This window comes from Mannheimia glucosida, assembly GCF_046267875.1.
GTDB lineage: Bacteria > Pseudomonadota > Gammaproteobacteria > Enterobacterales > Pasteurellaceae > Mannheimia > Mannheimia glucosida.
Map to the genome: position 1 here is coordinate 2,185,537 of NZ_CP176502.1, position 57,671 is coordinate 2,243,207.

At 40.1% G+C, this 57,671-nt stretch carries 57 protein-coding genes (2 of these 57 only partly in view); 25 read left to right on the forward strand and 32 right to left on the reverse strand.

Features of this window, described 5'->3' with window-relative positions; translation table 11 throughout:
- Both thrA and thrB read left to right on the forward strand, forming a co-directional pair.
- Nucleotides 1-354 carry the end of a bifunctional aspartate kinase/homoserine dehydrogenase I gene (gene thrA / locus ACJ7Z2_RS10515; protein ID WP_409500267.1) on the forward strand. Its footprint begins 2,103 nt before the window's first position, so 354 of the gene's 2,457 nt are visible here — the last part of the coding sequence; its start codon lies off the left edge, out of view; the stop codon is at nt 352-354.
- Nucleotides 354-1,301, forward strand: a complete 948-nt coding sequence (gene thrB / locus ACJ7Z2_RS10520; RefSeq protein WP_154704598.1) for a homoserine kinase — start codon at nt 354-356, stop codon at nt 1,299-1,301. Before thrA ends, thrB begins: the two co-directional genes overlap by 1 nt.
- A gap of 114 nt (nt 1,302-1,415) precedes the next feature.
- On the opposite strand, the gene cysS is transcribed toward thrB, so the two are convergent.
- A complete protein-coding gene (gene cysS, locus ACJ7Z2_RS10525) occupies nt 1,416-2,795 on the reverse strand; it encodes a cysteine--tRNA ligase (RefSeq protein ID WP_409500268.1) in 1,380 nt (459 codons plus the stop codon).
- Nucleotides 2,796-2,950: 155 nt separating this feature from the next.
- On the opposite strand from cysS, the gene ACJ7Z2_RS10530 reads away from it, so the two are divergent.
- The gene (locus ACJ7Z2_RS10530; RefSeq protein WP_409500269.1) at nt 2,951-3,460 is read left to right on the forward strand and encodes a peptidylprolyl isomerase; all 510 of its coding nucleotides are present in this window, start codon (nt 2,951-2,953) and stop codon (nt 3,458-3,460) included.
- Nucleotides 3,461-3,551: 91 nt separating this feature from the next.
- Here the strand turns inward: ACJ7Z2_RS10530 and ACJ7Z2_RS10535 are convergent, their stop codons facing one another.
- Both ACJ7Z2_RS10535 and fdhD read right to left on the reverse strand, forming a co-directional pair.
- Nucleotides 3,552-4,481: an AEC family transporter gene (locus ACJ7Z2_RS10535; protein WP_006247914.1), complete on the reverse strand. Its 930-nt coding sequence runs from the start codon at nt 4,479-4,481 to the stop codon at nt 3,552-3,554.
- A gap of 2 nt (nt 4,482-4,483) precedes the next feature.
- Nucleotides 4,484-5,296 (reverse strand): formate dehydrogenase accessory sulfurtransferase FdhD, encoded by an 813-nt coding sequence (fdhD, locus tag ACJ7Z2_RS10540; RefSeq protein ID WP_409500270.1) that lies wholly within the window; start codon nt 5,294-5,296, stop codon nt 4,484-4,486.
- Nucleotides 5,297-5,531: 235 nt separating this feature from the next.
- Between fdhD and fdnG the strand changes: the two genes are divergently transcribed.
- Genes fdnG through fdhE form a run of 4 tightly spaced genes read left to right on the forward strand, consistent with a single transcriptional unit; the run spans nt 5,532 to nt 11,164 of the window.
- Nucleotides 5,532-8,603, forward strand: coding sequence for a formate dehydrogenase-N subunit alpha (gene fdnG, locus ACJ7Z2_RS10545; protein ID WP_409500271.1), 3,072 nt, complete (start codon nt 5,532-5,534; stop codon nt 8,601-8,603).
- A 3-nt stretch (nt 8,604-8,606) separates the two neighbouring features.
- Nucleotides 8,607-9,521 carry a formate dehydrogenase subunit beta gene (gene fdxH / locus ACJ7Z2_RS10550; protein ID WP_126302542.1) on the forward strand — a complete coding sequence of 305 codons (915 nt, stop codon included), beginning with the start codon at nt 8,607-8,609 and terminating at the stop codon, nt 9,519-9,521.
- The gene (locus ACJ7Z2_RS10555; protein WP_126302543.1) at nt 9,514-10,191 is read left to right on the forward strand and encodes a formate dehydrogenase subunit gamma; all 678 of its coding nucleotides are present in this window, start codon (nt 9,514-9,516) and stop codon (nt 10,189-10,191) included. The genes fdxH and ACJ7Z2_RS10555 overlap by 8 nt, the downstream gene beginning before the upstream one ends.
- Before the next feature lie 55 nt (nt 10,192-10,246).
- Nucleotides 10,247-11,164, forward strand: coding sequence for a formate dehydrogenase accessory protein FdhE (gene fdhE / locus ACJ7Z2_RS10560; RefSeq protein ID WP_126302544.1), 918 nt, complete (start codon nt 10,247-10,249; stop codon nt 11,162-11,164).
- 69 nt (nt 11,165-11,233) lie between these two features.
- On the opposite strand, the gene ACJ7Z2_RS10565 is transcribed toward fdhE, so the two are convergent.
- The 12 genes from ACJ7Z2_RS10565 to ACJ7Z2_RS10620 all read right to left on the reverse strand — a co-directional run bounded on the left by ACJ7Z2_RS10565 (nt 11,234) and on the right by ACJ7Z2_RS10620 (nt 24,679).
- Nucleotides 11,234-11,620 carry a hypothetical protein gene (locus ACJ7Z2_RS10565; protein ID WP_126302545.1) on the reverse strand — a complete coding sequence of 129 codons (387 nt, stop codon included), beginning with the start codon at nt 11,618-11,620 and terminating at the stop codon, nt 11,234-11,236.
- A gap of 10 nt (nt 11,621-11,630) precedes the next feature.
- On the reverse strand, nt 11,631-13,001 hold the full coding sequence (gene gorA / locus ACJ7Z2_RS10570; RefSeq protein WP_154704606.1) for a glutathione-disulfide reductase: 1,371 nt from the start codon (nt 12,999-13,001) through the stop codon (nt 11,631-11,633).
- 76 nt (nt 13,002-13,077) lie between these two features.
- Nucleotides 13,078-13,602, reverse strand: coding sequence for a TIGR00645 family protein (locus ACJ7Z2_RS10575; protein ID WP_006247922.1), 525 nt, complete (start codon nt 13,600-13,602; stop codon nt 13,078-13,080).
- A 94-nt stretch (nt 13,603-13,696) separates the two neighbouring features.
- Nucleotides 13,697-14,335 (reverse strand): nitroreductase family protein, encoded by a 639-nt coding sequence (locus ACJ7Z2_RS10580; RefSeq protein WP_006252211.1) that lies wholly within the window; start codon nt 14,333-14,335, stop codon nt 13,697-13,699.
- A 141-nt stretch (nt 14,336-14,476) separates the two neighbouring features.
- Nucleotides 14,477-15,271, reverse strand: a complete 795-nt coding sequence (locus tag ACJ7Z2_RS10585) for an ATP-binding cassette domain-containing protein (RefSeq protein WP_154704607.1) — start codon at nt 15,269-15,271, stop codon at nt 14,477-14,479.
- 100 nt (nt 15,272-15,371) lie between these two features.
- Complete coding sequence (fbaA, locus tag ACJ7Z2_RS10590) at nt 15,372-16,448, reverse strand: class II fructose-bisphosphate aldolase (protein WP_154704608.1); 1,077 nt, start codon at nt 16,446-16,448, stop codon at nt 15,372-15,374.
- Between the two features lie 96 nt (nt 16,449-16,544).
- Nucleotides 16,545-17,720: a phosphoglycerate kinase gene (locus tag ACJ7Z2_RS10595; protein ID WP_409500272.1), complete on the reverse strand. Its 1,176-nt coding sequence runs from the start codon at nt 17,718-17,720 to the stop codon at nt 16,545-16,547.
- 255 nt (nt 17,721-17,975) lie between these two features.
- Nucleotides 17,976-19,334, reverse strand: a complete 1,359-nt coding sequence (locus ACJ7Z2_RS10600; RefSeq protein WP_409500273.1) for a sodium-dependent transporter — start codon at nt 19,332-19,334, stop codon at nt 17,976-17,978.
- A gap of 69 nt (nt 19,335-19,403) precedes the next feature.
- Nucleotides 19,404-20,231 carry a Dam family site-specific DNA-(adenine-N6)-methyltransferase gene (locus tag ACJ7Z2_RS10605; protein ID WP_006247928.1) on the reverse strand — a complete coding sequence of 276 codons (828 nt, stop codon included), beginning with the start codon at nt 20,229-20,231 and terminating at the stop codon, nt 19,404-19,406.
- A gap of 13 nt (nt 20,232-20,244) precedes the next feature.
- The gene (aroB, locus tag ACJ7Z2_RS10610) at nt 20,245-21,333 is read right to left on the reverse strand and encodes a 3-dehydroquinate synthase (protein WP_126302552.1); all 1,089 of its coding nucleotides are present in this window, start codon (nt 21,331-21,333) and stop codon (nt 20,245-20,247) included.
- Between the two features lie 23 nt (nt 21,334-21,356).
- Nucleotides 21,357-21,878 (reverse strand): shikimate kinase AroK, encoded by a 522-nt coding sequence (gene aroK / locus ACJ7Z2_RS10615; protein WP_006247930.1) that lies wholly within the window; start codon nt 21,876-21,878, stop codon nt 21,357-21,359.
- A 236-nt stretch (nt 21,879-22,114) separates the two neighbouring features.
- The gene (locus ACJ7Z2_RS10620) at nt 22,115-24,679 is read right to left on the reverse strand and encodes a penicillin-binding protein 1A (RefSeq protein WP_409500274.1); all 2,565 of its coding nucleotides are present in this window, start codon (nt 24,677-24,679) and stop codon (nt 22,115-22,117) included.
- 123 nt (nt 24,680-24,802) lie between these two features.
- On the opposite strand from ACJ7Z2_RS10620, the gene ACJ7Z2_RS10625 reads away from it, so the two are divergent.
- The 11 genes from ACJ7Z2_RS10625 to ruvB all read left to right on the forward strand — a co-directional run bounded on the left by ACJ7Z2_RS10625 (nt 24,803) and on the right by ruvB (nt 32,637).
- Nucleotides 24,803-25,495 carry a competence protein ComA gene (locus tag ACJ7Z2_RS10625; protein WP_126302554.1) on the forward strand — a complete coding sequence of 231 codons (693 nt, stop codon included), beginning with the start codon at nt 24,803-24,805 and terminating at the stop codon, nt 25,493-25,495.
- On the forward strand, nt 25,471-25,992 hold the full coding sequence (locus ACJ7Z2_RS10630; protein ID WP_409500275.1) for a hypothetical protein: 522 nt from the start codon (nt 25,471-25,473) through the stop codon (nt 25,990-25,992). The genes ACJ7Z2_RS10625 and ACJ7Z2_RS10630 overlap by 25 nt, the downstream gene beginning before the upstream one ends.
- A gap of 1 nt (nt 25,993) precedes the next feature.
- Entirely contained in the window at nt 25,994-26,530 is a 537-nt protein-coding gene (locus ACJ7Z2_RS10635; RefSeq protein WP_409500276.1) for a hypothetical protein, read from the forward strand.
- 2 nt (nt 26,531-26,532) lie between these two features.
- A complete protein-coding gene (locus ACJ7Z2_RS10640; protein WP_409500277.1) occupies nt 26,533-26,946 on the forward strand; it encodes a hypothetical protein in 414 nt (137 codons plus the stop codon).
- Nucleotides 26,947-26,954: 8 nt separating this feature from the next.
- Nucleotides 26,955-28,268: a type IV pilus secretin PilQ gene (gene pilQ / locus ACJ7Z2_RS10645; RefSeq protein WP_409500278.1), complete on the forward strand. Its 1,314-nt coding sequence runs from the start codon at nt 26,955-26,957 to the stop codon at nt 28,266-28,268.
- Nucleotides 28,269-28,348: 80 nt separating this feature from the next.
- Nucleotides 28,349-28,762 (forward strand): transcription antitermination factor NusB, encoded by a 414-nt coding sequence (gene nusB, locus ACJ7Z2_RS10650; RefSeq protein WP_006247938.1) that lies wholly within the window; start codon nt 28,349-28,351, stop codon nt 28,760-28,762.
- A gap of 62 nt (nt 28,763-28,824) precedes the next feature.
- Complete coding sequence (thiL, locus tag ACJ7Z2_RS10655; protein ID WP_409500279.1) at nt 28,825-29,805, forward strand: thiamine-phosphate kinase; 981 nt, start codon at nt 28,825-28,827, stop codon at nt 29,803-29,805.
- A gap of 4 nt (nt 29,806-29,809) precedes the next feature.
- The gene (locus tag ACJ7Z2_RS10660; RefSeq protein WP_409500280.1) at nt 29,810-30,283 is read left to right on the forward strand and encodes a phosphatidylglycerophosphatase A; all 474 of its coding nucleotides are present in this window, start codon (nt 29,810-29,812) and stop codon (nt 30,281-30,283) included.
- Nucleotides 30,284-30,289: 6 nt separating this feature from the next.
- Nucleotides 30,290-30,919 (forward strand): LysE family transporter, encoded by a 630-nt coding sequence (locus ACJ7Z2_RS10665; protein WP_409500281.1) that lies wholly within the window; start codon nt 30,290-30,292, stop codon nt 30,917-30,919.
- A 97-nt stretch (nt 30,920-31,016) separates the two neighbouring features.
- On the forward strand, nt 31,017-31,622 hold the full coding sequence (gene ruvA / locus ACJ7Z2_RS10670; protein WP_409500282.1) for a Holliday junction branch migration protein RuvA: 606 nt from the start codon (nt 31,017-31,019) through the stop codon (nt 31,620-31,622).
- A gap of 10 nt (nt 31,623-31,632) precedes the next feature.
- A complete protein-coding gene (gene ruvB, locus ACJ7Z2_RS10675; RefSeq protein ID WP_040080998.1) occupies nt 31,633-32,637 on the forward strand; it encodes a Holliday junction branch migration DNA helicase RuvB in 1,005 nt (334 codons plus the stop codon).
- Between the two features lie 98 nt (nt 32,638-32,735).
- Here the strand turns inward: ruvB and artM are convergent, their stop codons facing one another.
- From artM to artP, 4 genes are read right to left on the reverse strand one after another with little or no spacing between them, the layout of a single operon-like run.
- Nucleotides 32,736-33,419, reverse strand: a complete 684-nt coding sequence (gene artM, locus ACJ7Z2_RS10680) for an arginine ABC transporter permease ArtM (RefSeq protein WP_409500283.1) — start codon at nt 33,417-33,419, stop codon at nt 32,736-32,738.
- Complete coding sequence (gene artQ / locus ACJ7Z2_RS10685; RefSeq protein ID WP_126302564.1) at nt 33,419-34,090, reverse strand: arginine ABC transporter permease ArtQ; 672 nt, start codon at nt 34,088-34,090, stop codon at nt 33,419-33,421. Before artQ ends, artM begins: the two co-directional genes overlap by 1 nt.
- Nucleotides 34,090-34,815, reverse strand: a complete 726-nt coding sequence (locus tag ACJ7Z2_RS10690) for a transporter substrate-binding domain-containing protein (protein WP_006247947.1) — start codon at nt 34,813-34,815, stop codon at nt 34,090-34,092. The genes artQ and ACJ7Z2_RS10690 overlap by 1 nt, the downstream gene beginning before the upstream one ends.
- 28 nt (nt 34,816-34,843) lie before the next feature.
- Nucleotides 34,844-35,578, reverse strand: a complete 735-nt coding sequence (artP, locus tag ACJ7Z2_RS10695; RefSeq protein ID WP_126302566.1) for an arginine ABC transporter ATP-binding protein ArtP — start codon at nt 35,576-35,578, stop codon at nt 34,844-34,846.
- A gap of 209 nt (nt 35,579-35,787) precedes the next feature.
- On the opposite strand from artP, the gene ACJ7Z2_RS10700 reads away from it, so the two are divergent.
- From ACJ7Z2_RS10700 to ACJ7Z2_RS10710, 3 genes are all read left to right on the forward strand, one after another.
- A complete protein-coding gene (locus ACJ7Z2_RS10700; protein ID WP_126302567.1) occupies nt 35,788-37,536 on the forward strand; it encodes a protein-disulfide reductase DsbD in 1,749 nt (582 codons plus the stop codon).
- A gap of 9 nt (nt 37,537-37,545) precedes the next feature.
- A complete protein-coding gene (locus ACJ7Z2_RS10705) occupies nt 37,546-38,115 on the forward strand; it encodes an elongation factor P hydroxylase (RefSeq protein WP_409500284.1) in 570 nt (189 codons plus the stop codon).
- A 225-nt stretch (nt 38,116-38,340) separates the two neighbouring features.
- Nucleotides 38,341-40,119, forward strand: coding sequence for an AMP-dependent synthetase/ligase (locus ACJ7Z2_RS10710; RefSeq protein ID WP_409500285.1), 1,779 nt, complete (start codon nt 38,341-38,343; stop codon nt 40,117-40,119).
- Nucleotides 40,120-40,152: 33 nt separating this feature from the next.
- On the opposite strand, the gene ACJ7Z2_RS10715 is transcribed toward ACJ7Z2_RS10710, so the two are convergent.
- The 6 genes from ACJ7Z2_RS10715 to ACJ7Z2_RS10740 all read right to left on the reverse strand — a co-directional run bounded on the left by ACJ7Z2_RS10715 (nt 40,153) and on the right by ACJ7Z2_RS10740 (nt 43,610).
- On the reverse strand, nt 40,153-40,497 hold the full coding sequence (locus tag ACJ7Z2_RS10715) for a RidA family protein (protein WP_154704622.1): 345 nt from the start codon (nt 40,495-40,497) through the stop codon (nt 40,153-40,155).
- 8 nt (nt 40,498-40,505) lie between these two features.
- Nucleotides 40,506-41,006 carry a membrane lipoprotein lipid attachment site-containing protein gene (locus tag ACJ7Z2_RS10720; RefSeq protein ID WP_409500286.1) on the reverse strand — a complete coding sequence of 167 codons (501 nt, stop codon included), beginning with the start codon at nt 41,004-41,006 and terminating at the stop codon, nt 40,506-40,508.
- A gap of 84 nt (nt 41,007-41,090) precedes the next feature.
- Entirely contained in the window at nt 41,091-42,128 is a 1,038-nt protein-coding gene (locus ACJ7Z2_RS10725) for a branched-chain amino acid aminotransferase (protein ID WP_409500287.1), read from the reverse strand.
- A gap of 141 nt (nt 42,129-42,269) precedes the next feature.
- On the reverse strand, nt 42,270-42,596 hold the full coding sequence (gene grxD, locus ACJ7Z2_RS10730) for a Grx4 family monothiol glutaredoxin (RefSeq protein WP_021280117.1): 327 nt from the start codon (nt 42,594-42,596) through the stop codon (nt 42,270-42,272).
- Between the two features lie 71 nt (nt 42,597-42,667).
- Nucleotides 42,668-43,273, reverse strand: a complete 606-nt coding sequence (gene recR / locus ACJ7Z2_RS10735; RefSeq protein WP_409500288.1) for a recombination mediator RecR — start codon at nt 43,271-43,273, stop codon at nt 42,668-42,670.
- A 7-nt stretch (nt 43,274-43,280) separates the two neighbouring features.
- Nucleotides 43,281-43,610, reverse strand: coding sequence for a YbaB/EbfC family nucleoid-associated protein (locus tag ACJ7Z2_RS10740; protein WP_005600053.1), 330 nt, complete (start codon nt 43,608-43,610; stop codon nt 43,281-43,283).
- Nucleotides 43,611-43,750: 140 nt separating this feature from the next.
- On the opposite strand from ACJ7Z2_RS10740, the gene recF reads away from it, so the two are divergent.
- Entirely contained in the window at nt 43,751-44,836 is a 1,086-nt protein-coding gene (gene recF / locus ACJ7Z2_RS10745) for a DNA replication/repair protein RecF (RefSeq protein WP_409500289.1), read from the forward strand.
- Nucleotides 44,837-45,027: 191 nt separating this feature from the next.
- On the opposite strand, the gene tyrA is transcribed toward recF, so the two are convergent.
- The 4 genes from tyrA to pyk form a co-directional block, all read right to left on the reverse strand.
- Nucleotides 45,028-46,149 (reverse strand): bifunctional chorismate mutase/prephenate dehydrogenase, encoded by a 1,122-nt coding sequence (tyrA, locus tag ACJ7Z2_RS10750; protein WP_409500290.1) that lies wholly within the window; start codon nt 46,147-46,149, stop codon nt 45,028-45,030.
- A 55-nt stretch (nt 46,150-46,204) separates the two neighbouring features.
- Nucleotides 46,205-47,269, reverse strand: a complete 1,065-nt coding sequence (locus tag ACJ7Z2_RS10755; protein ID WP_409500291.1) for a 3-deoxy-7-phosphoheptulonate synthase — start codon at nt 47,267-47,269, stop codon at nt 46,205-46,207.
- 37 nt (nt 47,270-47,306) lie between these two features.
- The gene (locus tag ACJ7Z2_RS10760; protein WP_409500292.1) at nt 47,307-48,344 is read right to left on the reverse strand and encodes a glycosyltransferase family 9 protein; all 1,038 of its coding nucleotides are present in this window, start codon (nt 48,342-48,344) and stop codon (nt 47,307-47,309) included.
- Between the two features lie 95 nt (nt 48,345-48,439).
- A complete protein-coding gene (gene pyk / locus ACJ7Z2_RS10765) occupies nt 48,440-49,879 on the reverse strand; it encodes a pyruvate kinase (protein WP_126302578.1) in 1,440 nt (479 codons plus the stop codon).
- 126 nt (nt 49,880-50,005) lie between these two features.
- Here pyk and sixA point away from each other — a divergent pair, with 126 nt between their 5' ends.
- The 3 genes from sixA (at nt 50,006) to fis (ending at nt 52,008) form a co-directional block, all read left to right on the forward strand.
- The gene (gene sixA / locus ACJ7Z2_RS10770; RefSeq protein ID WP_409500293.1) at nt 50,006-50,494 is read left to right on the forward strand and encodes a phosphohistidine phosphatase SixA; all 489 of its coding nucleotides are present in this window, start codon (nt 50,006-50,008) and stop codon (nt 50,492-50,494) included.
- Between the two features lie 223 nt (nt 50,495-50,717).
- The gene (dusB, locus tag ACJ7Z2_RS10775) at nt 50,718-51,707 is read left to right on the forward strand and encodes a tRNA dihydrouridine synthase DusB (RefSeq protein ID WP_409500294.1); all 990 of its coding nucleotides are present in this window, start codon (nt 50,718-50,720) and stop codon (nt 51,705-51,707) included.
- A 4-nt stretch (nt 51,708-51,711) separates the two neighbouring features.
- Nucleotides 51,712-52,008, forward strand: coding sequence for a DNA-binding transcriptional regulator Fis (gene fis / locus ACJ7Z2_RS10780; protein WP_006247967.1), 297 nt, complete (start codon nt 51,712-51,714; stop codon nt 52,006-52,008).
- A 96-nt stretch (nt 52,009-52,104) separates the two neighbouring features.
- Here fis and ACJ7Z2_RS10785 read toward each other — a convergent pair whose 3' ends face one another.
- The 3 genes from ACJ7Z2_RS10785 to rnt all read right to left on the reverse strand — a co-directional run.
- The gene (locus tag ACJ7Z2_RS10785; protein WP_409501145.1) at nt 52,105-54,909 is read right to left on the reverse strand and encodes a lactoferrin/transferrin family TonB-dependent receptor; all 2,805 of its coding nucleotides are present in this window, start codon (nt 54,907-54,909) and stop codon (nt 52,105-52,107) included.
- A gap of 93 nt (nt 54,910-55,002) precedes the next feature.
- Complete coding sequence (locus ACJ7Z2_RS10790) at nt 55,003-56,757, reverse strand: transferrin-binding protein-like solute binding protein (protein WP_409500295.1); 1,755 nt, start codon at nt 56,755-56,757, stop codon at nt 55,003-55,005.
- A gap of 430 nt (nt 56,758-57,187) precedes the next feature.
- Nucleotides 57,188-57,671 carry the 3' portion of a ribonuclease T gene (gene rnt / locus ACJ7Z2_RS10795; RefSeq protein ID WP_409500296.1) on the reverse strand. It continues 164 nt past the right edge of the window, so 484 of the gene's 648 nt are visible here — the last part of the coding sequence; its start codon lies beyond the right edge, outside the window — the gene reads right to left on this strand; it ends in the stop codon at nt 57,188-57,190.

A 57,671-nucleotide genomic window follows, 5' to 3' on the forward strand; every position in this document is an offset into this window, starting at 1 on the left:
GAAGGCGTATTGCCAAAAGGCTTCTCGGAAGGAATGAGTCGTGATGAGTTTTTACAAGCTCTACCGTCTTTAGACGAAGAATTCAGCAAGCGTGTAGAAGCTGCCAAGGCTGAAGGCAAAGTGTTGCGTCATGTGGGCTCGATCACAGGTGATAAATGCCGAGTTGCGATTGAAGCCGTGGACGAAAACCACCCACTTTACAAAGTTAAAGACGGCGAAAATGCCCTTGCTTTCCTCACACGTTACTACAACCCTATTCCATTATTATTGCGTGGCTATGGTGCGGGCAATAGCGTAACCGCTGCCGGTATCTTTGCCGATATTCTGCGTACTTTACAAGGAGGAGTGAACTAATGGCGTTACGAATTTATGCCCCAGCTTCAAGTGCGAATATTAGTGTGGGTTTTGACTCATTAGGCGCTGCAATCTCCCCGATTGACGGCTCTTTGCTCGGCGATGTAGTTCAAATTGAAGAGAGTGAACAACAATTTGAGCTAGAAAGTGCAGGTTATTTTGTGCGTAAATTGCCAAAAGAACCACAAAAGAACATTGTTTACCAAGCCTATGTGCTGTTCAGTGAACGCTTAAAACTGCGTGGTGGCAACGTAAAAAATTTGCGTTTAACCCTCGAAAAAAATATGCCGATTGGTTCAGGGCTTGGCTCAAGTGCCTGCTCGATTGTTGCAGCATTAGTGGCACTCAATAAATTCCACGATGAACCGTTCTCCAAAATGGAATTACTGGAAATGATGGGCGAATTGGAAGGCAGAATTTCCGGATCCATCCACTACGACAACGTTGCCCCTTGCTATTTAGGCGGCTTGCAATTAATGACACAATCGCTCGGTAATATTTGCCAACCGTTGCCATTCTTTGATGAGTGGTATTGGGTGCTTGCCTATCCGGGGGTGGAGGTTTCCACTGCAGAAGCTCGTGCGATTCTGCCAAAAAGCTACACTCGCCAAGATATGATTCAACAAGCTCGCTACTTAGGATCTTTCGTCCATGCTTGCCATACACACCAAGATATCTTGGCTGCTACAATGATGAAAGACCTAATTGCTGAGCCTTACCGTGAAGATTTACTGCCGAACTTTCCGACTGTTCGTCAAGGCTGTAAAGACTTAGGTGCGTTAGCGGTTGGTATTTCAGGTTCCGGTCCGACAATGTTTGCGATAGCCCCTGATCTCGAACACGCTCAACGTTTAGTGAGCTATTTAGAGAAAGAATACCTACAAAACAACGAAGGCTTTATTCATATCTGTAAAGTCGATAATCAAGGAGCAAGAGAGCTGAGATAGCCCTCTCGAACAACCATATCACTAAATAACTTAAAGGACTGACTCCAATACCACTTGGAGCAGTCCTTTTTAATTAATTTTTTGAAAAGTCTATCACTTATAAACAATCGAAGGCTATGCCTTACGCCAAATTGTACCGTTTGGCGTGTCTTCCAGTACGATATTCATCGCTTTGAGCTTATCTCGCACTTCATCGGCAACCGCCCAATTTTTAGCTGCTTTGGCTTCGTTGCGTTGTTTGATTAAGGCTTCGATTTCTGCTGTTTCATCGTCATTCGCATCACCTTTTAAAAACGCATCGGGGTTTTGTTCCAGTAAGCCTAGCACGCCGGCTAACTCTTTTAAACGAACGGCTAAACCGTTGGCTTTTGCCATATCTTCGGTTTTGAGTTTGTTCAACTCACGGGCAATTTCAAATAACACCGCTAATGCCCCTGGGGTGTTGAAATCATCGTCCATTGCGGTTTTGAAAGCTTCTACATAGTGTTCTCCGCCAATGGCTTCACCCGACACATCACAACCACGCAGAGCGGTATATAAACGCTCAAGAGCCGAACGGGCTAAATCAAGGTTGTCAATGCTGTAATCTAATAACGAACGGTAATGAGCGGTTAAGAAGAAATAACGTAACGATTCGGCATCGTATAAGCCTAACATATGGCGAATGCTGAAGAAATTGCCCAACGATTTTGACATTTTTTCTTTATCAATGGTGAGCATTCCAGTGTGTAACCAATAATTGACATAATCGCCACCGTGAGCACAGCAAGATTGTGCAATTTCGTTTTCGTGATGCGGGAACATTAAATCCGAGCCACCGCCGTGAATATCAAAATGTTCGCCCAACTCTTTGCTATTCATTGCCGAACATTCAATATGCCAGCCCGGTCTGCCATTGCCCCACGGGCTTTCCCAGCTTGGCTCACCGGCTTTCGACATTTTCCACAAGACAAAATCCATCGGGTTTTTCTTGATGGATTTAATTTCAACCCTTGCACCGGCTTGTAGTTGCTCTAAATTTTGGCGGGATAATGCACCATATTTCTGGAACGATTCCACATCAAACATCACATCGCCATCGGCTGCGACATAAGCGTGTCCGTTGTGAATCAGTTTTTCTACCATCGCAATAATTTCAGGAATATGCTTGGTGGCTCGTGGCTCAACGTCCGGACGAAGAATGTTTAATGCATCAAAATCTTGGTGCATTTCGGCAATCATTCTATCCACTAATTCATCGCAGGTTTCGTTATTTTCTAACGCACGTTTGATGATTTTGTCGTCCACATCGGTAATGTTACGCACATAGCGTAAATTGTAGCCTGAATAACGTAAATAACGGGCAATCACATCGAAAGAGACAAAAGTGCGACCGTGCCCAAAATGACAAAGATCGTAAACCGTAACGCCACAGACGTACATTCCCACCTGATTTGGGTTAATCGGTTTAAATTCTTCTTTTTCACGTTTTAAGGTGTTATAAATTTTGAGCATAAAGTCCTCTTGTGTAACATTTAGTAACAAATAGGGCTAAGTATAGCGAATAAGCGGTCTGATTTTGAGATTTTTTTGCAATTTGGCGTAAACTTTTTAATAATAGCGAGCGAAATTTATTTTCCATTCCATTTTTATTTATAAAGGAACACAGAATGATTACATTACATACCAATTTCGGTGACATCAAAATCGAATTAAACTTTGAAAAAGCCCCGATTACCGCTAAAAACTTTGAAGATTACGCCAAAGAAGGGTTTTATAACGGCACGATTTTCCACCGTGTAATTGACGGTTTTATGATTCAAGGTGGCGGAATGACGGCAGGTATGTCTGAAAAAGCAACCAAAGCTCCGATCCAAAATGAAGCTAACAACGGCTTAAGTAATAAACGAGGCACAATTGCAATGGCTCGCACTTCTGATCCGCATTCTGCTTCGTCACAGTTTTTCATTAATGTGGCGGATAACTCCTTCTTAGATTATCGCTCAAAAGAGATGTTCGGCAGAAGTGTAGTGCAAGATTGGGGCTATGCAGTATTTGGCGAAGTGGTTGAAGGTATGGACGTGGTGGATAAAATCAAAGGCGTAAAAACCGGCAATAAAGGCTTCCACCAAGACGTGCCGGTTGAAGATGTAGTGATTGAGTCTGTAACTGTTGCCTAATTCGGCAAATTAGCCTACAAGCGGTTGATTTTTCGCAATTTTTTGCATTCCTCAGCGTTGCAAAAAAGTAGCAAAAATCGACCGCTTGTTTTTATAGAAATTGATACAGCCAAATAATCAGCGGCATTGTAAACACACAAAGTAAAGTGGTTACACCATAAATCGCACTGGCTTTTTTGGCATCTTGCCCGTAAGCCACCGCCATTTGGGTCGCCGTTGCAGCAGAAGGGCTGATGGTGGCTAAGAATGTAATCATTACCACCGTTTTTCCATTCTCTATCCAGCTCGCAAAACCGCCGAGTTTAATCACCGCTAACAAAATCAGCGGAATAAAAATCAAGCGGAGAAAAGCCACCAAGTAAATGCGTTTATCGGTAATAATCTCTTTAAATGGAATTGCTGCAATTAACATCCCTGCCACAAGCATTGCTAAAGGTCCTAACATATGCCCTAAAGTTGAGAGCGTGTTTGCAAGCGTAGCGGGCAGTTTGATATGTAGCAAAAACAACATCATACCAATCACAATCGCAATAATGTTGATATTAAAGATCATCTTTCTAAACGGCACATTGCCTTTGCCACAAATCAGCAGCCGTAAGTGAGACCAAAACAACACATTTTGCACCACAATAAAAGCCGTTGAATAAATCACCCATTCATTGCCGAACAGGGAGGCAACAATCGGAATAATTAAGTTGCCGGAGTTGGAATAAATAGCGGTGGCTTGTTCTATGTTGTCTAATTTCAACGCTCTTTTGAGCAGCCAACCAAGCAGAATTAACAAGCCGTTTAATAAGACGGAGATTAAAAATGCCAGATACAAGCCGTTTAGTATTTCGGTGGTGTAATCTACTTGAAAAGCAGTAATCAGCATTGCCGGGCTGATAATGTAAAGTCCGATAACCGAAATCGGATAACTGTGCTCCGATTTGAGTAATTTGGTTTTAACGATGAGGTAGCCGAGCAGCACCATCAGGGTTAATTGTAGAATTTTATCGGCTAATAAAAGGGCTATTTCCATTATCAATTAAGAGCGAGTCTCTCTTCTCCTGCATAAATGGTCGCTTTGCCTTTGCGGGCAAAAGCAAGTAAGGTAAATTGATTTTCACGAGCCATATTCACTGCCATTTCAGTGGTCGCTGAGATGGCACACAGCATTTCAATGCCGATGGCTAAGCATTTCTGCACCATTTCAAAGCTGGCACGACTAGTTACAAACACAAGTCCAATCGGAAAATCAGCTTTAGCATACCAACCGATTAATTTATCCAACGCTACGTGTCTGCCTACATCTTCACGAATGGCAAGCAGTTTTCCATCCGGGGTAAAAAATGCAGCGGCGTGGCTTGCACCGGTTTCTTTCGATAAGAATTGAGCATTTTCTAGCTGTAATAAACAATCCTCTAAAATCAGTGGATTGACGTTCTGCAAGCGGTTATTTTTCTTAACAATTTTGCAACTTTGATTAACCTGCTCTAATTGCTCTACACCGCAAATACCGCAACCTGTTCTGCCTGCCATTGAGCGGCGTTTGTCTTTTAATGCAACAAATTGGCGGCTCGATATTTCAAGCTGAATTTCTACTCCATTTTCTTGTTCAATTACATCTAAACCATATAATTCCGATGGGGCATTTAAAATCCCTTCCGCCAATGAGAATCCTAAAGCGAAGTCCTCCAAATCAGCCGGAGCTGCCATCATTACAGTATGAGAAATACCGTTATATACCAAAGCAACCGGCACTTCTGAAATTAAATTCTCTTCATCATCTTTTTGTTTAATACTATTAGTTGATAATGATAATTTTTTGGCATTTATTTTTGTGATCTTATTCACAATATTTATCTCTCACTTGACTAAAAAGTAGTTTATTTTGTTAAAAAGTTGTATCATTAAATTGTTTAAATTTGGTTTACATCAAATTAATTTAAGATTTTATCTATTTACCAAAAAAAGAGTATGTTCATTTTCTTTTATTAGGGGGAAAATGATACACCTCTTAGATCAATTTATTAAATTAATTTTGATCAAATTTTGTTTTATTTCTCACATTATGTGATTTGGAGTGATTATGCAGATCTCAAGACGTAAGTTCTTCAAGGTCTGTGCAGGTGGTATGGCGGGAACTTCTGCTGCAATGTTGGGTTTTGCTCCAGCAACAGCATTAGCTGCACCGCGTGAGTATAAGCTCTTAAGAGCAAAAGAAACTCGGCAAACCTGTACTTACTGTGCCGTTGGCTGCGGAATGCTGATGTATTCCTTAGGCGACAACTCAATGAACAGCAAAGGAAAATTAATTCACATCGAGGGTGACCCGGATCATCCGGTTAGCCGTGGGGCGTTATGTCCGAAAGGCGCAGGGGCATTGGATTATGTAAACAGTGACCGCCGTGTGCATTATCCGGAAGTACGTGAAGCCGGTTCAAGCGAGTGGAAACGTATTTCGTGGCACGAGGCAATTGAACGTATTGCCCGCCATATGAAAAATGACCGTGATGAGAACTTCGTCACCCACAATGAAGCAGGGCTGGAAGTAAACCGTTGGATGACGGCAGGTTTCTTAGCAGGTTCAGCGTGTAGTAACGAAACCGGTATCGTCACCCAGAAGTTTATCCGCTCTCTCGGTATGATTTTTACCGACAACCAAGCGAGTATCTGACACGGACCAACGGTAGCAAGTCTTGCTCCATCATTTGGTCGCGGTGCGATGACCAACCACTGGGTTGATATTAAAAACTCTGATTTAGTGATCGTTATGGGCGGTAACGCAGCCGAAGCTCACCCTGTGGGTTTCCGCTGGGCAGTTGAAGCGAAAAAACAGAACGGTGCGAAGTTAATGGTGGTCGATCCACGCTTTAATCGTAGTGCTGCGGTGGCTGATATTTATATGCCATTGCGTCCGGGTACGGACATTGCGTTCTTGTTGGGTGCGGTAAACTACCTGCTTAAAAACGACAAAATTCAACACGAGTATGTGAAGCATTACACCAATGCCACATTCTTGATCAACGAAGGTTTCAAATTCGAAGACGGGCTTTTCACCGGCTACGATGAAGCCACTCGTACCTATAAAGACAAATCCACTTGGGCTTATCAGTTAGATGAACAGGGTCAGCCAAAACGGGATATGACCATGCAAGATCCACGTTGTGTGATCAATATGCTCAAAGACCACGTTTCCCGCTATACGCCTGAAATGGTAGAACGCATTACCGGTACGCCCCAAAAAGATTTCCTGATTTTCTGTGAAGAGATTGCGAAAACCTCAGCGCCGGATAAAGCCGCCACCTTCCTCTATGCCTTAGGTTGGACACAACACACCGTGGGCGCACAAAATATTCGCTCAATGGCGATCATTCAGTTGCTGTGCGGTAACATTGGTGTCTCCGGCGGTGGGGTAAACGCACTGCGTGGTCACTCTAACGTACAAGGGATTACCGACTTAGGCTTGTTCCCACATATGTTGCCGGGCTATATCCGCCTGCCAACCGAAGCGGACGCAACCTTAGAAAGCTACTTAAATGCGATTGCACCGAAAACCTTAGTGGTAGGACAAGTGAACTACGGGCAAAACAACCCGAAATTCGCTGTGAGTATGCTCAAAACCTTCTATGGCGATAAGGCAACCAAAGAGAACGAGTTCGGCTATCACTATTTACCGAAATACCCGAAAGGCGGTACGGATCACTTTCGCTTTATCGAGCAGATGTACCAAGGCAAAGTGAACGGCTATTTCTGCCAAGGTATGAACCCGATTGCCTCTTACCCTAACTCGCAGAAGTTAATTAAAGCGTTGAGCAATTTGAAATATTTAGTCATTTTTGACCCGCTTATTACCGATACTTCTGAGTTCTGGAAAAATCACGGTGAGTTCAACAATGTGAACCCATCTGAAATTCAAACCGAAGTATTCCGCTTGCCGACCACTTGCTTTGCGGAAGAAGATGGTTCAATTGCGAACTCCGGTCGCTGGTTACAATGGCACTGGAAAGCAGCAGATGCGCCACACGAAGCAAAACCGGACGTGGATATTCTGTCTGAAATCCGTGCCGAACTAATCCACCTTTATCATAAAGAAGGCGGAAAAGCACCGCTTGAACCGTTAGAAGCGATGACGTGGAACTATATGAACCCGTTAGAACCGAAACCGGAAGAGATCGCCAAAGAAAACAACGGTTATGCGTTGGAAGATCTCAAAGATGCGGACGGCAACATTATCGTGAAAAAAGGCGAACTATTATCCAGCTTTGCACAAATGCGTGATGACGGCACAACCTCTGGTGGTTGTTGGATCTACTGCGGTCAATGGACTCCGAAAGGTAACCAAATGGCGAACCGTGATAACTCCGACCCATCAGGCTTAGGTAACACCTTAGGCTGGGCATTCTCTTGGCCGGTAAACCGCCGTATTCTATACAACCGTGCATCGGCAGATTTAAGCGGTAAACCATGGAACCCGAAACGCCAATTAGTTAAATGGAACGGTAAAAACTGGAACTATGTGGACGTTGCTGACTATGGTACAGCACCACCAAATAGCCCTGTGACACCATTTATTATGCAACCGGAAGGGGTATCTGGCTTGTTCGTGCGTGAACGTATGCAAGACGGCCCATTCCCTGAGCATTATGAACCGTTTGAAACCCCAATCGGCACTAACCCGTTGCACCCGAATGTGATCAGCAGTCCGGTGGCACGCATTCTGCCGAGCGATAAAGCGGATTTAGGCACTAGCGATGAGTTCCCTTATGTCGGTACAACTTACCGCTTAACCGAACACTTCCACTACTGGACGAAAAATGCCCTGATTAACGTCATTGCTCAACCGGAGCAGTTCGTGGAAATCGGCGAGAAACTTGCCGAAGAGAAAGGCATTAAAAATGGTGACAAAGTGCGTGTTTGGTCTAAACGTGGTGAAATTAAAGCCGTTGCCGTGGTGACTAAACGTATCCGTTCATTGGTCTCTGACGGCAAACCAATCCACACTATCGGTGTGCCGATCCACTGGGGCTTTGCGGCTACAACCGGTGCGAAAAAAGGCTATTTTGCCAATAACTTAACCGTGCGAACAGGTGAACCAAACTCAAATACACCTGAATCGAAATGTATGTTATTAAACATTGAGAAAATTGTGGGGGCTTAACCGATGAGTACAGTTCAAACTCAAGACATTATTAAAATCTCCGCAACCTCGGCGCTGACACCGGCGCCGCAGGCTCGTTCGCACCAAGTGGAAGTAGCGAAACTGATCGATGTCACCACTTGTATCGGCTGTAAAGCCTGCCAAGTGGGCTGTTCAGAATGGAATGACATTCGCTCCGATGTAGATGCAAACTGTGTCGGCGTGTACGACAACCCTGCGGATCTGAATGCGAAAGCGTGGACAGTAATGCGCTTTAACGAAGTAGAAGAAAACGACCGTTTAGAATGGTTGATCCGTAAAGACGGCTGTATGCACTGTGCCGAGCCGGGTTGCTTGAAATCTTGCCCATCACCGGGTGCGATTATCCAATACGCCAACGGTATTGTTGATTTCCAATCCGACAAATGTATCGGTTGTGGCTACTGTATCGCAGGTTGTCCGTTCAACATTCCTCGTATGAATCCGGACGATAACCGTGTTTACAAATGCACCCTGTGTGTGGATCGTGTCAATGTTGGTCAAGAACCGGCTTGCGTGAAAACCTGCCCGACCGGTGCAATCCGCTTCGGTAGCAAAGAAGAGATGAAGTTCTATGCAGAACAACGCATTGCTGATCTGAAATCTCGTGGCTATGAAAATGCTGGCTTGTACGACCCTGAAGGCGTTGGCGGTACGCACGTAATGTATGTATTACATCATGCCGACAAACCGGAGCTTTATTCAGGCTTACCGAAAGATCCGAAGATTGATACCACAGTAACCTTATGGAAAGACGTTTTAAAACCTGTGGCGGCAGTAGCGTTGGGTGGTTTAGCTTTAGCAGAAGTTGCACACTATATTACCGTTGGGCCAAACGTTGAGGAAGATCTTGAAGAACACCACCATAGCGAAAATGCAGAAGGAGGCAAACATGAGTAAGAAATTTGAAATCACGAACGATACCAAAATCGTTCGTCATAAGCCCTTAGCTCGTGTTAGCCACTGGTTCTTAGTAATCTCGTTTTTTATGACGATGTTTACCGGTGTGGCATTCTTCTTCCCTGACTTTGCTTGGCTTACCGAGATTTTAGGTACTCCACAGATTGCCCGTGCAGTCCACCCATTTACCGGGATTATAATGTTTATTGCATTTATTATTATGGCGTTAATATATTGGCACCATAATATCCCTGAGAAAAATGATATTCGTTGGGCAAAAGGCATTGTTGAAGTACTAAAAGGTAATGAGCATGAAGTTTCCGATAATGGAAAATACAATTTGGGTCAAAAATTACTCTTTTGGACTCTTATTCTTGCGATGTTCACTCTTTTAGCCACAGGGATTATTATGTGGAGACAATTTTTCTCTCACTACTTCTCGATTCCTATGCTAAGAATTGCAATTTTACTTCATTCAGCAAGTGCATTTATGCTATTTACCGGAATTTTAGTACATATGTATATGGCATTCTGGGTAAAAGGCTCAATCAGAGGTATGGTTGAGGGTTGGGTTACCGTTCGCTGGGCAAAAAAACACCACCCAAGATGGTACCGTGAAGAAGTGCTACCTGAATTAGAAAGACAAGTAGCTGAGCAAAATAATAAATAACCTCAAGTGCGGTATTATTACCGCACTTTTATTTTATTGGTTTAAAAAGAATATTATGAGTATCAAAATACTACCTCAAGATGATATCAAACAAGCAGCTAGTTCATTTCAACAACCCGAGCTCTTATTTGCTAATCCCAAAAATCTGTATTTACGCCGCGCTAAGCGGCTACGTGAATTAGCCAAGCAAAACCCATTCGGTGAATATATGGAGTTTTCTGCTAACCTCGTGGACATTCAATTAGCATTACTTGAAAGCCAGCCAATTGCAGATTATTCTCAAAAAATAACCGCTTGTGTAGAGCGCACGCAAGGAGAAACACCGCTAAATGCACAGAATTTTCAGCGTACTGATGAATGGCGGACACTACTCTTAGCCATTATTGAGAAATTCAAGCCTTATGCAAATAATACTGTTCTTGCAACAATTGAAGTATTGGAAAAGGCAGCTAAGTCAGAGCTAGACACACTTGCTGATAATTTGCTAAATGAACGATACGAACTTGTGGGCGCAGATAAAGCTGTCTTTATTTGGGCTGCTCTCTCACTTTACTGGGTACAATTAGCTCAACAATTACCACGTAATTCTCGTGCAGAAATAGGCCATAAACATTTATGTCCGGTATGTAACTCAGCACCTGTAAGCAGTGTGATTCATTTCGGTGAAGCTCAAGGGTTACGTTATCTACACTGTTCTTTATGTGAAAGTGAATGGCATGTAGTACGTACAAAGTGTACAAACTGTGATGAAACCGGCAAACTAGATTATTGGAGTTTAGATACAGTAGAAGCAGCAGTTAAAGCTGAAAGTTGTGGCGACTGCCATTCCTACTTAAAAGTACTCTATCAAGATAAAGACGTGAATGTGGAACCTGTTGCTGATGATTTAGCAACTCTATTCTTAGATTCCGAGATGGAACAAAAAGGTCTTTCAAGAAGTGGGATAAATCCATTTTTATTTCAAGTAGAGTAACTCATTTACAACAAAAACGGAGCATAACGCTCCGTTTTTTATTACATTTAACTCATACACTATACTTTTTTAATCAGCTATTTTTTTAACTTCACAGCGATTAGCAATAATCTCCCGATCTGACATAAATGCGTATCGGCATTGAGATTTAAAATATTGAATCACAGAATCATCAAGAGGTCGTTGTGCTCCAACACGTAATTCCTCCATAGAAAAATTACTAACCTCTTCATCTTTCTCTTTATTTTTCAATACCTTACGTTCAGATATTCTAAACTTAGGCTTGTCTTGCTGTTTTTTTACTCCGTTTAATTTTTCTTTATTATTAGGAATAGGATTACTTGCATAACTAATACTATTCATCGTAAGAAAAAGAGAAATAACAAAAAAGCTAAAAGCGTTTTTCATAGCAAACCCATAAATAAAATGTAGCATAATCATAAAATTACGTAACATTCTATTACATTTAGCGCATGGTTACAAATTCTTCAGATCCTGTCGGGTGAATAGCCACTGTGTTGTCAAAATCAGCTTTCGTCGCGCCCATTTTAATTGCAACAGCAAAACCTTGAATCATTTCATCAACACCAAAACCAATACCATGTAACCCAACCACTTTTTCCTCTTCCCCAACACAAACTAATTTCATTCGGCAAGGTTGACGATGTTGTGTAACCGCAGTATACATTGCAGTAAATGAAGATTTATACACTTTCACATTTTCTGCCCCATATTGCTCAATCGCTTTTGGCTCACTTAAACCAACAGTACCTATTGGTGGGTGGCTAAAAACGACTGTCGGAACTAAGCTATAATCCAAATGTTCATTTGGTTTATTATTGAACAACCGTTCCGATAGTCTGCGACCAGCTGCAACTGCAACAGGAGTTAATTCAATACCACCTTCAATAATATCACCAACAGCATAGATATTTGGCACATTAGTATTTTGGAATTTATCCACTTTGATAAAACCACGCTCGTTGGTTTCAACACCAGCAGCCTCTAAATTAATCTTATCTGTCGCTGGCTCACGACCAATAGCCCACACCAAGCTTTCAACAGAGGTTTCACGACCATCTTGCAATTTTAATGTCAATGAACCATCTGCATTTTTAACTACTTCTTGAGGAGTCGCTTGTGTATGTAATTCGATCCCATCTTGAGCTAATACTTCAAGCAATGTATCCACTATTAATGGGTCTTGATTACGCATTGGAGCATGTTGACGAACAAAAAGATGGGTATTTACTCCTAAACTATTAAATACTCCAGCTAATTCAACTGCAATATACCCTGCCCCCACAATTGCTACTGACTTCGGTAAAGCATCTAGTGCAAATACACCATCAGAAGTGATACCGTATTCAGCCCCTTTCACATTGGGTACAGTTGGACGACCACCTGTTGCAATCAGAATATGGTCTGCTGTGACCTCCTCAACGGAACCATCAGCATAACTCACTTCTAATGTTTTAGCATCTTTAAAGCGAGCAAAACCATTTAAAACATCAACATTATTTTTTGCCAGCACATTACCATATGAGGTATGAATGCGCCCAATATAGGCCTGGCGACTCTCAACTAATTTGGCATAATCAAAATTATTTACCGTAATGTCAAAACCATAATCAGGGGCGTAATGGTTAATCGCTTCTGCAACTTGTGCACCATAGAACATCACTTTTTTGGGTACACATCCCACGTTCACACAAGTGCCACCTAAATGTTTTGCTTCAATAATGGCACATTTTTTCCCATAGCTTGCTGCTCGATTAATTGAAGCAATACCACCACTACCACCGCCGATAGCAATATAATCATAATGTTTAGCCATAAACTATTCCTCGATCTATAAAAACAAAAGCAACTTATTCGTTAAGCGCTTTATCAAATTAAATTTGCATAGAAGACTAATGTTTCATATGCCCTGAATTCAACATTTTATCAATATACGCCATCGCTAATGCTGAAACAATAAAGGCTAAGTGAATAACTACTTGCCACATCATTTGCTTTTCATCAAGATTTGAAGCATTGATAAATGTTTGTAATAAATGAATAGAAGAAATACTGATAATTGCCATTGAAAGTTTTACTTTCAAAATAGTCGCATTAACGTGATCCAACCATTCTGGCTGATCAGGGTGATCATCTACTTTTAATCTAGAGACAAAAGTTTCATATCCTCCAACAATAACCATAACCAAAAGATTTGCAATCATCACCACATCTATTAAATTTAATACCGCTAACATAACAGTATTTGAATCCATTTCATTTAAATTGATAACTAGATGATACAATGATTTAATAAACTTATACGCATATATCCCCTGTACAACAATCAACCCTAAATAAATAGGTAATTGTAACCAACGACTTGCGAAAATAATTTTACCTAAAATATTTGCCCTAGTATTTAATTCCGAATGCATATATCTCCTATAAATAGCAATACAAAAATAAATTACAACGCTCAAATTCTAACAATTTTTTGCCAAAAAATTAAGATATTTAACCGCTTGCACCTTATATTTTAAAACCTTGTCCATCGTTCCAAGAAACCGTATATTCTAGAGGTAAACGGCAACTTGGCAACGCTGGGTTTGCTGCTTTACCGATAGCTAGTAGCATAACAGGCAAATAACGTTCTGCATCTATATTCAATAATTTTAATACAGCAGGGCGCTCAAACACGCCTATCGCATGAGTATCATAGCCCTTATCTTTGGCAATTAGCATTAATTGCATTGCCGCCAAACTAGTATCAATTAATACCTGATCTCTAATTTCTGCTTGAGTTGCTTGGTTATGAAGATTTAGTAAAAAATCAAATTTACGTTCACGAAACTCTTTATGCAAACACCCAGTTTCTACCGATTGATCAACAATTGCGCCTAATAATTTTTCATATTGCAAATCTGCCAATATCACCACAATAGCAGACGCTGTTTCACAAGGTGGGCCATTAAAGGCAACATTTTTTGATAATGCTGCTTTAAGAATTTCATCATCAATAATGACAAAACGCCAAGGTTGCAGATTTGCTTTTGAGGGAGCAAGCTGGGATAAAGCGACCATTTCTTCTAATTCAGTTCTACTAATCTTAATTGTTGAATTAAAAGCTTTGATAGTTTTACGCTGTTCAATCGTATGTTTCAATTCCATCTCTTTTCTCCTATCTTTCCAACGATTGAGATAGTCTATAATTTAAAGATTAGGAATGTAATAATTGAAAAGAGTTATTCTGCATATTTATTGAAATAGGTCAAAATTATCAAATAATCATATTAGAGCAGGAGTAAAGATTTAGCTTGCCCAAGCATGCACACTAAGGTGCTTTCCAAAATGACTTTCAATTAAGCGTTTTGTAATTTGATGTTGCGGATTCAGTAAAACCTCTTTCGTCAAGCCATACTCTACTACTTCGCCACTTTGCATCACCATTATTTTATCGGCAATATGTTTAATCAGACCTAAATTTTGCCCCACATAAATATAAGCAATCCCTTGTCGCTGCTGGACACTTAACATTAAATTAATTAATTGTGTTTTGACTGAAAAATCCAGTGAATTAATCGTATCATCCGCAATAATAATTTCCGGTTCTAAAATTAAAGCGCGAGCAAACGCAATACGCTGCTTTTGTCCACTGGAAGCCTCTGAAATAGGAATGAGCGCTTGCTCAGGATACATTCCTACCAATTTTAGCGTATTAAAAATACGCTCATTTCTTTCCTCTTCATTTAAATCTGTCGCCAAGCGGAGCGGAGCATCTAAAATTTGTCCTATATTATAATTAGGATCAAAGGCATCGTTAGGGTCCTGAAACATCATACGAATATGCTTAGCCCGGTATTTATAATCGCCAAATGAAAGCGGTGTTCCTCTAAAAATCAGTTCCCCAGATGTTGGCTTAACCATACCAGCAACCATTTTAGCCAAGGTAGATTTCCCAGCTCCGTTTTCACCAATAATCGCTAAAGTTTCCTTGCGATTTAGGGTAAAAGAAACTTCTTTTACCGCATAAAAATCTTGTTTATGAAACAGGCTACTACGTTCAATAAAACGCTTATTCAGATGATTAACTTCGAGTAATGCCATAATGAATTGGGACTTAGAAATAAAGTGATAGTTTACCGCAAAAAAGAAATAAAAAAAGACCGCTTGTACAAGCGGTCTAATTTGTGGAATTTTTTACAAATTATAAAACATTCACACAGTTTAAGTCTTCGAAAGATTGTTCTAAGCGTTTAGACATAGACTCTTCCATTTTGCGTAACCAAACACGTGGATCATAGTATTTTTTGTTTGGTGCATCAGGGCCTGTCGGGTTGCCTAATTGACCTTGTAAGTATGCTTCGTTTGCTTTGTAGAATTGAAGAATACCGTCCCACGCAGCCCATTGAGTATCGGTGTCGATGTTCATTTTGATTGCACCGTAGCTGATTGCTTCGCGGATCTCTTCACGGCTTGAACCTGAACCGCCGTGGAAAACGAAGTCTAATGATTTTGCCGGTAAACCACGCTCTTTAGACACATACTCTTGTGAAGCACCTAAAATTGATGGTTTTAATTTCACATTACCCGGTTTGTAAACACCGTGTACGTTACCGAATGCTGCCGCAATCGTGAAACGATGGCTGATTGGGCTTAATTGGTCGTAAACGTATAACACTTCAGAAGGCTGGGTGTAAAGTTTAGATTCATCTACATCAGAGTTATCTACACCATCTTCTTCACCACCGGTTACGCCGATTTCGATTTCAAGAGTCATTCCGATTTTGTCCATACGGGCTAAATATTCACGGCAGATTTCCATATTTTCTTCAATCGGCTCTTCTGATAAGTCGATCATATGTGAAGAGAATAATGGGCGACCGGTTTCTGCGAAGTGTTTTTCGCCTGCTTCAAGTAAGCCATCGATCCAAGGTAATAAGTTTTTCGCTGCATGGTCGGTGTGAAGAATGACAGGCACGCCATACTCTTCAGCTAATTGATGAACGTGTTTTGCACCTGCAATCGCCCCTAATACATCTGCACGAGCGCCTGAAGCCGGCTTAATGCCTTTACCTGCATAGAATTGTGCACCACCGTTTGAGAATTGTACGATTACCGGTGATTTCACACGGGCTGCCGTTTCTAACACAGCGTTTACTGAGTCTGAACCCACGCAGTTAACTGCCGGAATAGCGAAGTTGTGTTCTTTAGCATAAGCGAAAACTTTTTGTACGTCGTCGCCTGTTACTACACCCGGTTTTACGATGTTTAATAATGACATTTTTTGCTTCCTTTGTATGAAATGTGCAAAAGCACATTGTTAAAATATACGGTCAAACTTTGCAAAATTTTCACAAAATTTGACCGCTTGTAACTGTTAGCCGTTAGCTCGTTTTTCTAAGATTTCCACTGCCGGTAATACTTTACCTTCCACGAATTCTAAGAACGCACCGCCACCGGTTGAAATGTAAGAAATTTTGTCTTTGATACCGAATAAATCAATCGCAGCTAAGGTATCGCCACCACCGGCAATTGAGAATGCACCGTTTGCCGTTGCTTCTGCAATCGCATTTGAAATCACTTCAGTTCCTTTACGGAAGTTAGGGAACTCAAACACGCCGACCGGACCATTCCAAAGGATGGTTTTTGAATTACGAATAATTTCAGCTAATTGCTCTGCCGATTTTTCACCAATATCGAAAATTGATTCATCAGCTTGTACTTCACTTACCGCTTTTTCCGTTGCCTGTGCAGTTTCAGAGAACTCAGTACCTACACGCACATCAACCGGAACAGGAATATTGGTTACTTGTGCTAAACGTTTTGCTTCAGGGATTAAATCTTCTTCGTATAATGATTTGCCCACAGCGTGACCTTCTGCGGCAATAAAGGTATTGGCAATACCACCGCCCACGATTAATTGGTCGGCAATTTTAGAAAGCGAATCAAGCACCGTTAATTTAGTGGATACTTTTGAACCACCTACAATGGCTAACATTGGGCGTTGTGGCTCTTTTAATGCTTTGCCTAATGCATCTAATTCAGCGGCTAATAATGGACCTGCACACGCAACAGGGGCATATTCTGCCACACCGTAAGTTGAGCCTTCCGCACGGTGAGCCGTACCGAATGCGTCCATTACAAATACATCACAAAGTGCTGCATATTTTTTCGCTAATTCAGGGTCGTTTTTCTTCTCACCTTTGTTAATACGCACGTTTTCAAGCACCACGATTTCATTTTCGTTTACTTCAACGCCGTCTAAGTAATCACGCACTAAACGAACAGGAACACCTAAATCTGATGCATTTAAGTAATCAACCACAGGTTGTAAAGAGTTTTCCTCTTCAAATACGCCTTCTGTCGGACGACCTAAATGCGAAGTTACCATTACTTTAGCACCTTTTTGTAACGCTAATTTTAAGGTTGGAATGGTGGCAACAATACGGGCATCTGATGTTACTTTGCCATCTTTTACCGGTACGTTAAGGTCAGCACGAATAAATAAACGTTTACCCGCTAAATCAAGGTCAGTCATTTTAATAACAGACATAGTTTGTTCCTCTTTAGATTAAAATTTAAAAGTGATAACGGTCGGATTATATCAGTTTCTAATCATTTTGGGCTAACCTAGATCAAATAAATGATTAATTTTTTATCATTTTAGAATGCTATTATCCTGACTGTTCTTATTTCCCCCCCAATATGCTTGGTTAATTAAGCAAGAATTGCAAATTCCCCACAAAATTTAACCGCTTGTCACTAAAAATAAAGCTGTTTGAAAATCCATTCAAACAGCTTATAGAATTTAGAGTGAATTAAAGAAAATCACCAAGATAATCACCGGAATCACAAAGCGAACATAGTTAAACCAAATAGTGGTAAACATTTTACCCGCACCTAATTCCTCCTTAGCCTCTTCTTTTAGAACAAAACCAACGAAAATCGCGCTACCTAAGGCGGTTAAAATAAACAGAATATTGCCACTAATATAATCGAAGGCATCAAAAATACTCTTACCCATAACCTGCACATCTTGCAATATATTGTCACTTAATGCTGATGGAATATTACCCAACAGAAAAATGGTAGCCAAAGTAATAAAAATAGCTTTCTGACGACTAATTTTTGCCTTCTCTTGCAATGCAGTGATAATAACTTCATAAATAGTTAACGAGGTTGTTAATGCCGCTACCACTAATAAACTGAAGAAAATAATTGCAAAAATCGTGCCACCCCACATATTCGAGAACACAATCGGCAAACTTTGGAATACTAAAGTCGGACCTGAATTTGGAGCAACGCCAAAGCTAAATAATGACGGAAAAATCATAAAACCGGCAAGTACCGCAATTAAGGTGTTCATCACCCCAGTAATTGTTGCTGTTTTTACCAAATTCTCGCTCTTATCAAGATAGCTTGAAAGGGTTATCAACACACCAAAACCAAGGCTTAATGCAAAAAATACTTGACCCAGCACAAACACAAACAATTTTGGTGTGATTTTTGAAAAATCGGGCATCAGATAAAAAGTAATGCCTTCAGCAGCCCCCGGTAAGGTAATATTTCGAACCACCATCACAATCAGGAAAATAAACAGAATCGGCATCAAATATTTCACTGAACGCTCAATACCGTCCACAATGCCTTTTACCAAAATAAAATAATTCACCAATACAAAAAGTGCCGTATAAGCAATAATTGTCATTGGGCTATTAAAAATACTTTGTTGGAAGAATTGTTGGGTCGTGCCAACGGTAACAGGTTGAGACAGATCTAGTGTCCCCGTGAGTAGGCTACCGATATAATTTAATACCCAACCACCTAGTACCATATAATAAGCAAGAATACCAAATGCCCCAAGCAAGCCCATATAACCAAGAATTTTCCAACCTGAGGCAATTTTTTTACCATTAGCAAAACCGGCAAAAGCATCGATTGCATTCACTCTCATTCGGCGACCAATTACATTCTCCACTAATATCATAGGGATACCAATTACGATCATCGCAATACAAAATAAAAACACATAAGCACCCCCTCCGTGTTCCCCCACAAGATAAGGGAAACGCCAAGTTGCACCAAAACCGACTGTTGCACCAGCAACAGTCATAATATACGCCAATCGGTTAGACCAAGATTGACGTTCTTGTTGTTGATTTGCCATTTAATACTCCATCGGCTAACAATACCGCTTCAGCCAACAAGCGGTCAGATTTTTAGAAAATATTACAAATTAAATGAAGAGTGCGAATAACTCGCCAACTTTAACCCTTGAGCCCACCTTCTGCCCTATTGAACGCTGCACCTGAATTTGGGTAATATCGGCAGATTGATAAATCCTACGGGTAAAATCAGTATCGTGATTTGAAATTAATACGGGAACGCCTAATCCTTTCATTTCTAAAGCCAGTGTTGCCAAACGCCCTTGTTGCTCTAGGCTAAAACCACCGCCAGCATATTGCGTAAAATTCGTTTCTTGTGCTAAAGGAGCGTAAGGTGGGTCGCAGTAAATCACATAATCCGTTAATTGATTTTTTGCCAACTCAAAGACCTGTTCAAAATCCGCACACACAAAAGTTGCCTTTTGTGCTTTTTCAGCAAAAAAACGTAGTTCTTTTTCTGGAAAATAATGGGTTTTATAACGCCCAAAGGGAACATTGTACCCTTTTTTCTGGTTATAACGGCAAAGTCCGTTATAGCCAAATCGATTTAAATACAAAAAAATCACCGAGCGACGAAAAATATCTTTTGAGCGATTAAACTCCGCACGGCGTGCTTTATAAAAGGCTTCTGTATTCGCTTGTGGGTGAAGAAACAGTTGCTTTGTTTGCGCAATATATTCCTCAACATCTGCTTTCACCACGTTGAAAAGATTAATCAAGTCAGGATTAATATCAGCAAGAATATAACGTTCAAAATCTGTATTCAGAAAGACCGAACCTGCACCAACAAAAGGCTCGACTAAACAAGCCTTTTTTGGCAAATGGGTTTGAATATCTGGAATTAAGCGATATTTACCGCCAGCCCATTTTAAAAAGGCTCGATGCTTAGGGTGATTCATTTCATTTTAAACATTAACGTTGGGTAAAACGCTCAATAGAGGCTAATACTTGAGATTCTGTGGCTTGCGATGAAACGTAAGCTTCACCAAGTGATTTCAATAAAATTAGGCGTAATTGACCTGCCAGCACTTTTTTATCTCGCCACATATAAGGTAGATATTCTAAAGGCTCCATTCCATCAGGTGAAATTGTTGGCAAATTTGCTCGGGCCAATAATTTTTCCAAGCGAGCAACCTCTTGAGGGCTTAAATCCCCCAGAATACGAGATAATTCCGCAGCCTCTAGCATACCAACCGAAACAGCCTCTCCGTGTAACCATACACCATAGCCCATACGTGCTTCAATGGCGTGTCCAAAGGTATGTCCTAAGTTTAGTAATGCACGATCCCCTTTTTCCGTTTCATCTCGACCAACCACGTCAGCTTTTAGCTGGCAACAACGCTGAATACAATATTCCAGCTCATCTTGCTTGAGACTGACCAAATCATCAATATGCTTTTCAAGCCATTCAAAAAAAGTAACATCAAAGATTGCACCGTATTTGATGACTTCCGCCAAACCAGCACTGACTTCTCTTTTGGATAAGGTATGGAGCGTATTGGTATCAACAATCACAGAAACAGGCTGATAAAAAGCCCCAATCATATTTTTACCGAGTGGGTGGTTTACTGCCGTTTTCCCGCCTACTGAAGAATCAACTTGAGCCAGTAAAGTGGTCGGAATTTGTATAAAACGAATACCACGTTGGTAAGAGGCAGCTGCATAGCCTGCAACATCACCGATTACACCACCGCCTAAAGCAATTAAAGTGGTATCGCGATTATGATTTTTTTCTAATAATGCGGTAAAAATCAAATTTAATGATTCTAGCGTTTTATATTCTTCACCGTCGGGAATCAATACCGAATCAACGTGGCAACCCAGCTCCTTTAACGCATTTGTTACCACACTAAGATAATGTGTCGCCACCGTTGGATTTGAGACAATCATCACCTTATCTCCAGATTTTAATGGGCTATAACTAGCAGGCTGATTTAATAACCCTGCACCAATTATAATCGGGTAACGACGCTCTTTTAATTCCACATTGACTTGTAACATATCTTAGCTCCTTTCTTACCTGGCTACTGTAAATTATCAATCATATCAATAATTTGATTTGCCACTACTTTAGCGCTCTGCTCGTCCGTATGAATAGTAATATCTGCAATTTCTTCATACAATGGGTTACGGATTTTCGCTAACTCTTCCAACGTTTTACGGGGGTCTTCCGTTTGCAATAAAGGACGTTTTTTATCTCGCTGAGTACGTTCAAACTGTTTATCCACTGTCGTTTCTAAATAAATAACGATACCACGAGCCGATAACACATTACGGTTATCTTTAGATAAAATCGAACCACCGCCAGTTGAAAGCACGATACCATAATTTTGCGTCAGTTCATTTAGAATACGTTCTTCACGCTTACGGAAACCCTCTTCACCTTCAACATCGAAGATCCAATCAATATCCGCACCTGCTCGTTCTTCGATCACACTGTCGGAATCCATAAATTCCATACCTAATGTTTGAGCAAGCTGACGACCAATCGTACTTTTACCTGCTCCCATCGGCCCAATCAAAAAAATATTACGTTTTTCAGCCATTATTTCTTCTTCATTTTAAAATTTACTAAACATTTGATCTGTGAAATTAAAAGAAAAAATGACCGCTTGTTCTACAAGCGGTCTGATTTCTTTAAAAAATTGCAATAAAACTCATTTATTGACTAAGGAATATACAAATATAACTCACAAATCGCCCAAAATAAAATTGGCACTTATTATCGCAAGAAATCCCCCTATTTTTCAACTTTTAAGAGCATTATCCTTGTAATAAATTATTAGAATAATTCACCGCTTTTTAGCACCCCTGGTGGAGGTAATCCTAAACGTAACGGCGCAGATTCTGTTTTTTGAGGCGCTTTTTCAGTATAAGCTCTCTCTACAATATAACGTTTTGTAGGCTCGGTACCCTTAATAAAATACTCTTTACGTCCATTTCCCAAGAAACCACTATTAGGGTCAATATTAACCTCAATAATATTTTTTGGAAGGGTACTTTTTTCGACAGGCTTATCTGACAATGCAACTTTCATATAATTTGTCCACGCTGGTAAAGCAGTACTAGAACCTGAAGCACCTCTACCTAATACTCTTTTATTATCATCAAAGCCAACGTACACAACAGTAGAAATATTAGCACCAAATCCCGCATACCAAGTTGCCTTGGCATTATTGGTTGTACCAGTCTTCCCGCCCACATCCGCTCGTTTTATCGTATTGAGCATTTTATAGCTTGTTCCTCGCCAGCCATATTCAGGCTCACCAGTAATTGCTGTAGCTAAAGCACTACGCATTAAAAAAGCGAGTTCATCACTAATAACATGAGGAGCGTAACGTAACCCTTTGATATGATGAGAAGATTCTGCCATTAAGCTCGGCGCATTTTTCTCGCTATTGTTCGCTTGTAATTCAGGTTCTGAATCACCAACATCTTCCACAACATCGTCGTCATCATTATTCGAGGAATTCACTATAGTTTGTACACCGACTTGAGCTTCATCATGAATTTTGACTGATTCAAAATATTTAGGCTCAGGGTAAACAACTGGGCTATCGCAACTATTACAAGCTACTACAGGATTTGCTTGGTATAACTCGTAGCCTTGGGCATCAATAATACGGTCAATGATATATGGTTCAATCAAATAACCTCCATTATTAAATACTGCATAAGCTCGAGCCATTTCTAATGGCGTAAAAGATGCTGCCCCCAATGCAAGAGATTCTGTTGCAACATACTGATTTCGGTTAAAGCCAAAACGTTGTAAGTAGTCTGCAACATAATCAATCCCTGCCATTTGTAATATACGAATAGCCACCATATTTTTCGATTTACCTAATGCAACACGGGTTCTCAACGGGCCGCCATAAACCCCATCGGCATTTTTAGGCCGCCACTCTTTTTGCCCTTTCTTTTTAATAACAATAGGAGAATCGCTAATTGTTGTTGAAAGACTTAGCCCTTTATTCATTGCCGCTGTGTAAATAAACGGTTTAATCGCAGAGCCTACCTGAACTAATGACTGAGTCGCACGATTGAAACGGCTTTGTTCAAAGCTAAAGCCTCCAACGATAGATTCAATGGCACCGTTTTCACTATTAATTGACACTAGGGCTGAATTTACCTCGGGAATTTGTCCTAAAGCCCACTCCTTATTTTTATTTTGACGTACCCAAATTTGTTCACCTGCTTTTAACCCTTTAGGTGCAAAAGAAGCATTTGTACGTTTTAAAACAGAGATATCACCATTTGCCAATAAAATTGTATATTTTGATTTATCTGCTTGCATTACAACAGCTGGTGTAAACGGCTCTGATTTTGGCAGCTTACTTAAATGATCGATAATTTTCTCATCGTCCCAAGCAGAACTACCTGTCCATAATTTTTCAGCGCCTCGCCAACCATGACGGCGGTCATAATCAATCAAATTTTCACGTAACGCATCTTGTGCTGCTTTTTGGTCTGCTGAAAGTACCGTGGCGTACACTTTTAAGCCTTTGTTATAAGCAATATTTTCTCCATAGCGTTTCACAATTTCTTGACGAACCATTTCTGTCACATAATCCGCTCGAAATTCTAATGTCGCACCATAGTAGTTAGCTACTACTGGCTCTGCTTTAGCTTTCTCATATTCCTCTTTTGTAATATCTCCGGTTTCTAGCATTCTCCCAAGCACTACATTACGACGGTCTTCCGCCCGTTTTACTGAATAAAGTGGGTTCATCGTTGAAGGCGCTTTTGGAAGCCCTGCAATAATTGCTATTTCAGAAAGGGTTAAATCTTTCAAAGCTTTATTAAAATAAGTTTTAGCCGCAGCGGCAACACCGTGAGAACGATACCCTAGGTAAATTTTGTTTAAATACAGCTCCAGAATCTCATTTTTACTGAGAACCTGTTCAATTTCTAAAGCTAAAATTGCCTCTTTGGCCTTACGCTCTAAACTACGTTCAGGTGTTAAGAAAAAGTTTTTCGCCAGCTGCTGGGTGATTGTACTTGCACCTTGAGTATCCCCCTGGCTAGTGCGCCATATTGCACGCATAATACCTTTAGGATCGATCCCTTTATGCTCGTAAAAACGCGCATCTTCGGTAGCAAGAATCGCTTTTACTAACATCGGTGGAATATCATCAAGCTTGACCGGAATACGGCGTTCTTCTCCTACTTCACCAATTAATTTACCATCTAAGGTAAAAATCTGCATAGGCTGCTGTAACTCTACATTTTTCAGCGTTGCCACATCAGGCAAATCAGATTTGAAATGCATGTACAGTAAACCACCAATTACCCCACCTAAAATCAAGAGTGAAAGTAAAGCACTAAATATTATTTTTGCGATCCGCATCGAAAAAATCTCTTTTGGTTAATGACGAAACATAAATTTAAAGCCAATATTAGGTTACTAAGTATAAGCTAAAAAAGCTTACTTCGCATAACTAATTGCAAAACTTTACTTACTATACTTATTATGAAATTACTTAAACCACATTCAAAAATACCGTCAAACCGTATCATCTTAGGCTTAAGTGAAGATGAACAACGTTACTGCTTAGTCAAAAATAAAGCAGAAAAATTCACCGTTTTTTGGCAAGCCAAGCCTGCGAGCATCGAAGAGCTTATCGGTAATCTCACCCCACAAGAGCAAGCAATGATGACGCTGGTTCGCCCGATTCATTACCAATACATTTGGCGAAAAACCGTTTTTATGGCTAACACTCTCAATGAAGCTCAATTACACCGTAAGGTAATTCACATTTTAAAAAATGAGCAGCCACTTGCATTGGATTTACTCAATATTGACTATCAGCGATTTCCAAGCAGCAACTATAATCTGGATAAAGTGGTTATTTACGCCGTGCGAAAAAGTTATACCGAGAATTTGAGCCAATTTAACAGCATCTTAGATTGTGAGCTTCATTGCTATGCACGGGCGATAGTTCATTTAACACAATCCCAAAATAATCAGCCAGTGCCCTGTTTTTCATTTAAACAGAAGTACTTCCAATTTACCGAGACGGAATTACTGATATTGCAAACAGAGCCTGAAAATTGCATTCATCTGTCTCAAATTAACCATCTTGAAATCGAATCTGAGCAAGACAAACAGTTATATTGTCTCGCCTTAGGAGCAAGTTTATGGAATGGCAAGGTATTGATTTAAGTGCTAATCGAAAAAATAACTGGCTTGCCGGCAGTGATAAAGGCATCAAAAACGTGATTTATACACTTTTATTATCTGCCCTCATTAGCTTGGCTCTGATTTTTCTCTATTTGCAAAAAAATCAAGAAATTCAACCGCTTGCACAGCAATTAGAGCTGGTAAAAACCGATATATTAAATATTGAAAATAAAATTATCAGCTTGAATAGTAATCATACAAACACCTTGCCCTTTGCCGAGCATAAAAAAATAACACAACTACTGGCAATAATAGATAACTTACCACTCAAAAATGGGGGAATTGAAGCGATACAAATTTATCTTGAAACCGATCTCTATTTAAAAATAATCGGTAATTTAGATAATCAATCTGATTTTCAAAGTCTAGAATATTATTTATATCAGCAAGATTTATTTGAAACCAAAACCGAGCAAATTAATGTTAATCATAAAAATGAAATTCAATTTATTTTCACACTGAAACATAAAGGTAATTAATATGTTTTCTATACATTCTAAAATTGAAGCTGCATATTCCAATCCAAACAGTTCATTATTTCAGTTTATTTGGTTTATCCGAAAATATCCGAAAGTATTACCATTTGGCATTATGATGATATTCATCATTCCACCTATGATTATATTGATAAAATCCTATATTGAGGTTAATCATATTTTAAAAAATATAGAAAATGAAAAGATTAACTTTAATCATCAACAAAACAAATATGACTCAATTATCAATAAAGCTAAAGATCAGAACAGCCAAGAGAATAATTTAACCAAAATAAACAGCAATATACAAATATTAGCTAAAAAACACCAACTAACCATTGAAAGTTTACAATGGAATTTAGAACAAGGTAAAAGTATTGAATTGAGTATTATCGGCAATAGCCGATCTTTATTTGATTTTATCAATTCAGTTAATCAAATACCTTATTTGAAATACAATGCGATTAGCCTCATCAAATCTCGGCAAGACAGAAAAGTTGAAATGAATACTACCTTAGTCATATTAGCTAATAAGGAATAACAATGTGTAATTGGTTTTTATTTATTACTTTATTTATCAGTTTTTCTGTAAAAGCAAATGATCCTTTCTTTGGAGAAAAACAGGAAACTCAAGCCTCAGGCAACATCGCTGAAAGCAATGTGGAATTTGCAAAAAATACTGAAAACATCACCGCTTGTAAAGTACCTGATAACCTTTCTGCACAAAATATAGTAACTGATTTTGACAAAATGACACTGATAGGATTAGTTAAAATCAATGAAGTAATGCGTGCATTATTTATTGATGAAAAACAACAATTACTTGCTCTAAAAGAAAATGACTTGCTTAACAATGAAATTGAAATAAAACATATTAATCTTAAATCCATTACTTATATTAACTGGAAATTAACTAAAGATTGTAATATCCCTTATGAAATTAACATCAAATTATAGAGATTGATATGTGGCGAATTTTTATATATTTCTTATGCGGTTTTTCATTAGCCTATGCGAATACCATTTCCATAGCTTTAAAAAATGCTCCAACTTCGCTTATTTTTACTTATTTAGCGGAAGAAACCGGTAAAAATATGATGCTTGATGATAATATTGAAACCAAATCAACACTACGATTAGAAAATAAATCGGTTGACGAGATTTTTAAAACGCTTGGCAAAGTCAATAAATTATCCTTAACGCAAGAAGATGATATTGTTTATATTCACAAAAAAGAGGAAAAAGCGGCTGACTTAACGCCTCTGCCAATAATGAATTTGCAAAATAATGGGCAAAATACACCGCTTGTCACCGCCCCTAAATTAATCACAAAAACCTTGAAACTACATTATGCAAAGGCTTCAGAGGTGATTGAGTCGTTAACCAAAGGCAGCGGAACGTTTTTATCGGAAAACGGTTATATTCACTTTGATGAAAGAAGCAATAGCCTGATTGTGAAAGACAGTGCAAAATCGCTTAAAAATATCGAGAATTTAGTAAAACAGCTCGACCAACCCACCGAGCAAATTGCGATTGAGGCTAGAATTGTCACCATTAGTAGCGAGCATTTGCAAGAGCTTGGCGTTCGCTGGGGAATTTTTTCTCGTGAGGCTGGGCACTATAAATTTGGCGGACGGCTGGAAGGCAATGGACTCAATGATGTCACCAATAACTTAAATGTAAATTTTCCGGTTACTGGTGGAGCATCTGCCGTATTACAGGTTGCGTCCATTAATAGCAGAGTGCTTGATTTAGAATTAAGTGCATTAGAACAAGAAAATAGTGTGGAAATTATTGCCAGCCCACGCCTGTTAACCACCAATAAAAAGCCGGCAAGTATCAAGCAAGGCACAGAAATTCCTTATGTAATGTATAACACCAAGTCTGAGGCTACCGATGTCGAATTTAAAGAAGCGGTATTAGGGCTTGAAGTCGTTCCACACCTTTCAACCCAAAATCAAATTCTACTCGATCTGATCGTTACCCAAAATTCGCCAAATTCCCAATCCGGCAGTAGTGGCTTAATTACGATTGATAAACAAGAGCTAAATACGCAAGTATTTGCCAAACACGGCGAAACCATTGTACTTGGTGGTATTTTTCAACATTTAACCCAAAAAGGCGAAGATAAAGTGCCGATTTTAGGCTCAATTCCCTTCATCAAGCGGTTATTTAGTCAAACTCGAGATAAAATCAGCAAAAGAGAGCTAGTCATTTTTGTGACGCCTTATATCCTTCAATCTAATGAAAAGAGCAGCAACCGCAAAAAATCAAAATAGCACATCATAAACGCAAGCAAAAACAGGGGAACTGTGATAGAATCAGCCGTCATTTTTTGAGTTAAAGATTTAGAGGTTTTATGAAAATTTCCCCACGTCGCCGTGCAAGAGAATGTGCGGTGCAAGCCATTTATTCTTGGTATATTTCCCAAAACACGGTTGAAGAAGTGGAATTGGCGTTTGTGACCGATCAAGATATGAAAGGCGTTGATATGCCTTATTTCCGTAAACTTTTCCGTGGCGTTGTGGATAATGTAGAAGCCATTGATGAAGCATTACGCCCTTATTTAGATCGTAAAGAGTCAGATGTTGATCCTATTGAACGTTCTATTTTGCGTTTATCAACTTACGAATTAAAATTTGAACACGATGTGCCTTTCCGTGTAGTCATCAATGAAGGGATTGAAGTCGCTAAAGTGTTCGGCTCTGATGACAGCCACAAATACATTAACGGCATTTTAGATAAATTAGCCCCAGCATTAGGCAGAAAATAATAAGATTCCCCAATTTATACATAAATTGGGGATTTTGATCATAACGCTCAAGGAGATTTTTTATGGGTGAATTTGATATTATCGAACGCTATTTTAATGCTTCTCAACGCCCACCTCGCAAAGATGTTTTACTTTCTATCGGCGATGACTGTGCGCTCACCTCACTCAAACCGAATCAGCAACTTGCGATAACGACCGATACCCTTGTCTGCGGAACCCACTTTCTCCCGACTATTTCACCAGCCGATCTCGCTTATAAAAGTGTAGCGACCAATTTAAGCGATCTTGCCGCAATGGGAGCAGAACCTGCGTGGATCTCTTTAGCCTTAACGTTACCTGAAATTAATCACGATTGGCTAGCGGAATTTAGTGAACATTTCTTTGAGATTCTTGATCACTATAATGTTGATTTGATTGGAGGGGATACCACTTGTGGGCCACTATCTTTGACAATCACAGCTCAAGGCATTGTGCCACAAGATAGAGGCTTATTCCGCCATAATGCCAAAGTGGGTGATTGGATCTATGTTTCCGGCACACTCGGTGACAGTGCAGGTGGTTTGCAACTTCTGCTAAATCAGCAAAGCGAGCAAGTGAATTGGAATAAAGAGCAAAGCTACCTGATTCAACGCCATTTACGCCCAACACCTCGAGTTTTACTTGGCTTGACTATCGCCTCTATTGCTAATGCAGCGATTGATATTTCAGATGGTCTATTGTCTGATTTAAGCCATATTTTAAAGCGCAGTGACTGTGGTGCAGTATTAAACCTTGAGAATTTCCCCTTGTCTGACGCCTTACTCAGCTGTTATTCTCGAACAGAGGCAGAATATTTTGCCTTAAACGGTGGCGAAGATTACGAACTCTGCTTTACCGTGCCAAATGACAACAAAGCCAAATTAGACAAAGCATTAGCCAATATCGGAGTAACTTATACCTGTATTGGGCAAATTCGTTCGGCTAAAGAAGGTTTAACCCTATTACGTCATAATCAGCCTGTCACCTTGCCCTCACAACGAGGCTACGATCATTTTAAAAAATAACACAATGAAACCAATTAATCTTAAAAACCCGATTCATTTTTTTGCCTTTGGCTTTGGTTCAGGCTTATTAAAGCCTGCTCCCGGCACTTGGGGTAGCCTCGCCGGGCTAATTGTGGCAATAGCCTTGTGGTCTATTACACAATCCCCTCTGTTCTTCGGCTTGCTTACTCTCATTTCTTTCATTGCAGGTTGCATCATTTGCACCAAAGCCAGCCAAGATCTAGAAGTTCACGATGACGGGCGAATTGTTTGGGACGAAATCGTCGCCATCTTTTTGATGTTTACCTGTTTACCCGAATACAATCTGTTAGGCTACCTGCTTGCATTTATCAGCTTCCGCATTTTTGATATTATCAAGCCTTTCCCAATCCGCTATTTTGATGAAAAATTAGAAAGTGGTTTAGGCATTATGTTTGACGATATTCTCGCAGCCATTTTTGCCCTGATTTCACTTCATCTTTTGTATTATTTTATTTAAAAATTTATGCTTACTATTTTATTTATTCATTTTGCCGGACTTATCAGCCCCGGCCCTGATTTCTTCTATGTCGTCAGACAATCCGCCAGCCACTCAGTTAAAAGTGGGGTACTTGCCGCAACAGGGATCTCACTCGGCATTATTTTTTGGGCAGCCTTTGCAATTTTTGGTTTAGCCTGGCTCAGCCATAGTATTGGCTCGCTGTTTCAATATGCTATTATGATTATCGGTGGCTGCTACCTTGCTTATATTGGTTCCAAAATGGTACGGGTAACCGAAAATATCATTTTTGTCGAAAATAAAGCTCAACTCACACCACTAAACCCTTGGCAGGAAATTAAAAAAGGCTTATTAATCAATATCTTTAATGCTAAAGCCGGCGTTTACTTTACCAGCGTAGTTTCTGCTTATATCGATAATTTTACTGAAACACTACAAATGTTCGAACTGCTCCTACTCTTTGTAGTCAGCACCTTTATGTATTTCTGTGTGGTGGCACTACTCTTCTCTCGCCGACCGGTCAGACTATTCTATGCTAAATACAGCCGCTATATTGACAATATCTCAGGCGTAATTTTCATCTTATTTGGCTTAATGCTGATTTATGAAGGACTTACTCCGCTAACAAGCGGTTAAATTTAGCGAAAAATTTGCAAATTCCATTCAGAAAAAACAGTGTTATTTTATACAGTTTCTGCTATGCTACTGCCAATTTTAACTCTGAGATAAAAAAATGATTGGACGATTACACGGCAAAATTATTGAAAAGCAACCACCTGAAATTTTATTAGACGTGCAAGGTGTCGGCTATGAACTACTGCTCCCGATGACCAGTTTCTACAGCCTGCCACAAATTGGCGAAGAGACGACTATTTTCACCCATTTAGTGGTGCGGGAAGATGCTCACTTGCTATTCGGCTTTGCCCAAAAACAAGATAGGACCCTATTCCGTGAATTAATTAAAACCAACGGTGTCGGGCCGAAGCTCGCGTTGGCAATTCTATCGGCAATGTCGGTGTCGCAATTTGCCACCGCGATTGAAAATGAAGAGCTGGCAAAATTAACCAAAATCCCAGGAATCGGTCGGAAAACCGCAGAACGCTTATTGGTGGAACTCAAAGGCAAATTTAAAGGAATGGCGCAGAGTGATTTCTTTGTGGAAGTATCGCACGAGCAAATTGTAGCAAGTAATACGCCAGACCCGGCAAATGAAGCCCTAGATGCCCTAATTGCTCTTGGTTATAAACCTGCCGATGCAGAAAAAATGATTAAGAAAGTGAATAAATCCGGTGCAACGAGCGAACAGCTTATTCGTGAGGCGTTAAAAAATTCATTATAAACATTAAATTATGATTGAAGCAGATAGAATCATCAGTGCCTCGCCTAAGCGTGAGGAAGAAGTTATAGACCGAGCAATCCGCCCGAAACTGCTTGCCGACTATGTCGGACAGCCATCGGTGCGGGATCAAATGGAGATCTTCATCAAAGCCGCTAAATTGCGGGAAGAGGCATTAGATCACTTACTGATTTTCGGGCCTCCAGGTTTGGGTAAGACAACCCTTGCCAATATTGTGGCAAACGAAATGGGGGTCAATATTCGTACCACCTCAGGACCTGTGCTAGAAAAAGCCGGCGATTTGGCGGCAATGCTGACCAACCTTGAACCTTACGATGTGCTGTTTATTGATGAGATTCACCGCCTTTCTCCAGCGATTGAAGAAGTGCTTTACCCTGCAATGGAAGATTACCAGCTCGATATTATGATTGGGGAAGGACCTGCTGCTCGTTCCATCAAGCTCGATCTACCGCCTTTTACCCTTGTAGGGGCAACCACCCGTGCCGGCTCGCTGACCTCGCCGTTACGCGATCGTTTTGGGATTGTACAACGCTTAGAATTTTACTCAGTGGACGATCTTACTCTGATTGTCAAACGTAGTGCCGATTGTTTAAATCTCAATTTGTCGGCAGACGGTGCTTATGAAGTGGCTCGCCGCTCCCGTGGCACACCCCGTATTGCCAACCGCTTACTCCGTCGAGTTCGGGATTACGCCGATGTGCGTAATAACGGCATTATTACCTCCGATATCGCCAAACAAGCTCTGGCAATGCTTGATGTAGATTCGGAAGGCTTTGATTTTATGGACATTAAACTGTTGCAAGCGATTGTAGAACGCTTTGATGGCGGGCCGGTGGGATTAGACAATCTTGCGGCAGCTATCGGCGAAGAACGAGATACGATTGAAGATGTGCTAGAGCCTTATCTGATTCAGCAAGGCTTTCTACAACGCACACCAAGAGGCAGAATTGCTACCAGCAGAACCTATGCCCATTTAGGTATAGCCCAAATAGATTAGTCATATTTCTAAAGGCATTGATACATAAATAAAAAGCGGATAGTTAGTACTATCCGCTTTCATTTGCAAAAAATCAATAAAATTTGACCGCTTATCCGCTAGATTTTTTCAGTCTCAAAACGCTCAAAAGCTAATACTCTGCTTTCTAATTTTCTGAGAACGATTGTCATAATACCGGTAATTACCAAGTAAATAACCCCTGCCATACCATAAATTGATAATGCGTCATACTCTGTACCATAAAGCTGGCGAGCATAACCCATAATATCCATAATCGTAATGGTTGAAGCAAGCGATGTGCCTTTAAAAACTAGCACAATCTCATTACTATAAGAAGGTAAAGCACGTTTTAATGCGTAAGGCACTAAAATTTTCAGTGTATCTAAACGGCTCAAACCAAGGGCTGCGCAAGTTTCCCATTGCCCCTTCGGAATCGCTTTTACCGCACCGTGGAACAACAATGTCGAATAGGCAGCACTGTTTAACGCTAAAGCCAACATTGCACAGAACCAAGCATCGGATAATAATACCCAAGCCGCACTTTCTGTAATCCATTCAAATTGCCCCGGGCCACTATAAATCAAGAAAAATTGAATTAATAAAGGCGTTCCGGTAAAAAGCGTAATAAATCCGTTTACCAACCACTTTAACGGACGATTTTCTAACGAGAGAATAAACGTAAGAATGATCGCTAAAATAAAGGCAATGATGAGCGCCACAAAAGTGAGCTGTAGGCTGGTGCCAATACCCTGTGAAATTTCAACTAAATAATCCCACCACATTAAGCAACTCCTCGCTCAAAACGGGTAAATCTACCTTCTAATACTTTAATCACTCGCTGGCTAATTAGAGTAATCGCTAAATAAATAAGTGCTGCTATCCCATACCAAGTAAAAGGTTGATGAGTATTAGCATTAATTAACTCCGATTGACGCATTAAATCATCTACCCCAATTAACGATACCAATGCCGTATCTTTTAACAGCACTAACCACTGATTGCTTAAGCCCGGTAAAGCGTGTCGCCAGACTTGAGGGAGAATAATGCGAACAAATACTTGCGCTCGGCTTAACCCCAATGCAGTGCCTGACTCCCATTGCCCAACTGGAATAGCTTTAATTGCGCCACGTAAAGATTGGGAAGCATAAGCAGCAAAAATAATACCCAGCGCAATAGCCCCACACCAGAAAGCATTTAACTCCGCAAACTCATCGGTGATCAAGAAAATGACTTGGATAAGACCAAAATAGATCAAAAATACCACTAAAATCTCCGGCAACCCACGCAATAATGTAATTATTATACTAGTTGGTTTACGGATACATGCAATCTTACTGGTTTCAAGTACCACAAAAAAGATTGACAATAACATTCCAATCAAGAGGCTTGCCAGCGCAATCCCTAAGGTCATCAGGGTTGCGTTGACAAGTAAGTTAAAAATATCGCTAGACATTATTTCCCAGCCATCCAAGTATTATAAATTTGCTCATATTTACCATTTGTTTTGATGGTAGCTAAAGCCGAATTTAATTTTTCAAGCAATGCAGTGTTAGATTTATTTACCGCAATACCATATCCATTACCAAAAAAGGCTTTATCGACTACTTTTTCCCCCACGAAATCTAACTCTTTTTCGGTTTTTAGCCACTCTGCCAATACTGGTGTATCACCAAATACCATATCAACACGTCCATTTTTTAAATCTAACACTGCTGATTGTAGGCTAGCGTAAGGTTTTAAATTATATTGTTTGGCATTTTTGCTTAAGTATTGTTGAAAAGTTGTACCATTTTGCACGCCGACATTCTTAGCTGTTTCAGGTGTAAATTTACCCTTCATTGCGACATAACTTACTGAGTTTTCTAAATAAGCATTGGTAAAGGCAACCTGTTTTTGACGCGCTTCAGTAATATCCATGCCTGAAATAATTGCATCAAAATTTTTAAATTTTAATCCCGCAATTAAGCTATCGAATGATTGCGTTTTAAATTCGCAAGTTGCTTTTAGTTCTTCACATAATGCTTTTGCAATATCTACATCAAAGCCAATAACTTCACCTTTTTCATTTGTTGTTTCAAAAGGGGCGTAAGAAGGCTCCATCGCAAAAGTGATAGTTTCTTGTGCATTGGCAGAAAGCGTTGCAAATGCGATAGCGGAAGCTAATAATAATTTTTTCATTGTTGTGTCCTTTTTCTGTTGTTATAGATTACTCTGAGTGAGATAAATATTGAGCAAATTGCTCTGTTTTCGGTGATTCAAAACAACTTGCATCACCTTGTTCAATAATTGTACCTTTTTCCATGTACACCACTTTGCTTGCCACCTTACGAGCAACGCCTACTTCGTGAGTCACAATCACCTGAGTAATGCCTGTAGATTGCAATTCTTTAATAATATCAACTACTTGTGCAGTAATTTCCGGGTCAAGTGCTGCGGTAGGTTCATCAAATAATAAGACCTGTGGCTGCATCATCAATGCACGTGCAATCGCTACCCGTTGTTGTTGCCCACCAGAAAGGTGTAAAGGGAAACGCTCCGCAAATTCACTTAACCGTAAACGATCTAAATGCCCTTTTGCTCGAGTAATAGCCTCTTCTTTGCTTAATCCTAACACCTTCATAGGCGCTTCAATTAAATTTTGCATTACGGTCAAATGTGGCCAAAGGTGATATTGTTGAAACACCATTCCTACTTCACGGCGCAGCAAACTAACTGCTTTAGTATTAGTTTTAGCTGTCAAATCAAATTGGTGATTAGCTATCTCTAAGGTCCCCGATTGCGGTACTTCCATTAAATTTAAAGTGCGAATTAACGTACTTTTACCTGCACCACTAGGCCCAAGCAGCACGACCGTATCACCTTTTTCAATTTCTAAATTAATGTCAAATAAAGCTTGATTTGAGCCATAGAAAAAATTGACATTTTGAATACGAATTGCCATTCGTGAAAATCCTACCTTGTTCAAACAATGAATGAATAGTAATTATTTTTGCATAAATATGCAAATAAATTTTTTAGTTATTTGAAATATTTATACAAAATAACCGCTTGCATACATTAAAAATATACAAGCGGTCTAATTTTTTCAGAATTTTGCAATTTATTAGGCTATAATCTGCCCCCTAATTATTTTTCAATTACCATTTTAGTATGATTAAATCACTGTTTTCATTATTTTTCAGCTTGTTGATGATCACTACATCTCAGGCTAGCCTGTTCTCCTCGCAGCCAAAATTTTTAAAGGCTGAAGAGGCTTTCGTATTTTCTCTAGAAAATCAAGATAATACTTTGCACTTAAAGTGGGATATTGCAAAAGATTATTATCTTTACAAAAAAGAGATTAAAATCACCCCACATAACATTGAGCTAGGTGAAATAACACTCCCTACTGCAGAACAGCATAATGACGAATTTTTCGGCCTAGTTGAAATCTACCGAAATCAATTGCAACTAACTGCACCTTTCAAAACTATTAAAAATGATGCTTCAATCGTAGTGGAATATCAAGGTTGTACCAAAGGTTTTTGCTATCCGCCGGAACGAGTAGAGCTGAAATTTGACAGCATTCTTTCTGCCACACCTGAAGAACTTGAGCAACTAGGAACACAAGCGGTCGAAAAAAGTGAACATTTTGCAAAAAACGACAATGAGACCAAAGCAGAGCAAGATCAACTGGCTGAAAATTTAGCTAATAATCGTTTTTCCATTTTTTGGTTTTTTGTATTAGGCGTTGGATTAGCATTCACCCCTTGCGTACTGCCGATGCTACCTCTTCTTTCTGCGATTGTTATCGGTAACAAACAACGCCCTTCCACCGCCAAAGCATTGCTGTTAAGTATTGCCTATGTGCAAGGAATGGCAGTTACTTACACCTTGCTCGGCTTAATTGTAGCGGCTATCGGCTTGCCTTTCCAAATCGCCTTACAAAGCCCACCAGTGTTGATTGGTTTATCTATCGTCTTTATTCTGCTTGCCTGCTCAATGTTTGGCTTATACGAAATCCAGCTACCAAACAGCTGGCAACAAAAACTCAATGCAATGAGCCAAAAACAGCAAGGTGGTGCGTTGGGTAGTGTCTTTTTAATGGGGATGATCGCAGGCTTAATTGCTTCCCCTTGTACTTCTGCCCCACTTTCCGGTGCGTTGCTTTATGTGGCACAAAGTGGCGATTTAGTCACCGGTGGCTTAGCCCTCTATCTACTCGCACTGGGAATGGGCTTGCCGCTGATTTTGATTACCTTATTCGGCAACAAAATTCTGCCAAAATCCGGCGAATGGCTGTTAAAAGTGAAAGCTGCATTCGGTTTTGTTATGCTTGCCTTACCGGTGTTCTTATTAAGCCGTGTGCTGCCAAGCCACTATGAACCGTTTTTATGGTCAGCCCTTGCGGTTGCATTTTTGATCTGGTTAGTGGACGCTATTCCATCTAATTCAATCACGAAAAAGATCATTAAAGTCTTATTATTGCTAGCTTTAGCCATTGCAGCTAAACCTTGGGCAGATTTAGCTTGGAACGGCTCAACCACTCAACAGCAAAACACACCGCACTTAGTATTGGAAAAAATTCAATCACTTGCAGATTTAGAGACAAAATTGACCGCTTCCAAGGGTAAAAAAGTGATGCTCGATCTCTATGCCGACTGGTGTGTCGCCTGCAAAGAGTTTGAAAAATACACCTTTAGTGACCAAAATGTTCAGAACAAACTGAATGAAATGGTAGTGTTGCAAATTGATATGACGAAAAACTCGGCTGAAAATATCGAGCTGATGAAACACTTTAATGTATTAGGTTTGCCAACGATTCTGTTTTTTGATGAAAACGGCAATGAAATGAGCCAATCTCGTGTTACTGGCTTTTTGGATGCCGAGCAATTTTTAGCTTGGCTGAATAAGTTATAAAGAAAAGAAATGAATCAAGAAAATCATAAAATTGAAGACATTATTCGCATTTTTAATCAATGCTTTGCTGATGAATATAACACTCGTCTAGAGCGGGGGGGTGATTATCCGATTTACTTGCCCGAATTTATGGACGAAGATGGTGTGCCGAGCGAACGCCCTTACAATGTGATTTTATTTGCTCACGGCTATTACAGCAGTGCCTTGCACGAAATTGCCCATTGGCTCGTTGCCGGTGAAGCTCGGCGTAAACTTGAAGATTTTGGCTATTGGTATGAACCGGACGGACGCTCTGCCGAACGCCAACGTGAATTTGAAAGTGCAGAAATCAAACCACAAGCGATTGAATGGGTGTTAGCCACTGCCGCCGGTTTTCGTTATTTTGCCAGTGCCGACAATCTCTCGGGCAATCCCGGCGATAATTCAGCCTTTAAACAAGCAGTGTACGACCAAGTCAAGCTCTATGCAGAACGTGGCTACCTTCCCAAACGAGCTGAAACCTTGCGTAAAGCCCTCTGTGCTTTTTATAACACCTCTGATGTGATTGATTTAGCTCAATTTGATATTGAACGGATTTAGTTGCAAAATCTTTAACAAATTAGCCCGCTTATAACATATACAAGCGGGCTAATTTTTGAAAAATATTGCATTTGTACTAAATGATACCCGGCTTATCTATTTCTATTGCCTTGGTTACTTCCTATCCAAACCCCTTTGTTTCAGCGTACAACTGTTTCTTTTTTTCATATTTTCTATTATATTAGCGTACAACTGTTCACTGAAATAGAAAGTAAAAATAAGATTATGAGCACTTTAGATTTTCACTTTATCCACCGTTTCCACCAGCAAGTTCAGGCTCTTAGCCACCGCCCAGCTTTACGTTTTATGCAAAATGAAAAATGGTCAGAAATAAGTTGGTTAGAATTACAAAAACAGGTCAATAACCTTTCTTATGCCTTGCTGGCAAACGGTCTTGCCGTTCAAGAGAAAATCGCTATTTTTGCACAAAATATGCCTCGTTGGACAATTACCGATATTGCTGCAATGCAAATTCGTGCGGTAGCAGTGCCGATTTATGCAACCAGTACCACTAAACAACTCGAATATATCCTCAATGACGGGGATATAAAAATCCTCTTTGTTGGCGATCAGGAACAATATGATCAAGCCATAGAAATAGCGAACAACTGTTCGCTATTAATAAAAATTGTCGCGATGAAAGACTCAATAGATCTGCGTGATTTCCCTATCGCTCAACATTGGCAAGATTTCATTAAGGTTAATCAAGATGAAGCTGAATTAACCAAACGTTTAAATGATAAATGCTTAGAGGATTTATTCACTTTAATTTATACCTCGGGAACAACCGGTGAGCCTAAAGGTGTTATGTTAGATTATGCTAATTTAGCTCATCAACTTCAGGCACATAATAAAGCACTCCCTCATATTGACGAAAATGATATATCCCTTTCATTTTTACCTTTATCGCATATCTTTGAACGTGCTTGGGTCGCTTATGTGCTACACAGAGGAGCGGTAAATTGCTATCTGGAAGATCCTCAACAGGTACGCCAAGCACTCTCAACGGTACGACCTACATTAATGTGTGCCGTACCAAGGTTCTATGAAAAAATTTATACTGCGGTGTGGGATAAAGTCCAACAAGCACCGATACATCGCCGAGCGTTATTTAAATGGGCAATCCGTACCGCCAAAGCCAATCTGTTTGGTAAAAAATCGACCTTTTTCCACCGCTTGCAGTACATTATGGCAGATAAATTGGTGCTAGGAAAATTACGAGCCTTACTAGGTGGACGTATTCGTATGATGCCGTGTGGAGGAGCGAAATTAGATCCGTCTATCGGGCTATTTTTCCAAAGTATAGGCATCAATGTAAAACTTGGATACGGAATGACCGAAACTACTGCCACTATTTCATGCTGGCAGGAAAAAGGCTTTAATATCAACTCAACCGGTACATTAATGCCTGATGTTGAGGTCAAAATTAGTGAAGAAAATGAAATTTTAGTGCGTGGAGGCTTGGTCATGAAAGGTTACTACAAAAAACCGGAAGCCACTGCTCAAGCCTTTACTGCTGAAGGTTTTCTAAAAACGGGAGATGCCGGTGAACTGGATTCGGAAGGCAATCTTTATATTACCGATCGTATTAAAGAATTAATGAAAACTTCAAACGGTAAATATATTGCCCCACAATACATTGAAGGAAAAATAGGTAAAGATAAGTTTATCGAGCAAATTGCGGTAATTGCTGATGCAAAAAAATATGTTTCTGCGTTGATAGTTCCTTGCTTTGATAGCCTCGAAGAGTATGCAAAAAAGCTCAATATTCGCTATCAAGACAGATTAGAACTCATTAAACATTCTGAGGTTGTCAGAATGTTTGAACAACGCATTAACGAATTACAAAAAGACCTTGCAAGTTTTGAACAGATCAAAAAGTTTACACTACTTTCGCAAGCATTTAGCACCAAAATGGAAGAAATTACGCCTACATTAAAATTAAGACGAAAGGTCATTCTAGAACGCTATAAGCAACAAATCGAAAAAATGTACGAATCATAATGAAAAAACAGAGATCGTCTCTCTGCTTTTCATTTATACCGCGGCGGTAACCACAATTTCGACTTTCCAATTTGGATTGGCTAATTTAGCCTCCACCGCCGCTCTTGGTGGGGCGTTATTTGGTGCAACCCATTCGTCCCACGCACGGTTCATTTCCGCATAATCTGCCATCTCTTTTAAATAAACCGTAGCCATTAGAATTTTACTTTTATCGCTGTTGGTTTTTGCCAGCCATTTATCAATTTCTGCCAGCACTTGCTGGGTTTGGGTGTAAGCATCGGCGGTGTCATCTAACGGCACTTGCCCTGCCAAGTAAGCTACACCGTTATGTATTGCCATTTCCGAAAAGCGGCTGCCTACTTCAAAACGTTGAATCATTTTTACCTCTAGTGTTTTATACATTGCCCTTTATAAGCTTTATGCCCTTTTATTTCTTGCTTGATATCCATTTCTTTTTCATCAAAATCAGTGATGATTAGTTCCACCGTTTTATTATTATCACTATCAGAAAGTGAGCTAAATAAATTCTCTTCAAATTGTTGTAGCTCCGCATCACGTTGTAATTCAGACCATATTTGTGAACGATGGCTACGCTGTACAGATTCTGAGACGATACGATAAACAATAGCCCCGTTTTTCACACTCCAGCGCCCATTCTGTTGTAATGAATACTCAAAAATCGACTTTTGAATAGGGTAATATATACCACCTTGATTGGTCATAGTCCCATTTGTGGAAAATCGTAAATTATCCACCGTACGAATATTAAAATCATCGTACTCAATAGTGCATTGCCATTGCCCAATCAGTTGATTAGGATTAGAAATTGTTGAGGAACAACCAGCTAATGCAAGTGCTGATAAACCTAAAAAAATTAACTTTTTCATATTCTCTAAAAAGCTAGAACGGATCTTATATCCGTTCCATATATCATAACAAAAGGGCGAAAAATTTTTCGCCCCTACCCAGTATTATTCGACTTTAACAATCCAGCCTTGTGGTGCTTCAACATCACCAAATTGAATACCGGTTAATTCCTCATATAAACGGCGGGTGATAGGCCCCACTTCAGTTTCTGAATAGAAAACGTGGAATTTATCTTTATGTTGAATCCCGCCAACCGGTGTAATCACCGCTGCCGTACCACAAGCACCTGCTTCGGCAAATTGGTCTAACTGGTCGATATACACATCGCCCTCAACCGCTTCCATACCTAAACGCTCTTGGGCAAGGTATAACAATGAGTATTTGGTAATACTTGGCAAAATCGACTCTGAAATCGGGGTGATGAATTTGTTGTCTTTGGTAATGCCAAAGAAGTTCGCCGCCCCTACTTCTTCAATTTTGGTATGGGTTTTCGGATCTAAATAAATCGCATCGGCAAATTTACGGGTAGTTGAACTTTGCTCAACCGCCAATTCGTGCGGTAGTAAACTCGCAGCGTAGTTACCGCCCACTTTTACCCCACCTGTTCCCATTGGGGCGGCACGGTCATAGTCGGTTGTAATGAAGTTTGAGGGTGCTAATCCACCTTTGAAATATGCCCCCACCGGACAGCAGAATACGGAGAAAATAAATTCAGGTGCAGCTTTCACGCCAATATTTTCGCCCACGCCGATTAAAAACGGACGTAAATAAAGGGTTGCTCCCGAACCGTAAGGCCCTAACCAATCTTGGTTGGCTTTCACTACTTCTTTACAAGCACGAATAAAGAGCTCGGTTGGCACACGTGGCATTAATAAACGATCTGCGGTGCGTTGCATACGCTCGGCATTTTGATCCGGGCGGAATAGATTAATTGAGCCATCTTTACAACGATAGGCTTTTAACCCCTCAAAGCATTGTTGCCCGTAATGCAAGGCAGTTGAGCCTTCGTGAATATGCAATGTATTGTCTTGGGTTAATTCACCTTCATTCCATTTGCCATCTTTCCAATGTGCAATGAAACGGTAATCGGTTTTGATATAAGAAAAGCCTAAATTTGCCCAATCTAACTCTTTTAATGCCATGTTGTGTCCTTTTATTTTTATGTTACGAAATAATTTCGACATTCTAAAACAAAATAGCTCTTGAGGTAAGAAGTTTAAGCCTAAATCGCAAGAAAAAATTAAGGCTCTTAAATATAAGAGCCTTAACATACTGGTTTGAAATTATGCTGCGTGTTTTGCTGCGGTTTCTTTTAATAAGGTTTGAAGTTCGCCTTTTTGGAACATTTCTAACACGATGTCGCAACCGCCAACTAATTCACCTTCTACCCATAATTGTGGGAAAGTCGGCCAGTTTGCAAATTTTGGTAATTCCGCACGAATATCCGGATTGGTTAAAATATCCACATAACCGAAAGGCACTTGGCAGTTAATTACCGCTTCCACCGCACGAGCGGAGAAACCACAAGATGGGAATTTCGGTGAACCTTTCATATAAAGTAGAATCGGGTTTTCGCTGATTTGTTGTTTGATTTTGTCAATAGTTTCCATTTTTAGCCTCAAAATAATAATTTAAAATAGTTGAGTAATTATATCAGAATTATGTTAGCACAGAAATAGCTTTAAATATCAATATCACGCCGTCCAGCAAAAGAGTGAGAAAGCGTTGTACCATCAACCATTTCTAATGAACCACCGACTGGCACACCGTGAGCAATACGAGTAGCTTTCACGTTATACATTCTGCACATTTCAGCAATGTAGTTTGCGGTAGCATCACCTTCAATGGTCGGATTGGTCGCTAAAATTACTTCATGGAAAGATTCCTGCTCCAAGCGTTGTTGCAATAAATCTAAGCCGATTTCACGAGGGCCTATACCATCAATCGGCGACAAATGCCCCATCAGCACAAAATAACGCCCTGAAAATTGCCCGGTTTGCTCAATCGCTTGAATGTCTTCCGGCATCTCTACCACGCAAAGTTGCCCGCTCATCTGACGGCGAGGATTTTTACAAATCGTACACTCTTCCTCTTCGGTAAAAGTACGGCACGATTTGCAATGTCCGATATGGCTCATTGCCTCATTTAAGGCTTTTGCCAACGCCACACCGCCAGAACGATTACGTTGCAACAGATGGTAAGCCATTCGCTGTGCCGATTTCGGTCCGACACCGGGCAATGCACGCAAGGCTTCCATCAAATTTTCAAGTAAAGGACTGGTTTGCATACTTAAATTAGAATGGGAATTTCATACCCGGCGGCAGTTGCATACCGGCAGTCACACTTGCCATTTTCTCTTTTTGCATTTCTTCTGCACGGCGAACCGCATCGTTAAAGGCAGCGGCAACTAAATCTTCCACCATCTCTTTATCATCTTCCATTAATGATGGGTCGATTTCAATTCGGCGGCAGTTGTGAGCCCCGTTAATAGTGACTTTTACCAAACCCGCACCAGACTCGCCTGTTACTTCTAATTGGGCGATCTCTTCTTGCATTTTTTGCATACGCTCTTGCATTTGTTGAGCCTGTTTCATTAAGCCGCCTAAGCCACCTTTTCCAAACATAATTTTTCCTCTTAATTTTCAATAAAAAATAAACGGCTTATTCTACTGAACCACTTTCTAATCCGCAAGCGGTTAATTTTTCCCAAAATTTTGCAAATTTGCTAGAATAGCCCGTTCTTTTTATTCCTCGCACTTTAACTATGGCTTTAACCCGTTTATTAATCAACCATTTTAGAAATATCCAACATACCGATTTGGCATTTAGCCCGCATTTTAATTTTTTAGTCGGAGCAAACGGCAGTGGAAAAACCAGTTTGCTGGAAGCGATTTTCTATCTTGGACACGGGCGTTCGTTCAAAAGCCATATCAGCAACCGTATTATCCATTACGACAAAGACGATTTTGTGCTACACGGTAAAATTGACGAGGCAAAGCACAGTTGGTCGGTCGGTATTCAGAAATGCCGCAGTGGCGAGACGACACTTAAAATCAACGGCGAAGACGGCAATAAAATTGCCGATTTAGCCCATTTATTACCGATGCAAGTGATCACGCCCGAAGGCCTAACCTTGCTTAACGGCGGTCCGAGTTTTCGCCGGGCTTTTTTGGATTGGGGCTTATTTCACCAACACCCCGATTTCTATGCTCACTGGAACAATCTTCGCCGTTTATTAAAGCAACGCAATTCGGCTTTGCAACAAGTTCGCTCTTATCCAGAACTCAAAGCGTGGGATATCGAATTGGTGAAAACCACTTATGCCGTGAGCGAAATGCGAGCCGAATACGCCGAAGCGTTACGCCCCGAAATTGAGAAAACCTGCCACTTTTTCCTACCGGAAATCGAAATCGGCTTAAGTTTTCATCAAGGTTGGGAAAAGGGAGCGGATTATGCCGAGATTTTGGCACAAGGCTTTGAGCGGGATAAAGCTCTTGGCTATACGATGATTGGAGCTCAAAAAGCCGATTTCCGTTTTAAAGCGAACGGCTTACCGGTGGAAGATGTGCTTTCCCGTGGGCAATTAAAGCTATTGATGTGTGCGTTAAGACTGGCTCAAGGCGAGCATTTGGTCGCCCAAAAACAACGCCAATGCCTGTTTTTAATTGACGATTTCGCCTCCGAACTCGACCCCACCAAGCGTGAACTTTTAGCTCATCGTTTAAGAGAAAGCGGCTCACAGGTATTCGTTACCGCCATTACTCAAGATCAGCTCAATCAAATGCAGTGGCGAGACAGAAGTGATGATTGTTTGTTTGAAGTGAAAAAGGGCGAAATTCAGCCACAGTAAGCGGTCTGATTTGGGGAAAATTTTGCAAAAAATGTTTCTTTCGCTGGTGCGAGCGTCCACGCTCGTGCCGAAACAAGCGGTCGATTTTGCCTAAAAATTTGCAAAAAATATATCATTATTAACCGCTTGTAGAATATGAAATAGCACTAGCGTGGACGCTAGCACTATCAGAGCAAAACCTCAACCTACCTTTACTTTCTTGAATCGTGAGCCTGTTGGAGCAATACTCTACTCTCTTTCAAGAACTGCTCGGAATAATCGCCAAACCAGTGATGCACTTCCTCAAAAGCCTTGATAAAACCGGCTTTGTCATTGCGTTTAAAGAAATCCAGCCCTTGTTCAAAACTCTCTTTTAAGGTTTCGATAGTGGCTAAATTTTCCGGTTTATCGGCAATAATATCGGCATATAGGCTGCCGTCTTGGGCAAATAAACGCCCAATCATTGCCAACTCTAAGCGGTAAATCGGCGAAGAGAGTGCCAATAATTGAGAAAGTTGCACCGGCTGGCGAGAAAGATGTAGCCCGAATGCAAAGGTGGAAAAGTGGCGTAGGGCTTGAATGTAGGTCATAGCATTATCGTGTGCCGTTGCCTCAATCTCTTCAATTTTAGCCCCCCAAATTTTGATTTGCTCAAGTAGCCATTGGTAGCGTTCGGGGAAACGTCCGTGACAGCAAGCTACCACCTGCTTTGCCTGACTGGCAATATCCGGCCCGAACATCGGGTGCAAACCGACCACTGCTCCAGAATGCACTTCCAGCATTTTTTGTAATGGTTGATGTTTAACAGAGGTTAAATCCGCCAAAACCATTTTTTCGGTTAAATAAGGTTGTAAACGAGCTATGGTGTCGAGCGTATTGGCAATCGGTACACACACAATCACCAAGTCGGCATCATCTAAAATCGTCTTCGCATTGTCCCAATCATCACGCCCGATAGCCTCAACATAGTAGCCGGATAAGGTTAAATATTGCCCGAACAATCCGCCCAATTTCCCTTTACCGCCGACAATCACGATTTTGTTAATCTCTGGGTTTACGCATTTAAAGCCGTGTTTGTTTTCGTTGGCGTACGATTCACGCATTACACGGCGTAGCACATCTTCAATTAAATCTGCCGGAATGCCTTGTTTTTCAGCCTCAGCACGGCGTGCGGCAATCATTGTGCTTTCTCGTTCAGGGGCGTAAACCGGAATGCCGTGTGCCGATTTTACTTTCCCGACTTCAGCCACCAAAGCTAAGCGTTGGGAAAGGAGGTTAATAAGTTGTTGATCAACTAGGTCAATTTGTTCGCGTAACGGAGCTAATGGGTTCATATATTCACCAATAAAGTTCCCCTCTTTAGCAAAGAGGGGAGAAGATTGTTACAAATTATTTATTACGCAATTTTTCAGCAAAATTCGTCAATAAACTCTCAGTAGTTTGCCAGTCAATGCAAGCATCGGTAATCGATACACCATATTTCATCTGCTCAAATGGCTGTTCTGAAGATTGATTACCTGCGTATAAATTACTTTCAATCATTAAACCGATAATTGAGGTGTTGCCTGCCAATAATTGCTCCAACACATTTTCTGCCACAATCGGCTGGCGGCGGTAGTCTTTATTTGAATTGCCGTGGCTACAATCAATCATAATGGCTGCCGGCAAGTTTGCTTTACGCAAGGCTTGTTCGCATTCATCAACATATTGTTTTTCAAAATTAGGAGCTTTGCCACCGCGTAAAATAATATGTCCGTCAGGATTCCCTTTGGTTTTCAGCAAAGTAACCTGCCCTTGTTGGTTAATGCCGATAAAACTGTGGCTTTGAGCTGATGATTGCATTGCATTGAGTGCAACCGCTAAACCGCCGTCTGTCCCGTTTTTAAAACCTACCGCCATTGACAAGCCTGAGGCTAATTCACGGTGAGTTTGGGATTCAGTTGTTCTTGCTCCAATCGCCGACCAGCTGAACAAATCCGCTAAATATTGTGGTGTCATCGGATCTAAGGCTTCAGTCGCTAACGGCATGCCAAGCTCGGCTAAATCCAAACAGAGTTTTCGCCCAATACGCAAGCCGGTTTCCACATCAAAAGAGCCGTCCATTTTCGGATCGTTAATCAACCCTTTCCAACCTACAGTAGTGCGGGGCTTTTCAAAATAAACCCGCATCACAATATAGAGCTGATCGCTGACTTTATCCGCTAATGCTTTTAATTTTTTACCGTATTCAATCGCAGCCACTGGGTCGTGAATCGAGCAAGGTCCAATCACAATCAGTTGGCGTTTATCTCGTCTGTGAATAATATCGGAAATCGTTTTGCGTGAACGTTCAATTTGATTGCGTAAATGTTCCGGCAACGGAAATTCTTGTTTTAACTCTTGTGGGGTCAGTAATACCTTTTCATCTTGGATATTTACGTTATGCACGCTATCTTGATTAAACACAGTGTTCATTTTTATTTCCTTGTGTAAATTTTAAATTACACTCACTTTACAATGTAATTTTTAAAGTTTCAACTATTTTTTGTTTCACACTATCAACCGTAATTTTTTCCATCCAATTTTTGCCTTTGGCTTTTGTTGCCCAAGCTAATTGCTGCCAAGGTTTACCATAAGATTGCAAAATCGCTTCATCATATACCGAAACCACTTTGTCTAAGTCATTGTAAGGGCCTGTCCGTCTTGGATTATGAATCGCATATAGCCCAATCACCGGTGTATGCTGTGTAGTAGCAATATGTGCGGGGCCTGAATCGGAGGAGATCACCAAATCCACTTCTCTAATTACACTGGCAAGCTGTTTTAGCGTGGTTTTACCGGCAATATTCACACTCTGGGGAGCAAACTGTTGAATACGGTTTGCGGTTTCCATTTCATACGTTGAAGGCGAACCCGCAATCAACACATTAACCCCTTGTTCAATCAACCAATTTGCAATTTCTGCATAGCGTTCAGGCAGCCAATCTTTCTCTTTTTTGCTTGAGCAAGGGGCTATCAGCACATTTTTTTTGTTCGGGTCAATGAACTGCTTCGCATAAACCAAATCCTGCTCGCTAATCGGCAAATTCCATTGAGCAGAGAGATCGGTTACGCCAATTGCCTTAGCAAACATCATTTGCCCGTCAAGCACGTGAGGAGAGTCTGCCATTTCTACTTTTTGGTTGGTAAACAACCATTGCATTTCCCTTGCTCTGTCTTGATTAAAGCCGATTTTTTTCTTTGCTTTAATCCCAAGCGATAGAATTGAAGCTCGGAATGCCGTTTGTAAATTTAATAAAAAATCAAACCGCTTGTGAGAAAGTTCTCGCCAAAGTGTAAAGATACCTTTCCACCCTGTTTTTTTATCATAAGGAATTAAGTGAACATTCGGAATATCTTTCATTAAATACGCTTCCGTTTTGCCGATAATCCAAGTAATTTCAGCACTAGGATATTTTCGTTGAATAGCTTGAATAACCGCTAAGGTATGGCAAACGTCGCCAATAGCAGAAAGGCGGAGAATACAGATAGAAAGAAGTTTATTGTGCATAATAATATCAATAGTTCAGATTACATAAAGCTATATTAAGACAGAAAAAAAGCCACATAAAGTGTTTTATGTGGCTTTTGCGTTAATCGTTTAGATTATTCAACTCTTAAGATACGACAAGTATTTGTACCGCCAGCTTTTAATTCATCTCCGTGAGTTAAAAGCACTAATTCGCCGGTTAATAAATAGCCTTGTTCTTTTAATTGAGCAATGGCTTTTTTCGCCCCTTCCATTGTGCGACTGTCTTCATTGTAATATACCGGTGTTACACCACGATATAACGCACAAAGGTTTAATGCTTTTTGGTTACGAGACATCGCATAAATCGGTAAACCTGAGCTGATACGGCTGGTTAATTTAGCCGTTTCGCCTGAATGAGTTAATGAAATAATTGCCGATACACCTTCTAAATGGTTTGCGGTGTACATTGCAGACATTGCCACAGCTTCTTCGATAGATTTAAACGTACCTTCCATACGGTGGCGAGAAATGTTAATGCTTGGCATTGTTTCAGCGCCTAAGCACACTTCTGCCATTGATTTCACTGTTTCAACCGGGTAGTCACCGTTTGCAGTTTCGCCTGAAAGCATTACCGCATCAGTACCATCTAACACCGCATTTGCCACGTCCATTACCTCAGCACGGGTTGGCATTGGTTTTTTGATCATTGACTCCATCATTTGAGTTGCAGTAATAACCACTCGGTTTAACTTACGAGCACGGCGGATTAAACGTTTTTGCACGCCAACTAACGCCGCATCACCAATTTCAACCCCTAAGTCACCACGAGCAACCATCACCACATCAGCACCTAAAATGATGTCGTCCATTGCTTCTTCTGTCGCAACAGTTTCAGCACGTTCTACTTTCGCTACAATTTTAGCCTCTAAACCAGCTTCTTTCGCTAACTCACGTGCATAATGTAAGTCTGCACTAGATTGAGGGAATGAAACCGCTAGGTAATCCACACCGATTTTCGCCGCTAATTTAATGTCTTCTTTATCTTTGTCGGTTAATGCAGGAGCTGATAAACCACCACCTAATTTGTTAATCCCTTTATTGTTTGATAACGGGCCACCAACTGTCACTTCGGTGTGAACTTTAACGCCTTCTACTTCTAACACTTTCAGTTGAACATTACCGTCATCTAACAATAGAATATCACCAGGTACTACATCATTTGGTAAGTTTTTGTAATCTAAACCTACAGCTTCTTGATGGCCTTCTCCACGCGGTAAATCTGCGTCTAAGGTGAATTTATCACCAATATTTAAGAAAATTTTACCGTCTTTAAATGTCGAAACACGAATTTTAGGACCTTGTAAATCACCCAAAATCGCAACATGACGACCTAATCTTGCAGCAATTTCACGCACTTTATTCGCACGTTCAATGTGATCTTCAGGAACACCGTGGGAGAAGTTCATACGAACCATATTTGCACCGGCAGCAATGATTTTTTCTAAAGTATTGCCACGGTCGGTAGCAGGGCCCATTGTACAAACGATCTTCGTTCTTCTGAGTTTTCTAGACATTATTTGACTCCATCAATAAATTTAAAAATTAAGTTAAAATCTTTCTAAGCATCTTGATTATGCGTTAAACGAGGGTCATTATACGCCTAAATCAAGAGAGTTTAAATACAACTAAAGGAGAATGTTATGAATATTTGGATTATGCGCCATGGGGAAGCAGGCTTTAATGCTTCGAGTGATGCTGCTCGCTGTTTAACCGACAATGGTATAAAAAACACCATTTCACAGGGAAAATGGTTAGGAGAACATTTAGCCAACCAACAAATTCAATTAGATAAAATTCTCGTCAGCCCATACCTTAGGGCGCAACAAACGCTTGAAAATGTGCTTATTGGTATGCAAGCGGTCAATTTTCCCCAACATTTTACCAACCTCATTGAAAGTTGGGACGAGATTACGCCTGACGGAAACCCGCATACAGTAGAAAGTTATCTACATTTTTTAAGAGAGGAAGGCGCAAAAAATATTCTTCTGATTTCACATCTCCCACTTGTGTTCGATCTCGTCCAAATTTTAACGAATAACCAAAGCAATGTACAATTTCCAACTTCAACCATAGCAGAAATTAATTGGGTAAAGACAAAAGCTGAGCTAATGCGAGTAAAGCATACTTAATTCTTTCATTTTTAGAATGTCAATATAAAAATTTTCAATTTTTTTATAAATTGTCGAATTTATAGACTTCCAAAATACCTAAAAAATGCGTATCATACCAGCCCTCAAATCAGTACTAAACTGATCCATAAGCTATTATAAGAAAGTACGGTATTTACCGTACTTTTTATTTGGATATCCCTCTGGTTAAAATTACTTCAAATTTGTTAATAAAAGGTTAAAAATGCAAATAGGACAATATGCAATCAAAAATCGTATTTTCCTTGCACCTATGGCTGGAATCACAGATCAGCCTTTTCGCCGCTTATGTAGCCAACTTGGAGCAGGTTTAACATTTTCAGAGATGATGTCTACCAATCCTGATGTATGGCATACTGAGAAATCACGGTTGCGGTTAGCACACCACGATGAAATAGGCTTAAATGCCGTACAAATTGCAGGTTCTGATCCTGTTGAAATGGCAAAGGCTGCAAAGATAAATGTTGAGTATGGTGCCGATATTATTGATATTAATATGGGTTGCCCGGCAAAAAAGGTGAATAAAAATATGGCAGGCTCTGCTCTTTTACGTAACCCCAAATTAGTCGCTCAAATATTAGATTCTGTAGTCAATGCCGCTGATGTCCCTGTGACACTAAAAATTAGAACAGGTTGGGATCAGGAAAATAGAAATTGTCTGCAAATTGCGAAAATTGCAGAACAAGCCGGCATAAAAGCTCTCACTATTCACGGGCGTACTCGAAGCTGTTTATTTAATGGCGAAGCTGAATATGAAAGTATTAAGGCAGTAAAAGAAGCAATTTCTATCCCAGTGATAGCAAACGGAGACATTGACTCTGCGGAAAAAGCAAAGTTTGTTCTCGACTATACCAAAGCCGATGCAATCATGATTGGGCGCGCTAGCTTTGGAAATCCTTGGATATTTAAGGAAATTAATGATTTTTTTGAAACTGGATTATCTTCACCATTATCAATTGATAAAAAATACCAATTAATGTTTAAACATATTGAGGATTTGCACCAATTTTATGGTGAAGAAAAAGGTTATCGTATTGCACGAAAACATGTTGGTTGGTATACCGAAAAATTAAATCCGGAATCAAATTTTAAACGCACTTTTAATACACTAAGTTCCACAAAAGAGCAACTTTATGCATTAGAAGATTTTGTTAAATCGATTCATTTAGAATCTCAATTAAGAAAAGTTGGATAAAAAAATGTTAGAGCAACAACCTACACAAAACCCATTAACAGTAACAATGTTAAATGCACAAGCGCAGCAGGTTAATAAACCACTTCGCGATAATGTGAAAGCAGCATTAAAAAACTATTTATCTCAATTAAATGGTGAAGATCCAACAGAATTATACGAGTTAGTATTATCTGAGATCGAACACCCGATGTTGGATATGGTTATGCAATATACCCGTGGTAATCAAACCCGTGCAGCAACAATGCTAGGTATTAACCGCGGCACATTACGTAAAAAATTAAAAAAATACGGAATGGGTTAATCTAACCTTTGGCTCAAAACGATTTTAATCGGTATTAGTTAGCCAAACAAAAAACGCTGGATAACATATTCAGCGTTTTTTGTTTTTATTTAGCACCTAAAACTTCATTTCAAATGCTAAACTGAAATTTCTCCCCGGGGCGGCAAATCGAGTGTAATTGCTACCCCGGTCTTGGTTTACTGCATTCACACCGGATTGGCGCACTGATTCCCAAGTGGAATATTTACGATTAGTCACATTATAAATTCCTCCACGTAAGGTGTAGTTTTTATAATTGATGTAACCGGTGATATCGTGAGTGTACCAAGAACCGGTAAGTTTGCCACCTAAATCAACGCGATGTATACCGTGATGACGTGTGCCTGCCACCTCATCGGCGTTTTTGGCTTTAGAATAGGTGGTAGTAATGCCAATTCCCCATTTTTCTTCTGGGTGATCGTAGCCGAATCCAAGCACATAGCGTGCTGGCTGAATCGCATCTAGAATAGGATCGTTTACGCTATCGAGTCTTGAGTCGGTTAGTTTCCGCTCTTTTACTTTTACACGGTTATAAGCAACTGATGAATAAAAACCATCTGGCAGCATAGATAAAATACCGTGTAAGTCAAATTTAGCGACTAAATTTATCCCGTTTAGTGCTACATCTTGAATATTATGGTAGTTAGAGAAACAGTGTGATTTTTGTATTATTCTTTTACATGCTGTCGCAATCATATTTTTATAGTTATTACGGAAATAGCTCACATCAAGGTAACCAAATTGACCTTTAAAGCTAACTCCAATCTCATAATTAGTCGATTTTTCTGGCTCTAACTGGTGGCTACGTTGCTCGCGTTGCACATATTCGTTATCTTTAAGCCCAATATGATCACGTTTACCATAAAGTTCATAGAATGCAGGCACTCTAAAACCGTTTGAAATGCGATAAGAAAGCGATACAAACTCTGTTGGTTTAAGCGTAATCCCGCCATTCCAAGACCAATTTCGATAAGTTCGGCTAAGTGTCCACGGGTCATCCGATTTAAATCGATGTTGATCAAAACGCACCCCTAATCCCAAATCTACATACTCGCTTATCACTAGATCGCGGAAGCTAACAAAATGGCTATCGCCTTTAATTTTACGCGGTTCACAGTTTATGATGTCGCCATGTGTATTATTACACAAAGATACCGTTTCAATACTGCGTGGATTGCGACGATAAATATATGGATTATCTAAACGCCCTCTACCGCGGTAGCTGGTATAACCGCCTTTGGTATATTGGGCAGTCATATCCCCATGATCCATAAGCGAATTAAATCGATCAAAGCCCAACCCTAAATTCAGTTTGTGGGTTTGCTTAAATACGCCTTGACCAGCATTTAGCGCTTTATCAAATTCTAAATGAATGACACGATGCTTTTCTTGGTAATTATTACGCTCAGTTCGATACATCGACCAAGATTTATCCAAAGTCGGACGACAGTTTTTATCTACTACAGGATAATCACTACAATGTAAGCGATGTAGCCGGCTATATAGTTCAATATCTTGTTTATCCGCACTGAGTTTAATGTTATCCAACCAGCGATTATTCTCTGGTGTATATTGATAGTTAAATCCTAAACGACGTTTGTGGTGACGTTCATCAAAAAACTTCACATGGCTATAGCGCAATCCATAAGGGATCCTTCTATCGAACACTAAGCCATCTAAAATATTATCCCCTTCATAAACAGAAGAGTTCTTACGTGATAAGTTGTCTACCCTGATATTAATATCGTCTTTTGTATAGTAAGCTGGCGTTTGCATATCACGGATATCGTAGCGTTGTTTTGTATCTTCTAAGATTGCGCCAAGAAAATGGGACGGATTAAAGTGATAGCCTAATTTCACAAAAACTGAATTACTCTTGTAATCCAAAGGGTTTGGAGCAATACGATCTTTACCAGTATATTCTTTCGCAGACACTTGCTCGGTGCGATAAGGAATTTGCTCAAGCTGTTTACGCTCTTCAGGCGTATATTCCGGAAATGTTCTCACTGGGAAATTATCGCGGTTCAACTTAGCCCTTGCACGAGGAGTACAATCTAATGTTGGGCAAGCATCTTCCACAATAAAAAAAGATCCTCCAGGAGCATTCTGTGCGGAACCTGGGTAAAGATCGTAGCGATTTTCAAAGCCGGTTATACGCCGAATATTATGTTTTAATTTATTTGCCTCGGAATGAATTTTGGTCTCTTTACCGTGTCGGTGAGTCGCAATAACAAGTGCTTCAAAACCACCCGCCTCACCAGCCGCTGCGATAGACTGTAAAAAATGGCTATTTTTGCTGGCATAAGAGGTCTTACTATCTAAGCCCCAATGCTGCCCCTCTTTAATAATATCCTGCGCATCTTTAGTACGAAAACCAATAGCACCACCTAGCGCACCAGAGCCATATTCCGCAGAACTTGCTCCTTTGCTTAACTCAATTGAACGAATGTTTTCATACTCAATCTCATTAATTGCACCACCATTAGCATCTGAACCTAGCGTATGATAATGCTGCGCTTGTGGTAGCCCATCAACAAGTAAGCTGACACGGTTTTTATCTACACCTCGAATGGCATAGCCACTACTTGCACCGCGACCTTGTTCCACCACTGAAATACCAGGGTCATAGCGAGTTAAATCACGAATACCAAGAATTTGATTTTTACTCATTTCGTGATAATTTTTCACTACTTTCCCCAAGCCAGTTACTTCGTTTTGACGTTCGTGAGCATAATGGCTCTCTGTCACAATAACTTCATCCAGAACAGCTAGATCGTTATTTTCTTCTATTTTTTTATTTTCAGTCGCAGCACCGTATGAATGAGAAAGAGCAAATAACACTGTTAAGGCAACAGGTGAATAGCGAAAATGATGATATTTCATTATCATTAGGTAGGATCTCCTTTATTTAAATTTTGCAAATTTTTATAAAAAATTGCCCGCTTGCTATCTACAACCAGCAAAGGGGAATTATGATTATTTTTCTATTTGACGTTTTCCGCCGAATGTAATACTGACTTTATCTTTATCCGTTTCTGCACTATGTACAATGCCACCTAATTCCGTCGCCTTAGGGCCATAAAAACCCCCTTCAAATTGAGCATTCATATGCACTACCGTGCCACCATTCGTACTTTTCGGATCAATATTAAAGCCGGAGTCGTTAGTTTTGGCTGTACCTGCAAAACCATTGCCTTTTACCTCACCTTCAAGTGTCAGCATTGGGCGTTCTTCAACACCATCATTAGCAATCAGTTTGCCATTGATTTTTTTATTAGCAAAATCAACATCAAAGAGTGAACGAGTACCACTTTCGCTGTTACTTGGCGATTCAGCCCCTGCCGAGCCAGATTTACTGTACATTACCCCGTCCCAAGTACCTCGATATTTTACTGTCCCTGTTGGCAAATCTGCCACAGCTGTACGTTCTCCTACTAAATATTGGTGAGCAGTATCACTATTATTATTTCCCTCGCTATAAATCCCAAATTTGACATAATCTAAATTATTACAGCAGACTGAAACTCGATACGTTTTACCATCAATAGTACGGGTAACCAAATCATCAAATTTCATCTCGGCAAAGCTTTTTTTGCCTTCCGCAATAAGTGGAATCTGCTTATTGTTAATAATCAAATGTGTCGCATTCCCGAAAGTATCCATCTCAGATTTATTTAAATCTTTAAGTTTAATTTTGAAAGCATCAAAGGCAGATTCACTATCATTTTTTTTAGCATCTCGTTTGCCAGCAAAAACAACAAATACCGACTTATCATCAGCTAAGAATTTACCGGCAAGTTCTTGAGCCTCCCCACCAAAAAATCCACCTTCAAGTGTCGTAGAGCTTTTACCAAAATAAGGATCATTGGCATTTTTTGCGTTTGCTTTACCAGAAAAGCGATTACCTTTAATTTTTGCATCAATATCGTAAATTGGTGTAATTTTTTGCTCTTTGCTACGACTAACATACCCATTACGAACCAATGTTCCAGTTAAAGTTTTATTAGCAAAATCAGCCGTAAATTCTCCTGTATGCCCCATTGGTTTTGTAGAATCATCAACATTAATATCGTGACTATTTTCCGGTATGGCGCCAATATTGATGCCTGCGGAATCAGAAAAATATTTACTATCTCTCCCTTTTCTCGCATCGGTAGTAAAATCCCAATATCCTTTATAAGTAGCTTTTTGAGTAGGTATTGCTTTTGCCGGCTCTGTACCTAAATAGTAAACATACCCATGTGCACCTATTCTCAAAATTTCGTTAGACTTTATTTCAGGTTTTGCACCAGAATGCAGAACATAGCCGGAACGGACAAAATTAAAATCTCTAGTATGCAACTTATGATTTCCATCATGAGTATGGCTAAATCCATCATCACTACTACCGTACTTTTTAACCTCTTCTTCATGCGGAATTTTTGTCAGATCTCCAGTAATCTCTGTTATATCACCAATAGGGGCTACATCTTCCCTCCCCTTCGGATGGAGATTACGACGCGGAATTTTGGCTGAAAAACCAAACCCCGGCTGCAATAAAGCTTCAGCTTCAGAAGCGCTTACTGTACGTCTTGCGTTACTATTATCATCTTGTAAACTTGGCTTTTTGGGGGTAGTTTGCGTTTGAGATTCAACTTTGGCAGATTGAACATCAAAGCTTCCACCATTTGAGGAACAAGCAGCAAGTAGCGCCGCATTAAGCAGTACAAAACTACTTTTAATTTTAAACATAATGTCTCCTTTTAAATATCTTTATGAAATAATAATCATTATCATTTTAATTTATTATGTAAACTAATGTAAAGGTTTGAACTTTATTATTTTCAGGATCATGTTAATCATTTCAAGGTGGAAACGCTTGTTTTTAGATTAGATAAAAAATAAGGAGGGCCGAAATAGAGGGTATACAGAAAGTGCTTATAGCCAAAAAATAGTCTATTGTTATTGAATACAAGCGGTCTATTTTGTCACATTTTTGCCAAATTTGGTTAAAAACCAACCGCTTGTAATCTTAACTGAATATAGATAGTTCTTTATTTTTTCTACAGATCTACAGGGTTGGGTTTACCGCAGAATTGTACTTGCCAGTAACCATCATCAGCGCCCGATAGTCTACAGAAAAAGTAGGAGAAACTGTGTTAATGTGATGAAATAAAGAACGTCAATCAACTAATAGTGGAAAACCGCCCAAATCTTTTAGGCGATTAACCATTGCACAGAAAAGTTCTGCCGTGCGCTCGGTATCATACAACGCAGAATGCGCTTGCTTACCGTCAAACGGGATTTTTGCCACTTGGCAGGCTTTTACCAACACGGTTTGCCCATACATAAAACCGGCAAGGGTAGCGGTATCAAACATCGCAAAAGGGTGAAAAGGATCACGCTTGGCATTAATTCGTTTAATCGCAGCCTGTAAAAAGCCCTGATCGAACGCGGCATTGTGGGCAACAATCACCGCCCGTTGGCAGCCTTCCTCCTTCATTGCTTTGCGAACCATTTTGAACATTTCCGGAATCGCAATATTCTCCGCAACCGCACCTCTTAGAGGGTTATCAATATCAATCCCGTTGAATTTTAATGATTCAGGATTAATATTCGCCCCTTCAAATGGCGCAATATGAAAATGGCATTGTTGATCCGGCATT

Excerpts from the sequence above, each read along its gene's own strand:
- thrB (WP_154704598.1), top strand. The coding sequence starts at position 354 with ATGGCGTTACGAATTTATGCCCCAGCTTCAAGTGCGAATATTAGTGTG.
- cysS (WP_409500268.1), bottom strand. The coding sequence starts at position 2,795 with ATGCTCAAAATTTATAACACCTTAAAACGTGAAAAAGAAGAATTTAAA.
- ACJ7Z2_RS10530 (WP_409500269.1), top strand. The coding sequence starts at position 2,951 with ATGATTACATTACATACCAATTTCGGTGACATCAAAATCGAATTAAAC.
- ACJ7Z2_RS10535 (WP_006247914.1), bottom strand. The coding sequence starts at position 4,481 with ATGGAAATAGCCCTTTTATTAGCCGATAAAATTCTACAATTAACCCTG.
- fdxH (WP_126302542.1), top strand. The coding sequence starts at position 8,607 with ATGAGTACAGTTCAAACTCAAGACATTATTAAAATCTCCGCAACCTCG.
- ACJ7Z2_RS10555 (WP_126302543.1), top strand. The coding sequence starts at position 9,514 with ATGAGTAAGAAATTTGAAATCACGAACGATACCAAAATCGTTCGTCAT.
- fdhE (WP_126302544.1), top strand. The coding sequence starts at position 10,247 with ATGAGTATCAAAATACTACCTCAAGATGATATCAAACAAGCAGCTAGT.
- ACJ7Z2_RS10565 (WP_126302545.1), bottom strand. The coding sequence starts at position 11,620 with ATGTTACGTAATTTTATGATTATGCTACATTTTATTTATGGGTTTGCT.
- gorA (WP_154704606.1), bottom strand. The coding sequence starts at position 13,001 with ATGGCTAAACATTATGATTATATTGCTATCGGCGGTGGTAGTGGTGGT.
- ACJ7Z2_RS10575 (WP_006247922.1), bottom strand. The coding sequence starts at position 13,602 with ATGCATTCGGAATTAAATACTAGGGCAAATATTTTAGGTAAAATTATT.
- ACJ7Z2_RS10580 (WP_006252211.1), bottom strand. The coding sequence starts at position 14,335 with ATGGAATTGAAACATACGATTGAACAGCGTAAAACTATCAAAGCTTTT.
- ACJ7Z2_RS10585 (WP_154704607.1), bottom strand. The coding sequence starts at position 15,271 with ATGGCATTACTCGAAGTTAATCATCTGAATAAGCGTTTTATTGAACGT.
- fbaA (WP_154704608.1), bottom strand. The coding sequence starts at position 16,448 with ATGTCATTATTAAACATCGTAAAACCGGGTGTAGTAACAGGCGACGAC.
- ACJ7Z2_RS10595 (WP_409500272.1), bottom strand. The coding sequence starts at position 17,720 with ATGTCTGTTATTAAAATGACTGACCTTGATTTAGCGGGTAAACGTTTA.
- ACJ7Z2_RS10600 (WP_409500273.1), bottom strand. The coding sequence starts at position 19,334 with ATGGCAAATCAACAACAAGAACGTCAATCTTGGTCTAACCGATTGGCG.
- ACJ7Z2_RS10605 (WP_006247928.1), bottom strand. The coding sequence starts at position 20,231 with ATGAATCACCCTAAGCATCGAGCCTTTTTAAAATGGGCTGGCGGTAAA.
- aroB (WP_126302552.1), bottom strand. The coding sequence starts at position 21,333 with ATGTTACAAGTCAATGTGGAATTAAAAGAGCGTCGTTACCCGATTATA.
- aroK (WP_006247930.1), bottom strand. The coding sequence starts at position 21,878 with ATGGCTGAAAAACGTAATATTTTTTTGATTGGGCCGATGGGAGCAGGT.
- ACJ7Z2_RS10620 (WP_409500274.1), bottom strand. The coding sequence starts at position 24,679 with ATGCGGATCGCAAAAATAATATTTAGTGCTTTACTTTCACTCTTGATT.
- ACJ7Z2_RS10625 (WP_126302554.1), top strand. The coding sequence starts at position 24,803 with ATGAAATTACTTAAACCACATTCAAAAATACCGTCAAACCGTATCATC.
- ACJ7Z2_RS10630 (WP_409500275.1), top strand. The coding sequence starts at position 25,471 with ATGGAATGGCAAGGTATTGATTTAAGTGCTAATCGAAAAAATAACTGG.
- ACJ7Z2_RS10635 (WP_409500276.1), top strand. The coding sequence starts at position 25,994 with ATGTTTTCTATACATTCTAAAATTGAAGCTGCATATTCCAATCCAAAC.
- ACJ7Z2_RS10640 (WP_409500277.1), top strand. The coding sequence starts at position 26,533 with ATGTGTAATTGGTTTTTATTTATTACTTTATTTATCAGTTTTTCTGTA.
- pilQ (WP_409500278.1), top strand. The coding sequence starts at position 26,955 with ATGTGGCGAATTTTTATATATTTCTTATGCGGTTTTTCATTAGCCTAT.
- nusB (WP_006247938.1), top strand. The coding sequence starts at position 28,349 with ATGAAAATTTCCCCACGTCGCCGTGCAAGAGAATGTGCGGTGCAAGCC.
- thiL (WP_409500279.1), top strand. The coding sequence starts at position 28,825 with ATGGGTGAATTTGATATTATCGAACGCTATTTTAATGCTTCTCAACGC.
- ACJ7Z2_RS10660 (WP_409500280.1), top strand. The coding sequence starts at position 29,810 with ATGAAACCAATTAATCTTAAAAACCCGATTCATTTTTTTGCCTTTGGC.
- ACJ7Z2_RS10665 (WP_409500281.1), top strand. The coding sequence starts at position 30,290 with ATGCTTACTATTTTATTTATTCATTTTGCCGGACTTATCAGCCCCGGC.
- ruvA (WP_409500282.1), top strand. The coding sequence starts at position 31,017 with ATGATTGGACGATTACACGGCAAAATTATTGAAAAGCAACCACCTGAA.
- ruvB (WP_040080998.1), top strand. The coding sequence starts at position 31,633 with ATGATTGAAGCAGATAGAATCATCAGTGCCTCGCCTAAGCGTGAGGAA.
- artM (WP_409500283.1), bottom strand. The coding sequence starts at position 33,419 with ATGTGGTGGGATTATTTAGTTGAAATTTCACAGGGTATTGGCACCAGC.
- artQ (WP_126302564.1), bottom strand. The coding sequence starts at position 34,090 with ATGTCTAGCGATATTTTTAACTTACTTGTCAACGCAACCCTGATGACC.
- ACJ7Z2_RS10690 (WP_006247947.1), bottom strand. The coding sequence starts at position 34,815 with ATGAAAAAATTATTATTAGCTTCCGCTATCGCATTTGCAACGCTTTCT.
- artP (WP_126302566.1), bottom strand. The coding sequence starts at position 35,578 with ATGGCAATTCGTATTCAAAATGTCAATTTTTTCTATGGCTCAAATCAA.
- ACJ7Z2_RS10700 (WP_126302567.1), top strand. The coding sequence starts at position 35,788 with ATGATTAAATCACTGTTTTCATTATTTTTCAGCTTGTTGATGATCACT.
- ACJ7Z2_RS10705 (WP_409500284.1), top strand. The coding sequence starts at position 37,546 with ATGAATCAAGAAAATCATAAAATTGAAGACATTATTCGCATTTTTAAT.
- ACJ7Z2_RS10710 (WP_409500285.1), top strand. The coding sequence starts at position 38,341 with ATGAGCACTTTAGATTTTCACTTTATCCACCGTTTCCACCAGCAAGTT.
- ACJ7Z2_RS10715 (WP_154704622.1), bottom strand. The coding sequence starts at position 40,497 with ATGATTCAACGTTTTGAAGTAGGCAGCCGCTTTTCGGAAATGGCAATA.
- ACJ7Z2_RS10720 (WP_409500286.1), bottom strand. The coding sequence starts at position 41,006 with ATGAAAAAGTTAATTTTTTTAGGTTTATCAGCACTTGCATTAGCTGGT.
- ACJ7Z2_RS10725 (WP_409500287.1), bottom strand. The coding sequence starts at position 42,128 with ATGGCATTAAAAGAGTTAGATTGGGCAAATTTAGGCTTTTCTTATATC.
- grxD (WP_021280117.1), bottom strand. The coding sequence starts at position 42,596 with ATGGAAACTATTGACAAAATCAAACAACAAATCAGCGAAAACCCGATT.
- recR (WP_409500288.1), bottom strand. The coding sequence starts at position 43,273 with ATGCAAACCAGTCCTTTACTTGAAAATTTGATGGAAGCCTTGCGTGCA.
- ACJ7Z2_RS10740 (WP_005600053.1), bottom strand. The coding sequence starts at position 43,610 with ATGTTTGGAAAAGGTGGCTTAGGCGGCTTAATGAAACAGGCTCAACAA.
- recF (WP_409500289.1), top strand. The coding sequence starts at position 43,751 with ATGGCTTTAACCCGTTTATTAATCAACCATTTTAGAAATATCCAACAT.
- tyrA (WP_409500290.1), bottom strand. The coding sequence starts at position 46,149 with ATGAACCCATTAGCTCCGTTACGCGAACAAATTGACCTAGTTGATCAA.
- ACJ7Z2_RS10755 (WP_409500291.1), bottom strand. The coding sequence starts at position 47,269 with ATGAACACTGTGTTTAATCAAGATAGCGTGCATAACGTAAATATCCAA.
- ACJ7Z2_RS10760 (WP_409500292.1), bottom strand. The coding sequence starts at position 48,344 with ATGCACAATAAACTTCTTTCTATCTGTATTCTCCGCCTTTCTGCTATT.
- pyk (WP_126302578.1), bottom strand. The coding sequence starts at position 49,879 with ATGTCTAGAAAACTCAGAAGAACGAAGATCGTTTGTACAATGGGCCCT.
- sixA (WP_409500293.1), top strand. The coding sequence starts at position 50,006 with ATGAATATTTGGATTATGCGCCATGGGGAAGCAGGCTTTAATGCTTCG.
- dusB (WP_409500294.1), top strand. The coding sequence starts at position 50,718 with ATGCAAATAGGACAATATGCAATCAAAAATCGTATTTTCCTTGCACCT.
- fis (WP_006247967.1), top strand. The coding sequence starts at position 51,712 with ATGTTAGAGCAACAACCTACACAAAACCCATTAACAGTAACAATGTTA.
- ACJ7Z2_RS10785 (WP_409501145.1), bottom strand. The coding sequence starts at position 54,909 with ATGAAATATCATCATTTTCGCTATTCACCTGTTGCCTTAACAGTGTTA.
- ACJ7Z2_RS10790 (WP_409500295.1), bottom strand. The coding sequence starts at position 56,757 with ATGTTTAAAATTAAAAGTAGTTTTGTACTGCTTAATGCGGCGCTACTT.